We start from the raw sequence: 56,666 nt of genomic DNA, 5'->3' as shown, positions 1-56,666 counted from the left end.
TCGTGAGCCGGGGCATCGGTATGAGCGGTGTGCCCTTCCGGCTGCTCACTCCGCCCGAGCTGGTGGTGCTGGGCTGACCCACACTTCCCTTTTTGTTTTTTGCTGGCCGTGCTCACGCGCGGCCGGTTCGCTTTTTCCCTGATCCGCAGCCGTTCTTCCCTCCTTTTGCAGGAAAGCGCCGGTTTTTTGGAGGTGACCCCTTTATGAACGAATTTTCTTTGGACCAATTCACCCGGGAGCTGCAGGTCTATCTGGAGGCCCATCCTCTGGCCCAGCCCGCCGATCTGGTAAAATACTGCCGCCAGCGGGCCTTCGGTGCATCCCGCACCTATGCCGGGGAGCAGGAGGCCTTGCAGGCTCTGGCCGGAGAGTACGCCGCCCTCACGCCCGACGATGCGGCCCCGCTGCTGGAACCTCTGGGCCCCGGCGCGGCCCGGCTGAACCTGGCGGGAGCTGCTGCCAGCGGTCTGACCCCCGCCCAGCTGGCCCGGGCCTGTATCCTGGATTTCTCCCTCACCCCGCGGGACGAAGCCTGGTTCCGCCGTGCGCTGGAGGCACTGGAGCAGCTGGCCGCCCGGGACGCGCTGCCCCCCGTCTGCAGCCGGGGCATGAAGAGCTTTCTCACCCTGTATCGGGACAAGGGCTGCCCGCCCCTGCGCCACAGCGACGCCTATCGGGCTGCCTACCAGCCCCACTACCGGGTCTTTTCCGGGCCGCTGGCCCGGCTGCTGCCCCTGATGGCGGCGGTGAGCCAGCGCAGCGCCGGCCTTGCGGACAACCGGCGGCTGGCCGTTGCCATGGACGGCTGCGCCGCCGCCGGAAAAACCGAGGCCGCCGACTGGCTGAGCCAGGTCTTCTGCGCCGGGGTGGTGCATATGGACGATTTCTTCCTGCCGCCGCATCTGCGCACCGCCGGCCGCCGGAGCCAGCCCGGGGGCAATGTGCACTATGAGCGGTTCTCCATTCAAGTGGCGCCGCGCCTTCCCTGGCGGGAGCCCTTTTCCTACCAGCGGTTTGACTGCACCCGCCTGACCATGGACGAATGGCGGCATGTGCCTGCGGTGCCGGTGGTGTTCGTGGAGGGAGCTTATGCCCTGCACCCGGCCTGCCGGGGGGAGTATGGCCTGAAGGTCTTCTTCGACGTTTCGCCCCAGCTACAGCAGCAGCGGATCATGCAGCGGAACGGTCCGGACCAGTGGGCCCGTTTCCGGGAGGAATGGATTCCCATGGAGCGGCTGTATCAGGAGCATTTTCAGATCCGCCGTCATGTGGACCTGATTGTGGAATAACAAAAGCGCCGGGCACACGGAGTCAATCCCGTGTGCCCGGCGCTTTGTTGCGTTTGGAAGGAAAACCGCTGGCGGGGAGGCTCATTCCTCCTCTTCCGCATCCGCGTCCCGCAGTGCCTGTTCCCGTGCAGCCAGCAGGCTGGAGGTACCGAATGCATCCTCACCGGGCATGTGTGCACCGAAGGCAGGCACGAACAGATACTTGCGGATCACAAAGATCAGCAGGATGGCCAGGATACTCACCAGATTTTCCAGCGGGGAGGTGTGGTCCACCACCATCTGGCGGGCAATGGCGAAGAGCAGCACTTCAATGGCGCTACCGGGGCTGTGCTTGGCCAGCATCTTGACGAACTCGATGCCGATGACCACGTTGAAGGCGCTGCGCAGAAAGCTGGTGAAGGCCTCGTCCACATCCGGAGCAAGCACCAGGTCCTGCACCTCCAGCAGCACCCGTACGCCCGCCACCAGAATGGCCAGCAGAACCACCAATGCAACCACCGTTTCGATGATGCTGGCCATTCTTGCCACCCACTGGCGGCAGAAAATCAACCGATTGCGTTTCATTGCCGGGGTCCCTCCTCAAATCTTCAATTTTTAAGCTTCAGCGGCCCGCGTTGCGGACCCGTTCCAGCGCTTCGGCGGCTTCCTTTTCCCGCTTGCGGCGGGCCCGCTCCAGCGCGGCTTTCTTTTCCTTGGCCCACTTGGCCTGGGCCTCCTTGCCCGCGGGCTCGGTGGCCCGGGCGAAGGTGAAATGCAGCCCGTCCAGCCGCATCCGGCGCAGCCAGATCATGGCCGGGCCATGCTGGGCGCACTCACCCATGCTGTAAAGGCAGTTGTTGCCCTTGCGCAGCCAGACGTCGTCCCCGTCCAGCGCCAGCGGCGCGCCGCATTCCGGGCACACCGCGCCCCGCAGCTCGCTGCTGGTGGACCAGGCCTCGCCGTCCACATAGCCGGGCCAGAGCCGGAAGTCCCGCCGGTCCCTGCCCTCGGGGCAGAGCAGCTCCTTCAGCTGCCGGGCCTCGTCGGGGTACTCCGCAAGCCCCCGGCTAAAGTCCAGAAAGCCGCAGACCGCGGCGGTGTACTCCGCGTCGCTCAAGGCGTCGTGGAAGGCATCGTTCTTAGGGATGCCCAGCCGCTCCACCACTGCCTCCAGGGTCATGCCCTCGCCCTCCTGGCGGGGACGCTGGCTGGTGAAGACCCGCTGCAGATCGTACCACTTATGGGGCCAGGTCTCGTCCAGGCCGCAGAGCACCAGGTTCTGCTTGAGCACGGGCACGTCATCCTGCCCCCACTCGCCCAGGGCGGTGTCCGGCCCGCACCACTCGGCAAAGCGGCGCAGGCCCTCCTTGATGGGTACGCCCGCGTCCAGCTGGGCCTGGGTCAGACCGGTGACCTTGGCCACATGATGATGCAGCCGGGGGAAGATGCGGGGCTTCATGGTCAGGGAGAAGCGGTCCACCGTTTGGCCATCCCGCAGCTTTACCGCGCCGATCTGGATGATCTCGCCCCGGAGGGTCTGCTCCACGCCCTGGTACTGGAAGGTTTTGGGCTGATAGCCCATGTTCCATTCCATGTCAAAAATCACAAAGTCGCTCATCTGCGGCTTCCTTTCTTACTGTATTCCGGCGCTTACCGGGCGCCGGGAATGCTCTCGATCTTGCTTTCCAGGCCGGATACCGGCTCCTGCACCGGGGCGGGCTGGGCGGCGATGCGCTCCTCCAGCCGTTCCTTGCCCACGCTGATCATCAGCTTGATGCGGTTTTCCTGGTTCACCGGGGTAGCGCTGGGGTCGTAGTCGATGGGGGTGATGTTGGCATTGGGATAAATGGCCCGGATACGGCTGATCATGCCCTTGCCGCAGATGTGGTTGGGCAGGCAGCCGAAGGGCTGGGCGCAGACGATGTTCTCGTAGCCGGTGGTGACCAGCTCCACCATCTCGGCGGTGAGCAGCCAGCCCTCGCCCATCTTGTTACCCCGGCTGATGATGCCGTTGGCCATCTCCCGCAGCTCCAGGAAACGGGCCGGAGCGTGGAAGCCCGCCTCACGCATGGCCTTGCCCATGGCCCGCTCGAAGCCGTCCAGATATTTCAGCAGCGCCTCGCTGCCCCATACCTCGGCCAGGCTGCCGCCGTAAAAGCGCACGGTGTCGCCCATGTTGCTGATGCAGTAATCCACAAAGCCCAGAAGGCCCGGCAGGTTCACCTCGCAGTCCTGGCTGGCCAAAAACTCCTCCAGGTTGTTGTTGCCCAGAGGGGAGTATTTCACGTAGATCTCGCCCACGATGCCCACCTTCACCTTGGGGGTGCGCACCACCGGAATGGCGGCGAAGTCCTTGGCGATTTTCGGGAAGGTGGCCTTCATCTCGCTGCCGGAGAAGCCCTTGTTCTGGTGGAACCAGCCGCAGATGGTGTCCACCCATTTTTCGGCCAGCGCCTTGGCCTGGCCCTTGGTGACCTCGTAGGGGGAGGTCTGGTTGCGCAGGGCCATGATCAGATCGCCGTAGAAAATCGCGGCGATGGCCTTGCGGCCGATGGACAGGTTCATCTGGAAGCCGGAGTCCTTCTCCAGGCCCGAGAAGTTCAGGCTGGCCACGGGAATGTGGCCGTAGCCCGCCCGCTGCAGCGCCTTGCGCAGCAGGTGGATGTAGTTGGAGGCACGGCAGCCGCCGCCGGTCTGGGTGATCAGCAGAGCGGTGTGGTCCAGGTCATATTTGCCGCTCTGCAAGGCGTCCAGAAACTGGCCGATGACCAGCAGGGCCGGGTAGCAGGTGTCGTTGTGCACGTACTTCAGGCCCAGCTGAGCCACCTGGCTGCCGCAGTTGCCCAGCACCTCCACGTGGTAGCCCTCGTATTCCAGCGCCGCCGCCAGCATGGAAAAATGCAGGGGCAGCATGTTGGGAATCAGGATGGTGTGGGTCTTTTTCATCTCCTGGGTAAAACGGGGATAATTGGGTTCCATCGGGTCATTCCCCCTTTCGTTCTTTTTCGTCCAGCGCAGCCAGCAGGCTGCGGATGCGGATGTTCACCGCGCCCAGGTTGGTGATCTCGTCGATCTTCAGCTGGGTGTACAGCTTGCCGCCCTCGTGCAGGATCTCGCGGGTCTCGTCGGTGGTGATGGCGTCCACGCCGCAGCCGAAGCTCACCAGCTGCACCAGGTCCATATCCTTCTGGGTGGTGCAGTATTTGGCGGCGGCATACAGGCGGGAGTGATAGGTCCACTGGTTCAGCACGGTGGTGGGGAATTTCTCCTCATGCCAGGCCACGCTGTCCTCGGTGATGACCGCCGCGCCGTGGCGGCACAGCAGCGCGTCGATGCCGTGGTTGACCTCCGGGTCCACATGGTAGGGACGGCCCGCCAGCACCATGATGCGCTTGCCCTCGGCCCGGGCGGCGGCGATGATCTCGGCCCCCTTGTCCCGCAGGCGCTGCATGTGGGCGTTGTATTCCGCGTAGCCCATGTCGGCAGCCCGGTCCACCTCGGCCCGCTTGATGCCGGGGAAGTACCGGTTCAGGATCTCGTGCATCTTTTTCTTGAAGTCCTTGGGGCGGTGCAGACCCACGAACTCGTTGATGAAGGTGATGTCCGCCAGCTCGGGGCAGTTCACCGCCAGCACCTCGGGGTAATAGGCAACCACCGGGCAGTTGTAGTGGTTGTCGCCCAGGTGCTCGTCGATGTTGTAGCTCATGCAGGGGTAGAAGATGGTCTTCACACCCATGTCTGCCAGGGCGCGGATGTGGCCGTGGGCCAGCTTGGCCGGGAAGCAGACGGTGTCGCTGGGGATGCTGGCCTGGCCCTTGATGTACATGGCGCGGGTGGACACCGGGCTGGTGACCACCGCAAAGCCCAGATTGGTGAAGAAGGCGTGCCAGAAGGGCAGCAGCTCATACATATTCAGGCACAGCGGGATGCCGATGGTGCCCCGCACCGCCGGGCCGGGCTTGTAGCTTGCCAGCATCTTCTGCTTGTAGGCATACAGGTTCAGATCGTCCTGGGCGGTCTTGCCGGTGACCGGCTTCTCGCAGCGGTTGCCGCTGATGAGCTTGCGGCCGCCCGCGAAGGTGCTCACGGTGAGCTGGCAGTGGTTGGTGCAGCCGTTGCACTGCACGTTCTGGGTCTTCTGGGTGAATTCCAGCAGCTCCTGACGGCTGAGCAGGCTGCTCTTGTGGCCCTTTTCCACCAGGGAACGGCCGTGCAGCGCCGCGCCGAAGGCGCCCATCAGGCCGGCGATGTCCGGCCGGACCACCTCCACGCCCATCTCCTTTTCAAAGGCGCGCAGAACCGCCTCGTTGTAGAAGGTACCGCCCTGCACCACGATGCGGCGGCCCAGCTCCTCGGGGCTGGCGGCGCGGATAACCTTGTAGATGGCGTTCTTGACCACGCTGATGGACAGGCCCGCCGAGATGTTCTGGATGGACGCGCCGTCCTTCTGGGCCTGCTTGACGCTGGAGTTCATGAACACGGTGCAGCGGCTGCCCAGATCCACGGGCTTATCCGCGAACAGGCCCAGGGCCGCGAACTCCTTCACATCGTAGCCCAGCGCCTGGGCGAAGGTCTGCAAAAAGCTGCCGCAGCCGCTGGAGCAGGCCTCGTTCAGGAAGATGTCGCTGATGGCGCCGTCCTCGATCTTGAAGCACTTCATGTCCTGGCCGCCGATGTCGATGATGAAATCCACATCCGGCAGGAAGTGACGGGCGGCGGTGAAGTGGGCCACCGTTTCCACCACGCCGAAGTCGCCCCGGAAGGCGTGCTTGACCAGCTCCTCGCCGTAGCCGGTGCTGGTAACGCTGGCCACCTCCAGATTGGGGTGGTTCTGGTACAGCTTAAGCAGCACCTCACGGATGAGGGGCAGCGGGTTGCCCAGGTTGGGCTGGTAGTCGGTGAACAGCAGGTTTGCGTTGTCGTCGATGACCGCCACCTTCACGGTGGTGGAGCCGGAGTCCACGCCGATGTGCACCGGGCCCACGTCCGCGCCGAAGGGCACGCAGGGCACGCTGGCGCGCATGTGGCGGGCATGGAAGTCCTCGTATTCCTGCTTGCTTGCAAACAGGGGCGGCTGGCTGGTGTAGTCGCCCACCTGCTGGATGCCGCCGATGGTCTGCGCCACCTGGGCCAGGTCCAGCTCCTTGTCCGCGTAGAAGGCCGCGCCCATGGCCACAAAGTGCAGGCTGTGGTCCGGGCACAGGCCGGTGAGCTCCAGCGTCTGGTCAAAGCTTCGGCGCAGCTCGCTGTTGAAGGTGAGCGGGCCGCCCAGATACAGCACGTTGCCCTGGATGGGACGGCCCTGGGCCAGACCTGCGATGGTCTGGTTCACCACCGCCTGATAGATGCTGGCGGCGATGTCGCCCGCGGCGGCGCCCTGGTTGATCAGGGGCTGGATGTCGCTTTTGGCGAACACGCCGCACCGGCTGGCGATGGTGTAGGTCTTCTCGGCCCGGCTGGCAGCGGTGTTCAGCTCCTCCGGGCTCATCTTCAAAAGGGTGGCCATCTGGTCGATGAATGCGCCGGTGCCGCCTGCGCAGCTGCCGTTCATGCGCACCTCGGTGCCGCCGGAGAGGAACAGAATCTTGGCGTCCTCGCCGCCCAGCTCGATGACCACGTCCGCCTGGGGAGCCAGCCGCTTCGCAGCCACCCGGGTGGCGAACACCTCCTGCACGAAGGGCACGCCGCAGCCGTCCGCCAGGCCCATGCCCGCGGAGCCGGAAATGGCCAGATACGCCTTGCCGCCGGGCACCTTTTCCTTGGCCAGACGGGCCAGCAGCTCCTGCGCCTTTTCGGTGATGTGGCTGCCGTGACGCTCGTATGTATCGTAGATGACCTGGTCGTGCTCATCCAGCACGACGCACTTGATGGTGGTGGAACCAATGTCCAAGCCTACCCGCATGTATCAAACACTCCTTCTTGCTGTACGGGAGCCCCGCCCCCGCGAAAAAACAAATGCGGACCGCCCGGGGCTGCGAAACACCCCGGCGGCATGGGAGCGGCGCGGTGCGCTCCATTGCATATCATACCGCGCAATTTTGAACGAATTATTGCGCCAAAGCTCTGCTCACAGCGCCCGGAAGCCCTTGCCCACGATCTCGGAGGAATTCACGATGGTGAGGAAGGCCTTGGGGTCCACCCGGCGCAGGTGGTTGCGCAGCAGCACCGCCTGCCGGCGGGTGAGCACGGTGGTGAATACCTGCTCGGCCTGACCGGTATAGGCGCCCTCGGCGGTATAGACCGTGGCGCTGCGATGCAGCTTTTCCAGAATGAAGGCTTTCACGTCCTCCGGGTGGCTGCTGATCACCGTGACCACCTTGCGCTGGTTCAGGCTCTCGATGAAGCTGTCCACCATGAAGGCCTTGGCAAAGGTGCCCAGCACACAGTACAGGCCGGTGGCGATGCCGTACAGCCCGCCTGCCCAGGCCGCGATGGCCAGGTCCGAGATGAGCAGCGCGCGGCCGATCTCCATGCTGGTGTATTTGGAGAGGATCATGGCCACGATGTCGGTGCCGCCGGTGGAGGCCCCCACGTTGAACACGATGGCGCTGCCTGCGGCGGGCAGAGCCACCGCGAAGCACAGCTCCAGCAGCGTGTCGTTGGTGAAGGGGGCGCTCATGGGGTAAACCTTCTCCAGCAAGCTCACGAAAGCCGACAGGGCAAACGACGAGTAGATGGTCACACCCATGGTCTTCACGCCCAGAAAGATGATGCCCAGCGCCACCAGAATGCCGTTGATGATGAACAGCGCACCGCCCACGTTCATGCCCGGCCACAGGGTGGCCATGATGATGGACATACCGCTGGTGCCGCCCATGGCAAAATGATTGGGGGTCTTGAACAGATGGATGCCCGCCGCGGTGAGGAAAAGCCCCAGATTCAACAAAAATGCATATTTTGCAAATTCACCGGGGCTGCCCACGTGCTCCAGTCGAAAGGGGATCAGCTGCCGCCCCTTGCCGGCTTTTTTGTGTGGTTTTTCCACGCCTATCGCTCCTTTTTGGCCTTCGCTGCCTGCCTGATGCCGCACAAAAAAATCCAATGCCCGCAAACAGGCCACCCTCAGCCGGGGGCGGCGCCGCGCGGGCATCGTTCGCTCTTGGCCTGTGCCGGGGCATTGCTGCCGCGGGCGGCGGGCCGTTATTCTTTTGCGCGCGGTCTCGCCTCGCCCCTGCGTCGTTTACTTATTAAATACGCGCATGGGCATTCGCTATTTTACATTACCACAGCGCATTGTTCCTGTCAATGTTTACAGCTTACTTTGGTATTTCTTACCGATTTTGCAGCCCCTGCCGAAAAATTCCTGCGCGAATTGTACGGTTAAAGCTTGCACCTGAGCAGGCTTTTTACTATAATTTTAACCAGAATAGCCAAAGTTTGGGTAAAACGGGCCCTGAACAGGTCGCGTTTCTCACCCCTTACCCCCATGCCAGAGGAGTGATCTTCTGATGAAACATTTGTCCGTTTTCCGCCGCTGGGCGCGCACCGCCCGGCAGCTTCGCCTCGCCCTTCTGGGCCTCACGCTGCTGTTCGTGACCCTGGTGTTCAGCACCCTGGACTTCACCCTGCAGCTCAACCGCTACACCATTGCCTCCAGCCAGGATCCGCTGCAGAACACCGCCCGGTCCAGCATTGCCACGCTGGACAGCTACCTGGAGCAGCAGATGAGCTATGTGCAGCGGGCGGCCACCGCCATCGCCAGCCTGCCCGAGGGCAGCAGCGAGGAGGAGGTGCGCCAGCTGCTGGACGAGTACTTCCAGCGCAGCGACTTTGTGCAGATGTGGGCGGTCTCGCTGGACAAGCAGGCCATCTCCTCCCAGGGCATTTCGCTGGATCTTTCCAGCGAGGAGGCGCTGGAAAGCGCCTTTGGCGGCCAGAGCGGCTACTCCGCCGTATACACCAGCCTCACCTACCATGACGACCGGTTTTATGTGTATGTTCCGGTGCGGGTAAGCCCCGAGCAGCCGGTGACCGGCGCGGTGCTGGGCGTGCTGAAGGTGGACCAGCTGGCACAGGAGCTCACCTTGTACGGCCTGTCGGACGAGAGCTGCCTGGCCGTATTTCAGCCGGACGGCAAGCTGGTTTATGCCTGCCCCAATCTGCGAAGACAGCTGACGAACAGCGACAACTTCTGGGACACCGAGGTTGGCCACATTCTGGGCAGCCTGCCCGAAAATGAAGCCGGACAGTTCGGCACCGCCGGCAGCAATAAAGATGCGGTGGCCTGGCTGTGCGTTCCCACCGGCATCCGGGACTGGTACCTGTATCAGGATGTGCCCCAGAGCGCTCTGCTGGCAACCAACGCCCAGGAGACAAAGCTTGTGATGCTCATGGCGCTGAAGATGCTGGCCGCCTCGGTGATCATGCTGGTGCTGCTGGCGATTTACCACCGCCAGCGGGAGGACCAGGTGCAGCGGGCCGAGGACTCACTGCGCACCAGCAACCAGCTGCTGGCCATGGCCCTGCAGCACACCGCCATCACCCTGTTCGTTTACGATCTGAACGCCTACACCATGACCTCCTGCGCCGAGCCCCGACCCGGCGAAAAGGCCGCCGGTGCCACCGAGCCGGCCCTGCTGGTACAGAACGGAACGGTGGCGCCCCAGCATTCCGCCGGTTTTCTGGCCCTCTTCCACCAGATCCGCCAGACCCGTGAGCCGGTACAGGGCGATTTTCTGGTGCGCTGGCCGGGCCAGAGCGAATACCGCTGGACCCGGGTGACCCTGACCGCAGTGCTCACCCCGGGCCAGGACCCCAGCCACGCCATTGTGACCTTTGAGGACATCACCGAGGAGCGCCGCCGGGAGGATGAGCTGCGCCAGCGGGCCAACCGGGACCCTCTGACCAACCTGTTCAACCGGCGGGGACTGCGGATTCGGGTGAACGAGCTGCTGGCCCAGCCCGACCCGCCCAAAACCGCCGCCCTTTTGATGATGGATCTGGATCATTTCAAGGAAGTGAACGACATTCTGGGCCACCCCATCGGCGACGTGCTGCTGCGGGAGGTGGCCCGCCTGCTGGAGCAGCTGGCCCCCGCCCCCGGCGTGCTGGTGCGGCTGGGCGGCGACGAGTTTATCGTGCTGCTGCCCGGCGCGGACTGGTCCCAGGCCGAAGCGCTGGCCGGGCGCATCTGCGACCAGCTGCCCGGCCTTGCCAGCAAGCTGGAGCTGGGTGTGCCGGTGGGCGTGAGCGTGGGCGTTCATCTGTTCGACCCCGCCGCCGAACCGCTGAACCAGGCCTACCAGCAGGCGGACGTGGCTCTCTATGCCGCCAAGCGCAACCGGGGCTGCTGGGTATCCACCCGCAGCCTGCGGGAGCTTTGAGCCCGGGAGGTACGCCATGGAACCGTTCGTACATTACAACATCTATTTTCAGATGGCCGGATTTGTATTTCTGGCCGCGCTGGCACTGGTGAGCCTGCTGCGGCAGGGGGCGCACACCCTCACCCGCACCGCGTTGCACCGGCTGTTCGCCAGCGCCATGACCGCCACTGCGCTGGATGTACTGGCCACTCCGGTGCGCGCCGGGGCCTGGCCCTGGCTGCCCGGATGGGCGGCCCACCTGCTGCTGGTGGTCTGGCTGATCAGCCAATATCTGTTTTTTGCCTGTTTCGTGCTGGGCATCCTGTTCCTGGCCAAGGCGCCCGGTCCCCGGCTGCGCCGGATGATGCAGCTGACCGGTGTGTTGTGCTTTGCCGGAACCGTCGCCGCTCTGCTGAGCCCCTGGCTGGGGCTGCTGTACCGGCCGGGACCTGCCGGAGGGTTTGAAAACGGCCCGCTCGCTCTGCTGCTGATGGCCTGCTGCTGGTTGCTGCTGGTTGTGGGCTGCCTCTGGCTGCGCAGCGCACAGTCCGGCCCGGGGCGGCGCTGTGCCGCCTGCATGGCGGGCCTGCTTCTGACCGGGCTGCCCCTGCAGCTGGCCGCCGGAGGAGTACGGCTGTTCTGGTTCATCACTGCCCTTGCCCTGCTGCCCGCCGCGCTGGGCGCGCCGCTGCCGGGCAATCAGATTCACACCGCCAGCCGCTGCCCCAACTACCGGGCCCTGGTGGACACCCTGTGGGACTTCTACCAGTTCCGCAAACCCTATTGCCTGGCCTTTTTGCGCATCGCGCCCGCCAATGACGCGGGCGGGGCACAGTCCGCCGCCTGGATGGCTCCGGCCGCGGCGCGGCTGCGGGCTTCACTGCCCCGGTGTACCGTCTTCTTTCTGAGCCAGGCGGACCGGTTCGTGGTGTTCAGCCGGGGCAGCCGGGAGGGCTTCAGCAGCCAGATGGCCGAGCTTGCCTCCGGGCTGAACGAGGGCTGGCTGCTGGGGGAATGCACCGTTACCCTGACCCAGCCCGCTCTGCTGATGGACGGTCTGCGCTGTGCGCCTGAACTGGACCAGGCGATTCTCTTGCTGGATTTGTTGGAGGAATTCACGCCGGACGGACCGGCTCATGCAGCTCCCCAGTGGGTGAACGACCAGGCGCTGGCCCGCTTGCAGCGCACCCTGGCGGTGCGCCGCGCTTTGACCGGCGCGCTGGAACGGGGCCGGTTTTCACTGCGCTATCTGCCGGTGCTGGACGCCCGCACCGGAAAGCCGGTACAGCTGGAGGTCCTGCCCCGCATCGACGACGAACAGCTGGGCCTGCTGGGCCCGGACGCCTTTGTGCCCATTGCAGAGCGCTGCGGTCTGACCGAGCGGATGGGTGCGGTGATCTTTGACTCTCTTCTGGCGGCCATGGCCGCTGACCCGGAGCTGTTCAGCCGGGTGGAGCGGGTAAGCATCAACCTGAGCCCGCTTCAGCTGGCCGAGCCGGACCTGGCGGACCGGTTTATACAAATGGCCCGGGAGAAGGGAGTGCCCTGCTCCCGGCTGGCCTTTGAGCTCACCGAGAGCCGCAGCCTGCGCCAGAACGACGGGGTGCCCCGGCTGATCCGCCAGCTGTTCGCTGCCGGGGCCGCCATCACGGTGGACGACTTCGGCGCGGGCCACTCCAATCTGACCCGCATTCTGGACCTGCCGGAGGCGGGGGCCGTGAAGCTGGACCGCTATGTGATGCGCACCTGCCTTTCTCGGGACCCCCGGCTGCTGGCTCATCTGATCAACTTTGTGCACGACTGCGGCAAGCTGGTGATCGCCCAGGGCGTGGAAAGCCGCCAGCAGGCCCAGCAGCTGGTACAGCTTGGGGCGGATTACCTGCAGGGCTTTTACTACACCATGCCACTGGACGAGGCCGGCCTGCGCCGGTTCCTGCACTGCGGCACGGGTTGAACCGCCGTTTGCCCTTTTCTGCCCCGCTTTCTGTGTTGCAAAGCGGGGCAAAATCCTGTAAAATGGGAGAATAGAGCGTTTGGGGCCCCTTTTGCGGGCCCCTTCGAAATAAGAGGAGCGAAGAATCAGCTATGGAAAAGCCGAACAATTTTCTCACCGAGATCATCGACGCGGACCTGGCGGAGGGCCGTGTAAAGGAGATCCACACCCGGTTCCCGCCGGAGCCCAACGGCTATCTGCACATTGGCAGCGCCAAGGCCATCTGGATCAACTGGGGTATTGCCAACGCCTACGGCGGCAAGTTCAACCTGCGCTACGACGACACCAACCCGGTGCGCGAGGACGACGAGTACGTAAAGAGCATTGAGGAGGACCTGCGCTGGCTGGGTGCTGTGCCCAACGGCGGCATCTACTACGGCAGCGACTACTTTGAGAAGTGCTATGAGTACGCCGAGCAGCTGATCAAGGAGGGCAAGGCCTACGTGTGCGATCTGACCCGTGAGCAGATGCAGGAATACCGGGGCACCCTGACCGAGCCCGGCAAGCCCAGCCCCTGGCGCGACCGCAGCGTGGAGGAGAACCTGGACCTGTTCCGCCGCATGCGCGCCGGCGAATTCCCGGACGGCAGCCGCACCCTGCGCGCCAAGATCGACATGGCCAGCCCCAACATGAACATGCGTGACCCGGCCATCTACCGCATCGTGCGCGCGCATCATCACCGCCAGGGCGATGCCTGGTGCATCTATCCCCTGTACGATTTTGCCCATCCCATCCAGGACGCCATCGAGGGCATCACCCACAGCATGTGCAGCCTGGAGTTCGAGAACCACCGTCCCCTGTACGAGTGGGTCATCAACAACCTGCATCTGGGTCCCTTCCCCATCCAGCGCGAGTTCGCCCGTCTGAATGTGTCCAACACCGTGATGAGCAAGCGCTACCTGCGCGAGCTGGTGGAAAAGGAGATCGTGGACGGCTGGGACGATCCCCGCATGCCCACCCTGTGCGGCCTGCGCCGCCGCGGCTACACCTCCTCCAGCATCTTTGAGTTCGTGAAGAAGGCCGGTGTTTCCAAGGTGTACAGCCTGGTGGACTACCGCCTGCTGGAGTACTGCATCCGCACCGAGCTGGAAACCACCGCTCTGCGCCGGATGGCCGTGACCGAGCCCATCAAGCTCACCATCACCAACTATCCCGAGGGCAAGGTGGAATACTTCGATATTCCCAACAACCCCAACAAGGCCGCGAACGACTCTTCCACCCGCAAGGTGGCCTTCTCCGGCAGCCTGTACATCGAGAAGAGCGACTTCGCCGAGGTACCCCCGCCGAAGTTCCAGCGCCTCAAGCCGGACGGCGAGGTTCGCCTGATGGGCGCCTACATCGTGAAGTGCAACGAGGTCATCAAGGACGAGAACGGCGAGGTTGTGGAGCTGCGCTGCACCGCCGATCTGGAGACCGGCAACGGCAATCCGGTGGACGGCCGCAAGGTGAAGGGCACCATCCATTGGGTGAGCGCCGCCCATGCGGTGGACGCTGAGGTTCGCCTGTATGACAAGCTGTTCACCCAGGAGAACATGGGCGAGCTGCCCGAGGGCAGCGACTACAAGGACTTCCTGAACCCGGATTCCGTGAAGGTTCTGAAGGGCGCCAAGCTGGAGGCCAGCCTGGCCGACGCCAAGCCCGGCGAGAAGTTCCAGTTCGTGCGCATGGGCTACTTCACCCCGGATTCCAAGAATCCCGGCGTGTTCGGCCGCATCGTGACCCTGAAGGACAGCTTCAGCAAGACCCTGGAGCAGAAATAAGCTTTAGCTCCTTTGCTTCAAACAGCACCGGCGGCTGCCGTGTTTTCCCCACCCGGGAAACGGCAGCCGCCGTTTTTTCTTTGCCTTCTTTCGCCTTGCCAGAAGCTTTTGGTGTGTGTTATACTGAAATGTAGCGGGCAGCTGCCCGCCAGACAGACACAGATTCTTTCGTGCGCCGCTGCGCGCATTTTCATATACCCGAAGGAGGCATTTTTATGATCGCTTTATGGATCGTGCTCATTCTCGTTCTCATTCTTTTGATTTTGCTGGGCGTTGCTGCCGCCCGTGCCATACAGATGAAGCCCACCTCTGCCGCCACTGCTCAGTTCCCGGATTCCGATCTGGAGCGGGCACAGCGGTATGCCGAAACCCTTTCCACTCTGGTGCAGTGCGAGACCGTGTCGGAAAAGGACCAGGTCAGCCGCCGCAAGTTCCAGGCCTTCCACAAGCTGCTGAGGGAGCAGTTCCCTCTGGTGCACAAGGCAGCCACCCGCACCGTGCTCAACGGCAGCCTGATTTATAAAATCCCCGGTCTGGACGGCGGCGCAGGCGCGCCCATCCTGATCATGAGCCACCACGACGTGGTGCCCGCTCAGGGCGAGTGGAAGTACCCGCCCTTCTCCGGCGAGATCGCCGAGGGCTCGGTATGGGGCCGCGGCACCGTAGACACCAAGGGCAGTCTGTTCTGCTTCATGCAGGCGGTGGAGGAGCTGCTGGCCGAGGGCTGGAAGCCCGAATGCGACGTGTATCTGGCCTCCAGCTGCACCGAGGAATGGGGCGGCGACGGTGCGCCCGCCATTGCTGCCTGGCTCAAGGAGCAGGGGGTCCATCTGGGCCTGCTGCTGGACGAGGGCGGCATGATTATGGATTCCCCCATGGCCGGGGTCAAGGGCCGCTACGCCATGGTGGGCGTGGTGGAAAAGGGCTACGCGGATGTGAAGTTCACCGCCAACGCCGCCGGCGGCCATGCCAGTGCCCCCGGCCCCAACACCGCGCTGGTGCAGCTGGCCAGGTTCATCTGCAAGACCGACCGGCACAGCCCCTTCCAGGCCCGCTTCTCCCCCACCCTGCGGGAGATGTTCCAGCGCCTGGCCCCCAACATGAGCTTTGGCATGCGGATGCTGCTGGGCAACCTGTGGCTGTTTGAGCCGCTGCTCTGCTTCCTGCTGCCCCGTGTGAACCCGCTGGCGGGCGCCATGATGCGCACCACCTGCGCCTTCACCATGGCCGAAGGCTCCCCCGCCTACAACGTGCTGCCCCAGCAGGCCTGGGTCACCGCCAACATGCGCTGCATGCCTCACCAGGGCACCGACGAGAGCATCGAGATCATCCGCGCCGCCGCCAAGAAGTGCGGGCTGGATACCGAGGTGCTGAAGGCCGACCCGGCCTGCGCCGAGGTGGACTTCAAGGGCGATGCCTTCCGTCTGCTGGAGGAGACCATGGGCAAAATCTACCCCGGCTACGGGGTGGCCCCCTACATCATGACCGGCGGCACCGATGCCCGGTTCTACATGTACGAGGGCGTGGTGGAAAACGCCCTGCGCTTTGCCCCGCTGGAGATTAACAAGCAGCAGTACGCCAGCATCCACGCGGCCAACGAGAACCTGTCCATCCTGGCACTGCCCCCGGCTGTGGACTTCTACCAAGAGCTGCTGCACAGCTACTGCGCCCGCAACGGCAAGCCGGAGCTGGCCCCGGAAAAGCCCGCCCGCAAGGCACCGGCCCGCAAAAAGGCGGCTCTCAAGGCCAAGACCGAGGCAGAAGAGCCGGTGACCGAGACCGCCGAGCCCGCGCCCGAAGCCGCAAAGCCGGAGGGAGAACAGCCTGCCCCGGAGGCACCGGCAGAGCAGCCCAAGAAGGCCGCGAAGCCCAAAAAGAGTACCGCCTCCAAAGCGGAAGCCGCTGAGGCTGCCGAAGAATCCGCTGAGCCTGCACCGGAAACGGACAAGGCTCCTGAACCGGAAGCTCCCGCTGAACCTGCCGCCGAAACGGACGAGCCCCGGGAAGAATAATCCAAACGCAAACGAGCACCTGCATGCAAAACACAGGTGCTCGTTTTTTGTTTATTTCTGCCTGGTTTTCGCCCCTCGCAGCAGCCGCCATTCCAGCACGCCGCAGCCGCCCAGATACACCGCCCAGAACAGCACATAGCCTGCCAGCGGATACACCGGAATGGGATAGGGCGCACTGGCAAAACCGCTCACCAGGATGTTGTACAACATGGACAGGGGGATGAAGGGCAGCAGCCACAGGTTCACCGCCCAGAACCGCCGCTTTGCCCGGGGACGGCTGGCGGCATCGCCCACCGTCATGCCGATGGCAAAGACCACACAGCCCATCACCATGAGCAGCAGACCGATGGCGGTGGCAATGGCGGTCTGCTTTTCGTACCAGAGCATCACCGCCGCCAGAAGACCTGCCACGGTGCTGCCGGTGCCCACCACTGAGAACAGCGACGCATCCGGCCCCTGCTCCCGCGCGGCCGGGTGCTGCCCCGTCAGCAGATAATCAGTGGTGGTATCCAGCTGCGTGCTCAGTGCCAGCAGCCGCTCCAGGTCCGGTGCGGTCTGGCCGCTCTCCCATTTGGACACCGCCTGCCGGGACACGCCCACCTGGTCCGCCAGCTCCTCCTGGGAAAAGCCCTTCGCCTTGCGCAGCTGCTGTACCCTCCGGCCCAGCTCCTCGTTCAGACTCATACCGTCCACTCCTTTTTGTTTTGCTGGAACCCAGTATACCCGATGAGGCGGGGGCCTGTCCACCATTCGCGGCCCGAATTCCGTCAACCGGGTGTTGCATTTTGTCAACCGAGTCCGTTTCAGACAAAAAAAGCGGCGGAGGCTTTTGCCTCCGCCGTTTTGATTTTGAACAGGAATCGTATGGTCGGCCGGAAAAATCAGCGGGTGTACTCCGCGGCGCTGGCGCCGGCAATGCGGCCGAACACGATGATGTCGGTCAGCGCGTTGCCGCCCAGGCGGTTGGTGCCGTGGATGCCGCCGGTAACCTCACCAGCCGCGAACAGGCCGGGAATCACCTCGCCGTTTGCGTTCAGCACCTCGGCGTTGGCGTTGATCTCCACGCCGCCCATGGTGTGGTGCACGGTGGGAACACGCTTGGCAGCGTAGAAGGGCGCGTCGTTGATGCCGTCGTTCTCGCCCTCCACATCGCTGAACAGGGTGCGGCCGAACTCGTCCTCCTGGCCCTCCAGGTCGCCGCCCACGCAGTGGCGGTTGTACTCCTCAATGGTGGCGGTCAGGGTCTCGGCGGGAACGCCCATCTGCTCGGCCAGCTCCTCCAGGGTGTCGGCCTTGTAAGCACGGCCGGCCTCCACCAGGCTGTTCATGGTCTCGCCGAAGTTGTTCAGCTCCTCGCCGGTGGGGTAGGTATCGCTGTCCATCACGATGAACATGGTGGTGTTGCTCTGCTCAAACAGAGCCAGGGTCATCTCGTCGCGGCGGCCGCCCTCGTTCACGAAGCGCTCGCCCTGCTCGTTCACGAAGATACGGCTCTCAACAGCGTGCTCGATGTTGCCGGACAGGCTGCCGGTCTCGGGATCGCCCAGGGGCAGCAGCTGGATGTTGCCCATCTGGATCAGGTTGGCGCCCACGGCCTCGGCCATGATGATGCCGTCGCCGGTGATGCCGGAGGCGTTGGTGCTGGGGATGCTCTCGTCCAGGGTGGGCCACAGCTGGGTTTCCTCATTGGCCTTCTCGCGCAGCTCCACGTTGCGGGCAAAACCGCCGGTGGCCAGAACCACGCCGTTGGTGGCGTTCACCGTCACGGTGTTGCCGGTCTTGCCGGTGGCCTTAACGCCGCAGACAGCACCGTTCTCATCCACCAGCAGCTCGTTGGCGGTGGTGTTGTAGAGCATGGTCACGGTGGTGTTCTCGTCCAGGTAGCTCTGGAAGGCCTTGAAGAAGCCGGTGCCCTCGGGATCGCTGGGGCGCTGGGCGCGGGGCCACAGGCCGCCGGTCACGGTGAACACCTCACCGGTGAAGCCCATGCCCAGCTCCTTCATCCATTCCACACCGTCCCAGGCCTGCTCGCACAGGATGGTGACCAGCTCCAGGTTGCCCTGCTCGTCGCCGCCCTCGTAGGTCTGCTGAATGTGCAGCGCCACGCTGTCGTCGTGAGCCTTGGCCACCTCGCTGCCGTCATCCACGGCGTTCATGGCGCCGCCGGACAGGATGGTGTTGCCGCCCATGGAGCCGGTCTTCTCCAGAACGATCACGTTCTTGCCCGCCTGCGCGGCGGTGATGGCCGCGCTCATGCCGGCGCCGCCCGCGCCGATGACCACCACGTCGGCGGTGTACTCGGCGTCCTCTTCGGCCTCAACCTCAGGCTTCTTGGCCTGCCACTCGGCGATAACCTCGTCGGTGGCGCCCGCCTGCTTCAGGCAGTCGGTCACGCCCTCCAGAATGGCCTCACTGGTCAGGGTGGCGCTGGCCACAACGTCCACGCCCAGGCCCTGCAGCTCCATGATCTCCTTGGGCATATTCTCGGCCACGGGTGCGCCGATGCCCTCGGTCTCAGTGTGCTCCAGCTGGATATCGGTGATTGCGTTGGCATCCACGGTCACGGTCACGGTCATCTCGTGCATGCCCATGGTGGTGGCACTGTAGGTGCCGGGGGTAAAGATACCGGTCTGGCTTGCCGCCTGGCTGGAGGCAGTGGAAGAAGCTGCGCCGCCGCAGGCGGTGGTGATCATCATCAGAGCTGCCAGGGTCAGGCTGGCGATTTTGCGGGAAATGGGTTTCATAAGTCGCCTACTCCTCTCAAAATTCAAAAATATAACCCCTGTTCAACATGTCGCATTAGACATGTACTGACACAATTTTAACACACTTTTTTCATATTTCAATCACAATTTCCCCGCAGTTGAAGAGAAATTCCGGGGCTGCTCACGAACAAAATCAGGCGATTTTGACAAAAAAATAGCGGAGTTTGAGCACTCCGCTATTTGAGACCAAATCTTCTTTTTTTACAGGATACCGCACCCGGCCAGCACCAGCAGCACTGCCAGCAGGCCGAAGTTCAGCGCGCTGAACACCGCCAGATACCGCCCGGTGTTGGCCCCGGGGGCCTTGGAATAGATCTTCAGGCTGATCAGGCTGGCCAGGCTGGCGATGGGGGTACCCAGGCCGCCCAGGTCCACGCCCATGAGCAGTCCCGCGCCGTTCTCGGTAAAGCCGGAGAGCAGCACCGCCGCCGGCACGTTGCTGATGATCTGGCTGGCCGCCGCACCCACCAGCATCTCCCGGCCCTGCATCACGCTGGCCAGGAAATTCTGCAGCGCCGGAATGCGGGCCAGGTTGCCCGCGAAGACGAAAAAGCACACGAAGGTGACCAGCAAGGCGAAATCCGCCCCCAGCACCAGCTTTTTATCGAACACCGCCAGCGCCACGATCACCACCGCCAGCAGCGCAGGCCAGGGCAGCAGATGGAACACCGAGGCAAGACAGACGCAGAACAGCACGCCGCACAAAATCAGCTGAGCGCGCTGGCGGGCGGTCATGGGGCCCTCGTCCTTCTGGGCGGTCAGGGTGACCCGCCGGGCCGGGGTGAGCAAACAGAGCACCGCCAGCACCACAAAGCTTGCCAGTGTGGCGGGCACGGTAAGGGCGAAAAACTCGCCTGCGGAAAAGCCGTAGCGGCTGTAGAGATACAGGTTCTGGGGGTTGCCCACCGGGGTGAGCATGCTGCCCAGATTGGCGGCCACCGTCTGCAGGCTCACCACCCAGGGCAGCAGCCCGCCCTGGCCGCTGGCGGCCAGCACCAGCACCGCAAAGGGCACAAAGGTGATGAGGGCCACATCGTTGGTGACCAGCATGGAGGAGAAAAAGCAGAGCATCACCAGCACCAGGCACAGCCCCTTGCCGCTGCCGTTGCGTTTGACCAGCGCCGACGCCATCCGCCGGAAGGCCCCGGCCTGCTCCATACCTGCCACCACTGCCATCAGACAGTAAAGCAGGGCCAGCACCCGGCCGTCCACATAACCCAGGTATGCCGCGTCCGGCGGGATTACCAGGCAGGAGGCCAGCGCCAGCACCGCCGAGATGACCAGCACCGGCTCGCTTTTCAGCCATTGCATCGCCTGCTTCACCGGCCCAGCACCTCCTTCTTCAGCACCCGGAAGGCCTCATCCTCGCCCTTATCCCGCAAAGTGATGAGCATATATTCCAGCAGCTTGCGCGTCTCCGGGTGGAGCACGTAATGGTCCCGGCCCCGGTCGTAATATTCCCAGGGGGAGGCGTCGGTGTAGTCCTTGCCCTTATACACCTTGCTGGCGGCCACCCGGTCGCAGAACATCTCGGCCACAAACTGCAAGGGCATTTTATTGCCGATCAGCTTGCCGGTGCCCGCCGGGTCATAGTCGATCCAGTATTCCAGATGGTGCCGGTTGCGCCCCTTGTGGTGCAGCCAGGCGGTGCTGCAGCCCTCGGCCTGGCGCTGGGCATCGTTGGGGCTGCGGTTGCCCTGGTAGTATTTCACCCCGGGCCAGAACTCGCTGGGCGAATATTTGGAAAGGTCATGGGTCAGCCCCCGCCAGTAAAGCCCCAGCCGGAAGCAGTGCTTCATCACCAGCCATTTGTGGTGATTGATGGTGCAGAAATGCCCCCACAGATTCACGGTTTATCCCTCCTGCAATCAAAGACCGGGCTCCATGGGAACCCGGCCTTTATTATAGCATATTTATACAGCTTCGTGTGCGGTCAATCCAGGGTTTCGGCCTGCTCGTCCAGCCGGTTTTCCCACAGATAGTGCCGGGTCTCGGCCACAATCACTCCGCCGAGCAGCAGCACCGAAATCAGATTCGGGAAGGCCATCAGACCGTTCATCAGATCCGCGAAGCTCCAGACCAGATCCAGGTTGGCCACCGCGCCAATGAACAGCACCACCAGGAACACCAGCCGGTACACCGGGATGCCCTTCGGCCCGAACAGGTATTCCACACAGCGCTCGCCGTAGTAGCTCCATCCCAGAATGGTGGTGAAGGCAAACACCGAAAGGGCCAGCGCCAGCACAATCTGGCCGGCGGGCAGATTGGCGAAGGCCAGGCGGGTCATGGCGTCGTCATTTGCGCCCTGATACAGCTCCGGCTGCTTGACCATGCTGCTCACAACCACGATGCCGGTCATGGCACAGATGATCACAGTGTCCCAGAAGGTGCCGGTCATGGAAACCAGCGCCTGGCGCACCGGGTTTTTGGTCTGAGCGGTGGCCGCCGCGATGGGCGCGGTGCCAAGGCCGGACTCGTTGGAGAACAGGCCCCGGGCCATGCCGTAGCGGCAGGCGGCCATCATGGCGCCGCCCGCAAAGCCGCCGGCAATCTGCTGGAAGCCGAAGGCGCTTTTCACAATCAGCGCCAGCGCCTGGCCCAGATAGGGGGCGTTCAGCACCAGAATGGCGATACAGCCCAGAATGTAGAACAGACTCATGAAGGGCACCAGCTTTTCACACACCTTGGCAATGGCCTTCACGCCGCCCAGAATCACCACTGCGGTGATGGCGGTGACCACCAGGCCGGAAACGGCGGGGGCCACCCCGAAGGTGGTGTGGATCACATCGGTGATGGCGTGGCTCTGCACGGTGCAGCCCGCGCCGAAGGTGGCCAGCACCGTGAAGGCGGCGAAGATCACCGCCAGCCATTTCCAGCCAAGGCCCCGTTCGATGGTATACATGGGACCGCCCACGATGGCGCCGGTCTTGCCCCGGGTACGGTACTTCACCGCCAGCAGGGCCTCACCGTATTTGGTGGCGATGCCGAACACGCCGGTGAGCCAGCACCAGAGCACCGCGCCCGGGCCGCCCAGGGCGATGGCGGTGGACACGCCGATGATGTTGCCGGTGCCGATGGTGGCAGCCAGCGCGGTGGCCAGCGCGCCGAACTGGCTGATCTCGCCCTGGCTGCCCTCATCCGGCGAAAGGCTCAGCCGGATGGCCTTGGGAATGTGGCGCTGCACCAGCCGCAGCCGGACGGTCAGGAACAGATGGGTGCCGAACAGCATGACCAGCATCGGTACACCCCAGATAAAATTGCTGCACGCGCTCACAAGCGCGGTGAGGCTCTGCATGGGATTCTCCCCCTTAAAATCACAATATTTTAATATTATATCATATCAAAGCCCACCGCGCAAATCCACAAAGCGCCGGACCCCGGCAGATTCCGGAGCCCGGCGCTGCTTTGCCTTATTGCTTTTTTGCGGCGGAGTCCGAAGCACCGCTCCGGCCGGCTGCGGTCTGGCCTGCGCCCAGCACCCGGTCGCTGTCGCCCATGCCGCTGGTGGTGGGGTCGGTGATCACGCCCAGCACCGCCAGCACCGCGAACAGGGCGTTCACCACCGCCAGCAGCCGGTTGCCCAGCTCGCCCAGCTCCAGCTGGTAACCGAACACTGCCGCCACCACCTGAATCAGCAGCAGCACCGCCGGGATCAGACTCAGCCAGAAGGCCTTGTTTTGAATGCGTACCATCCAGTTGATTTTCTTCATCTTGTTCCTTCCTTTCGCTCCAGAATCGTGATTCGTGTTTCGTGGTCGTGGAGGGCAGCATCCTGCCCGTCGTTGTGCTTCCACAGGCGGCGGTGGCTGTCGGTGTTGTCCCGCTCCTGACGGGCCTGCCGGTCCTGCAAGCCCTCCACCAGGGTGGAAAGCTTGGTGAGGGTGCTGTTCAGCCGGATCACCGGCGCCCCCACCGACAAAAACAACCCGGCCACCACCACCAGGACCCCGACCACATTCCATTCATTCATATTCATCCTCCTCACCAGATAAACTCCGCCGAAAAGCCCAGGTTCTTGCAAAAGGCTTCAATGCTCTTCCGGTCGCCCTCGTTGGGCACCGGGCACAGGCGCAGCTCCAGGCCTTCCTCCGGCACGTCGATGATGCGGCAGCGGTCGTCCAGAAGGGCGGCGTACACGGTTTCGCCTCGGTACGCAATCTGTACCATGGGATAGCCGTCCACCAGACCGTCCGCCAGGGTGAGAATTTTATAGCTGCTCTCCGGCAGCTTGTCCGTTTTCCCGTCCGGGTTCAGCACCACCGCGTTGATGTCCGGCGCGGTGAAGTATTCGCAGCGGCTGGCGTCGAACACCTCCAGCTGCTTGCCGGTCAGCGGCTGAAACTCCACACGGCCGGGGGCGCAGCGCTCCCGGATGATCCTGGGCAGATCACAGTACATCCGGTTCAGATCACACCGGCCCTGAACGCCCGGCACCGCCCCGCTGCTGGAATACTGCCACACCGCCGTATTGTCCACCCCGATCTTGCCGGTGTAGTTGGCGATCCACAGGCCCTCGTACCGGTCGAGGGTCTCCATATCCATATAGCTGTTCACAAAGCTGGTGTAGCTGTAGAACATGGGCAGATAGCCCGCCGCCGCGATGCAGGCCATGAAGGCGTTGCAGATGGCGGTGTTCTTTGCCCGGCTGAACTCCTTATACTTGGCCGCGTGCTCATAGTCCAGCACCAGAGGCAGGCTCAGCGCCCGGCCCGCCAGCAGCTCCAGCGCCCGGGCGGCAGCGATGCGGGCGTGGTCTTCGCTGTCGATGTAGCTGTACAGATACACCCCCACGTCCAGCCCGGCCGCTGCCGCGCCGCTCAGATTCTGTTCAAAACAGGGGTCTTCCACGATGCTGCCGTCGCCGTTGGCATAGCCCAGCCGCACGAAGGCGAAGGCATAGCCCGCCGCCTTTACCTGGGCCCAATCCACATTGCCCTGATACTTGCTCACGTCGATGCCCAGAATCGGGGTTTTGGTTTCATACTTCAATGCCATTTTGTTTCTCCTTTCCTGTTGCGCGGCTCAGGGCAGATACAGAATCACCATACCGCCGCATTTCATATCCCGCCAGTAGATGTCGCCCGCGTCCGGGATGGTCAGGGTGACCGTCTGCCCGGCAGAGAGCTGCACCTCACCCCGGACCGAGACCTCGCCGTCGCCGAACAGATCCACCAGATAGCGCCCCGCCCTGGCACACTGCCACACCACCTGCCGTGTGCCGGACTGGTTGTCCTGGAAATAGCCCAGGCCGGACAGGCTGCCGTAGTCTGGGTCCGCATAGCCGGAGGCCTTGGTGGGGTGGCGGTAGTCACCGGTGGTGCCGGGCAGCAGACCCAGAACCCGGCTGCAGGCCGCGTAGGCCACGGGAGTGCGGGGCACCAGATCGCCCTGCACCCCCAGAATGGTCACCCCCTGACGCAGATTCTGTGAATTCAATCCGATTGCCGCCGCCATGGTGCTTTGGGCGATTCTGGCTTCCGGGGCCCAGACGAGCCCATTCTTGCGGTAGTAGCCTTCCGGGATGTTATTGATCGCCACATAGTCGCTGCCGAAGCCCACACCGGTGCCGTACTGCGCATTGCCCCGGTCCGCCATACTGCCGGTCACCTTCTGCCCTTTCACATAGGCCGTTGCCCCGGAAAGGATTTTGCCCGCATCGGCCGTGGCATCCGCGGTGAAGGTGCCGGTGACGGTTTTGCCGTTGGCGGTGATGGAAACGCCGGTCTTCAGGTTTCCGGGGGCCAGCTTGGCCGCTTCGGCCGCGGGCAGGCCCCCGCCGTTAAAAGTTAAGCGGTTCCCCGTGCGGTAGCACACCACCATGGCCCCGGTCTTGAAAAAGCCGGCCCACAGCGCATCGCCCGCGGCGGTGGCGGCGGTGCAGGCCTGGCCGTTCACCTGAATGGTGTCCCCTGCCGCAAAATTCGCCGTGGCCGCAAAGCGGATGTTATTGCCGCTGCCGGTAAGCGTGTGCACCGTACCGCTTTTTTTGTGGGTGTAAAGGCTCACCCCGTTTTCGGCAGCCGCCGCGCCGATGCTTTCCGGAGTCAGGGCCAGCTGGGGCTGGCCGTCCTCGTCCAGCCGCAGCAACAGGTTTGCCGCCGCGGCGGTCCAGTTGTCACCGGGCTGGGTCACCTCGCTGCTCACGCCCACCGAAACATCCCGCAGCGCGGGGCTGCCGTCCCGGTTATACAGGGTCAGATAGACCTTGCCATCCTGCTCATTCACCTTCAAATCACGAAACAAACGTGCCAAACAAGCCACCTCCCAAACAAAAAGCCAGCTTCTGCTGGCCACTCTCGATTGCATTCAGATCATTGTAAATCTGCAGCAGCATCCCCTCGATGCGCTCCAGGTCCCGCCAGTCCCACACAAGGCTGCCGGGGGAAAAGCTTCGGGTGGAATACTCCGGCCGCAGCTGTACCGCATCGGCCAGCGCCGCCAGGTTCTCTTCCACCCGGTTGAAAAAATCCGCCAGGGGCAGCCCGTCCGCCGTGTAGCTGCTCATCTCGCCGTAGTCCGGCCGCCGGGTGATCGCCGCTGCGCGCTGGCGCAGATACAGCAGATTGCCCCGGATGCGTTCATAGTCCGGGTCCAGGCGGAAGGCATCCGACTCAGTCCAGCTGATTTTCGGTGTTTGCCATGCCATCGTTCTGCACCCCCTCCTTCACGCTCTGTTCCAGAAAATCGATCCGGTGTTCCAGTGCGGTCAGCTGCTTTTGCTGCCGCTGCACCTGCGCCAGTAAAAGAGGAATGAAGTCGCTGTACACCACAGCGGTGGGAAATCCCTCCTGATCCATCGTCACGCTGTTTGGCATGATCTCCGCCACCTGTTCGGCGATCATACCCACATGCCGTTTTTCATCCTGCACATACTCCGGAGCCTGCGTACCGTAACGGAAATCGATCACCGGAAGCTCCAGCATTTTTTCCAGCAGCACCTCCTCCACCGGGCGGATGTCCTCTTTATATCGAATGCTGGATGCGCTGGAAATCTGGCCTGCAAAGTCGCAGTAGGTTTTTTGCATAAGTCCATCGGTTTTTCTGTATGCATTCAAATGGTAATTATTATCCGATCTGAAAACAGCCTTCAACGAATACACATTTGGAATTTCATCAATATTGTGACACTGCATTTCATAAGGGCCAAACGTATAAGTGGTTGACGTTCCGCCTCCAACCAACGCATCAGCCTTGTAAGCAGCTCCGCCGGGTGTTCCCGCTCCCGCGTAGTTGTGGGTATGGCTGGCTGCCGCCGCGCCGATGCCCGCCGCCGTCAGGGTCTTGGCGCCCACCACACTGCCGTTCACATACAGCACCTGCCCGGTGGAAAAGCCGCTCACCTGGGTGTTCTTGCTCACCAGATTGGGGCCTGCCGGGCCGGTGGGGCCGGTGGCTCCCTGCGCGCCCTGGGGCCCGGTGGGACCGGTGGCACCCTTCGCACCGGTAGGACCCTGCTCGCCGGTATCACCCTTGGGCCCTTGCGGCCCGGTCTCGCCCTGCGGGCCTTGAGGGCCAGTGTCGCCCTTGGGCCCCTGTGCACCACTTGGCAAGGTCAGATTCAAAGTGGCAGTGGTACCGCTTTTGGAGATACTGGCAGCGGCGGTGCTGCCGCTGGCTACGGTACCGATTTTCATGGTCTGTATCGCTGCGTTCCAGAGACTGCGCTCTGCCGCCGTGATATGCTTCACGGTATCGCTCATATGGGTAAAGGCCGCATTCCAGTTGTTCACCAACGCTTGAGTGATACCGCCTAGTAACGACAGGTTCCCATGGCTGTGTTTTTTGCTTACCGCATCGGCCAGATCAACTTCCGTCTGGGTATAGCTATCCAGCAGCGCCTTGTTTGCGTGGCTGTGACGGGCGGCTGTATTTGCCGCCACAATGCTTTTAGTGGAGGCAAGGTCAGCTGCCAGCGCTTTTCCCTTGTCGCCCGCATAGGCGGTGGAGGCGGTTTCACCCAGAGCCAGGCTCTTGCTGATCTCCACGTAGGCCGATCCGCTCCAGCGCCAGGTGAGGTTGGTATCCAGCGCCACATAAATCTTGCCAGTCTCACCGGTGGCAGGGAATGCGCTCTTATTGGCGTATTCCAGCACATCATCCACAAAGCTGGGCAGCTGGCTGGCGGGTACCTGACCGTTGCCGTCCAGCGTAGCCACGCCACCGGCCTTGCCCATCTCGCTGCGCTTGACCTGGGCATCGTTGGTCACATTACCCAGACCCACCTGGCTTTTGGTCACTCCATGCGGGTTGGATTTGTCCGTTTTGTGACTGTTCAGCGCATTCTGCACAACGGCAATTGCTGCCGCCTGGGCAGTGCTTACCGGCTTGTCTACATCGGCGGTATTGTCACAGTTACCAAGCCCTATTTGGGATTTGGTTGTCTTGTGCGGGTTAGACGTATTTCCTGTATGAGCAGAGAGGGTGCTCTCCAGCGTACTTTTCACCGCTGCATCCTTCGCGTCGGTTTCTTCTTGGGTATATGCCCCAGACTGGTGCGCTGTCACCCCGTGGGGGTTGTCCAGCGCCAGGATGTGCCCGCTCAGGCTGCGCAGCGCCCTTGCCAGCTTGCCGAAGGCGGTGGACAGCTTCTCGCCGCTGGACAGCAGCTCCAGGCTGGCGGCCTCGGTGTAGGTGGGGGTCTGGTCGTTGGTGGTCAGATTGGGCACGTTGCCAAGCCCCACCTGGGCCTTGGTCACGGCGTGGGGATTGGACTTGCTGGCCGCGTGGGCATCAAAGTTCTCCCGCAGGCCGTCGGCCGCGGCCTTGTGCGCGTCCAGCGTCTGCTTGGCCGCCGCCAGGGTGATGGCCGGGCTGTCGTTCCAGGCATCGGTGCCCTTCACCCCGGCGATCTGCTGGCCGATCAGGGTCAGCAGCGCCTGCAGCTTGTTGCTCACCCCGCCCACGGTGCGCAGACCGATTTTCTCATCGGTCACGCTGCCGTCCGGGTGGGCCAGCACCGAGGCCGCGGCGTGGGCGTTCAGCTCGGTGCGGCTGGCCTTCAGATCGTCCAGCTCGGCGTCCTTGTCCGCCTGCTTTTTCAGCTCCCGGTCAATGACCTCCATGTCGTAGGTCAGGTCGTCGATGTCCGCCGGGTCGTTGCGTTCGGCCAGCCGCTCCGGCAGGCGCAGCTGGTAGTTCTGGCTTTTTCTCATGCTTCGTTCCCCCGTTTCAAGATCATTTCTCCCTTCAATCCGCCGCCGGTGTAGGTGAGCTGATTTTTCAGCACCTGGGCCGGGGCGGCCGTTTCCCATTGGGTGTCCAGCAGGACCCGGTCGGCGGGGTCCAGCTCCGGGTTGCCCCGGGTAGCGCAGGTGTAGGTGCTGCGGCGCAAAAGATGCTCCCGCACCCAGGCCGCCACCGCCAGCGCCCGGTCCAGCTCGGTAATGAGCGGATTGTCCAGCGTTTCCGCCGTGCCATTCTCGTCCGCGTCGGGCACCGGGGCCACCGCGTTCTGGCAGCTGGTCTCCAGCTTTTTGCCGCTCACGATCAGGGTGGCCGGGCCGCTGCCCTCCAGCACCAGATCCGCCGCCGCGGCATACAGCGCCTGGCTGGTCACCTGCGCGCCCTCACATTCCAACCGGATATCCGCCGCCTGGCTCCAGGTCAGGTGCAGCGCCAGCCGCCCGTCCACCTGATAGGTTCCCTTGTGCAGCTGGCTCTCTTTTTCCGCCGGGGTATACACGGTGGCCGGGCATTCCACCTGAAGAAGGCTCGCAGTCTTTTCCACTTTGGGCGCGCTTTCCAGCATAGCCGAAAGTCCGATGCGCACCCCAGTCTGGCTGCTTTCATCCGGTTCAATGCGGATCACGCCATCCCGGTCGGCATACAAAAGGCAGCAGGCCGCGTGAGCGATCAGCTGCAAACATTCCCGGTGCTGCTTTGCCGGCAGCGGCGCGGTGGTGGTAATCTGCTTCAAGCCCTCCCACAGGGACCAGGGCTGCTCGTCCTGCCTGCGACGGGGCAGGTCCGCGTCCTCCAACACCAGCGTCGCCAGTTCCCACAAGCTGTGGGGCGCGCCGTCCCACACGCCCTTGTAATAGGTGCCGTCCAGAAGGCCCAGCGCGTCGGTGGCGGAGAATTTGGCATACAGCCCCTCCACCGTGGGCTGGCCGGTCAGATAAAACCGCCCGCCGGGCATCCATTCCACAAAGCCGCCCTGGTACAGCTCCCGCCAGCCGCTGGGGGCAAGGTCGGCCCATTCCAGGGCTGCCGCGTCGCCCCAGTGCATACCGCCGGTGAGCTGCTGGCCGTAGCGCACCGTGATGGGGTTGCGCTGCTCAAAATACTTCCAGATGCCCTGGGGGTTGTCCGGGTCGTAGAGGCCGTTCTGGCTTCCGGTGAGCAGGTTCACGTTCACCGCCGAGAAGCTGAACTCCCCGGTGGGCAGCCTGCGGCCGATGGGGTCCACCTCCATGGTCTGGGCCGCCTCGGTCAGTTCCGCCTGGCCGAACACCAGCTCCATGCCGAACATTAGCCGGGTCAGCCGCGCCCGGCGAAAGGGCTGGCTGGTGGCCTCAAAGCGGATCTCCAGCCGGTCGAACCGGTCGATCTGCACCAGCTCCTGGTGCTCCACCGCCTTGGGTAGCACCTGCCGCTGCACCAGCTGCTCGCCGCCCTTCCAGGCGGTCACGGTCAGCGCGGTGCACCATTCCTCCGCCACCTGGTCGAACCGGAAGCTCAGCGCCGGAACGCTCACCGGCGTTTCAAATTCCAGCGCCAGCACCGGCGGAGCTGCAAACCGGCCGTCCGCCCCGCTCATCGCCTCGCTCACATAGCCCTCGGTCAGCAGTGCGCCGCCGGGCTCGTCCGCAATACGCAGAGTGCCGTCCGCCTTCCAGCGCCCCGGCTCAAAGGTGGCGTAGCTGCGCTTTTGCGCGCCGTCCTGGGTGAGGGCGCTTTCCACGCTGGACCAGTAGGCCTGCCCCTCGCTTTTGTCCGCCGCGCCGGGGGCTGCGTCCTCGTCCACCACGCTCAGGGTCACGGCCAGCTTTGCCGCGCCCAGCACCGGCTTTGTCATCTCCTGCCGGTAGGCATCGCTCACCTTTTGCATCAGATCACCCCGCAATCCACCACGCTGAAGCTGGCATCCTCGTAATATTCCGGCATTCCGGTGGCCGCGTCCACGTTCACCGGGCTGCAGGTCACATCGCTGAGATAAAACATCCGCGTTTCCCACCGGCCCAGGTTATGGCTGAAATAGTGGCAGTAAAAGGTGAAGTGGCCGTCCTCAAACCAGCGGTTCATCTCCCACCACAGCTCGGGGCTGATGGTCTGCCAGCCCAGCTCCTGCTTGTCCACGCTGCGGCCCACCATCCGGCCCACCATGGTGCCCTGGGCGTTGCGGGCCGAATCCACCATGCGGCTGGTCGTAAAAGGCGCCTTGCCCTGGGTGGGGTAAGGCGCCGCAATGGCATAATTGCTCCAGTCGGTCTGGGGCGTGGCCCCCAGATAGATAAAGCCCTTGTTTTCCTTCAAATCAATAGGCATTTGCGAACGCACCTCCAATCTTTACGCCCCGGTTTGCCTCGATCTTCGCCATGGCGCGGTACAGCACCTGACCGTCCAGCTTGACCTCGATGGGCTGATTTGCAACCAGCTCCCGCGCGCCGCCGCTGCTCACCGCCTGGGCCAGCTGCAAAATCGCCGCCAGCACCGGGCCGTTCTGCTCGGCCATCAATTCCCGCAGCCGGCTTTCCGGCGCGGCGATCTCCGGATTCGTGGCCGCGCCCGCGTACTCGCCCATCATGGCCAGCACCGGCTGGCGGATCACACCGCCCCTTGCCAGCATGGGGATCTGGGGCGCGCTCACAGTGGGGATGTCGAACCCGAACGTCTCACCGCCAATTCCCCACACCCAGTCGGGGACCCGGAAGCTGATGCTGTTCAGCAGCCGGATCACGGTGTTCACGCCATCCACCGCCCCGCGAATCATGCCGTTCACAAAGCCGATGATGGAATTCACCGCTCCGCGCACGCCGCCCGCAATGCCGTCCCACAGGTTGAGCATAATGTCCTTGAATCCGGTCCAGGCGCTGGTCAGCGGTTCGATCACGAGCCGCTGCATCCAGCCGCACAGCGTACCCCAGATAGCTTGCAGCTTGCTCAACGCCAGCTGGGCCAGATTCTGCACGATCTGCCAGAACGTACTGAACAGCGCGGCGAGCGGCTGCACCACAATCGCATTGAACCACTCACAGGCCGCCGCCCATATTTCCTGAAGGAACTGCAGCGCGGCCCCACCCGCCTGCTTCACCTGATCCCAGTGGGTGATCAGCAGCGCGACCACCGCAATCAGCGCCGCGATTCCCGCAATGATCAGCGTGACCGGCGAGGTGAGGAACGCCACCGCCGCGCCCAGGGCTGTGGCTCCCGCAGTGGCCACCAGGCTGATCACGTTCCACACTGCAAGTGCGGTGTTCACCAGCACCCAGGCCGCCGCAAAGGAGCCCACCAGCGTCACGATCAGCTGCACCAGCTCCATATTCTCGCTGATCCAGGCGGAGAACAGGGTCAGCCCGTTCACGATGCCCTCAATCACGCTCACCACAACGCCGCCGGTCCATTCGGCCAGGGGCTGCAAAAAGCTTTCCCATAAGTACTGGGCGAAGGGCTGGAACGCCTCCACAATGGGGTTCAGTGCCTGCATCGCGGCGCTCAGCAGATCGAAAAACGCCGGGGCAACGCTTTGGATGGCCCAGCCGCTCAGGGGCAGAAGTACGTTCTGCCAGGCCCAGGCAAGGCCGCCCATGGCCAGCTGCACCACCGGCCCGATGGCCGATGCCAGACCGGCGAAGCTGCCCGCCAGACCGGAAAGGTCCAGCCCCTGCATCCATGTGCCGGTGGCTTGCCCCAGTTTGGAGAACAGGCCAAGGATGCCGTCCAGCCCGGCGGTGAGCGGCGTAAGCAGACCGCTCAGGTCCACGCCGGAAAGCATACCCGCAGCGACCTCACTAACACTACCCAGTACATTGCTCAGCAACGGAGCTACCGTTTGGGCCAGACCGATGATGGTCTGGGCGAAGGTATCCACCAGCGGCAGCACCGCCTCGGTAATCGGAGCGAACGCGCCCTGCAGGCTGGACTTCACGCTTTCCAGCGAAGCCTTCAGGGTCTCGTTTTCCTTGAGCATACCGGCAAGCCCGCCGCCCAGCATACCAAGCGCACCGGTCACCAGCGGCCCGCCGATGGCGGCAATACCCTTGCCCAAACCACTCATTCCGCTTTGCAGCTTTTTCATTGACTGCTCAGCCCTCACTGCCCACTGGTTCAGCTTTTCCTTACTTTCATCAATCGCATCTTTCTGCTTCTCCAGCGCCTTCGTTTGCAGCTCGGTGGCTTTCTGCGCCTCCTGAGAGAATTTTTTCTGCGCTCCCATTGCTTCTCGCTGCGCATCAAAGCTATCTTTAAATACACCTTGCAAGTGTTCAAAGGAAGATGCTACTTCATCATTTATTTTGGCCTGGAGTTCCAGAAGCCTATTTACTAATTTAATATCCGATGCATTTGCCAAATCAAATTTTCACCTCTCATTTCTTTTTGGTCCTTATCAACACGTTGAATTCTGTTTCGCATGTGATATACTGAATTCAATACAAGCACTTTGAGGAGGGCTTCTTGTGGAACTGATTGATTTCTTGAACGAAACTTGTGATCTCCGCCGTAAAAGCTTGGCATTCAAACTCATGCAGACAAACTATCGGCCTTTGCCTAATGCTTACGACGCATGTGTCCCCTTGCTTCTTCCAGATGAAAAAATAAAAACCGCAGTATACATGCCCGTTAATGTTTGCCCTGCTGGACGTATTGCTTATCCATACTCTGCCGGTTCAGGGCAGCGTGGAATATTGGTTGTAAGCAATTGTCGAATTCTTTTTTCCAAGTATTACGATGGAAACCACTCTTTTTATGAAATCTCCGCAGACGACATCACAGATGTGTACTACGATACCGACCCTAAAGAAGCATATCTGCGCGTAAACGGGCGGAATGTTGTTTTTGTAGTTCACGATGAACTACTGGTTGTGGAGCGGCTGAAAAAAGCCGTTGATGAGCTTCGATATGCACAACCCGAGCCGGAAGCCGCTGCCCCCATCCAGACCAATCCCGCCGATAACATGGACCAGATCACAGAAGCCATCAAGAATCTGAAAAGCCTGCTTGACCTTGGCGCCATTACCCAGGAAGAATTCGACGCGAAGAAAAAGCAGCTGCTGGGCTTGTGACTATCACCCTCCCTTCGTTTTCCGCCCCCTTTGTTCCAAAGGGGGCTTTTTCTTTTTACGCCGCCGCGCTCATAGGCATCATCTCCTTATTCAGAGCAATTCCAACCGCCAATCAATTTGGCTTTCCATGCTTTTCCTTGTTGTTCAACGAGCATTGTGATATACTGAATCCATCATACCCAGCTTTCTTTGGATGGGAGGAATTTATTGTGACACTTCTCGACGCAATTAATCAGTCGCTTTCTGTTCGAAAAAACTCTTTGCTTTTCAAACTCACAAAGGAACTCTATACTCCTTTTCGTTCTGAATACGATGCCTGTGTCTCCCAATTGGTCAACGCCGAGGAGCTTCTAGCGGCAAGCAAACTCCCTATCCATATTTTTTCTTCTCACTCACAAGATTTTACCTGCAACAACTCAAATAAAATTTACGGAATCCTCGTTATCACTAGTTTGCGGATTTTCTTTTTTGCTTGGTCAAAAGAAAATTCCTCGCTTCAAGAAATCTCCGCAGACGACATCACAGATGTGTACTACGATACCGACCCCAAAGAAGCATATCTGCGTGTAAACGGCCGGAACATCGTTTTTGTGATTCACGATGAACTGGCGGTTGTGGAACGTTTGAAAAAAGCAGTTGACGAGCTTCGCTATGCACAGCCGGAACAGGAAACCACGGCCCCCATCCAGACCAATCCCGCCGATAACATGGACCAGATCACAGAAGCCATCAAGAATCTGAAAAGCCTGCTTGACCTTGGCGCCATCACCCAGGAAGAATTCGACGCCAAGAAAAAGCAGCTGCTGAATTTATAATTTTCGCCTGTTTTGCCGCTCCCCGCTTTTTTGCGGGGAGCGGCTTTTTTCTGCCTGCCGTCAGCTGCCGAATGCCTTTGCCATCATCTGCTCCAGATCGTCCATCTGGCGGCGCAGCTGCTCGCCGGTAAAGGCTTTGGCTGCCTTTCTGGCCCGGAACGCTGCCCACTCGCTGCGCATTTTCCGTTGCTGTGGGGTGAATTTTTCCAGCATTTTTCGGTCCCGCTCGCTGCGCACCGCCACCACCCGGCCCAGAGGGGTGTCGTCCATCAGGCCGCTCACCAGCTTGCTCCACTCCGGCCAGCTCAGCTCCCCCTGCAAATGGGGCAGCACCCCATATTGCTTGGCGATGCTCTGCTCGATCAGCAGCGCGTCGAATTCCAGGTCATACCACTCAGGCCCGGGCGCTGTGCTTTGCCTGCTGAAATCGCTGCTCCATCGCCTGCTCCTCCTCGCCGGTCATGGCCGCCATCACCAGCTCGAACAGCTTCTGATAAGCGGGGAAGGGCAGGTCCATCTTGTCGATCTCCGCAAAGGCTTTCTCGCCCAGGGCCAGCTTCAGGGTCTGGTCCATCTGCTCGCTCACCTGGCTGCCGTCCATCTGGTCGGTGTTGATCTGCATCAGCTTGCGCACGGTTTTCTGCCGGTTGTCCACCGGGTACAGCTTGTCCTTTACCCGGATCTCCGGGGCGTCGGTGAGCAGCTTTTCGTCCAGGGTATACAGTTTTGCCATTTGTTTTACACTCCTTTTTCAATCAGTGCCCGGGGGCAGATGGCCCCCGGGCGTTTTCGATTTTCCTCAGGCTGCCGGTCAGCCTTCCAGTGCAGGGGTGAAGGTGGGCTTGCCGCCGCTCATCACTTCCACCTCCAGAATGGCCACGTCGCGGCTCTCGCCGCCGCCGGGGTTGGTCACGTTCAGCACGCAGTCGAAGGCCAGCTTTGCGCCGCTGGGGAACTCCCACTCAAACTTGCTGGCGCAGCCGTCGCCGGTGGTCCAGGCGCTCTGGGCAACGTAATCGTTGCCCGCATCGCCCAGGCAGCGCTTGCCGGTGAGGGTAATGGTCAGTGCTTTGCCGGTCACCATTCGGCGCAGCCAGCCCATGGCTGGCTCGGAACAGGGCGGCACTGGTTTTGGCTTAGGGGTTTGGCGCATAGGCGCATCGCAGCGGGCTTGGAAATACACCAAGTATTCCGCGCGCCCGCTTCAATGGCCTCTGCATCCAAACCCCGGCGCCAAAACTGCAAAGCACCCACGGCCCGGCGATTTTGCTGCAAATGCAAGGAAAAACGGCGAAGGCACCCTTGGTGGTTGTCGAGCCGTTTTGACGCAGTCAGTTGCACAAAATCGCCAGTCCGTGGGCAGCGCTGCCCTATTCCGAGTCAGCCCCTCTCCATGGGGCTCCACTCCACGGTGTTGCCGTCGATGCTCACCTCAAAGGTTTCCAGCTCGGCAATGGTGACCATATCGCCCTCTTCACTTGCACGGCCATTGGTGCCGATCAAAGGCAACACTGCACAATTCACGCCTAACGGCTCAGGCGGCGTATCACGCCAAAATTTTCCGTGCTATTTTCCAAAAATGCTCGCCAAGCCACCAAGGCTTGTCTGTGCTTTTTGGTTCATATCACAAAAAATTTTCCGGCGCACTCCACCACCTGGAATTGTGCAGTGCTGCCTTAAAACTTGTTTTCGTATACGGGATAAACGCCGGTATTCATAGCCATAATTCAGTTCTCCTTTTCGTTGTCTGATTTTTGTTGTTTGATTTGTTTGGGTTTCATTCGGTCCTGCTTCTCCCCTGCCGGGGCCTGCCCCTCCATAGGCACCACCTCCTTTCCTGCATCCTGGTCAATAGGCCTCGGCGAAGGCGCCGCCGATGCGCGCGCCCCGGTTGGCCTCGATCTTCGCCATGGCGCGGTACAGCACCTGACCGTCCAGCTTCACCTCGATGGGCTGGCTCACATACAGCTGGGCCGCGCCCGCGCCGCCCAGCACGTCCGCCACCGCCTGGCGGATGGTCTCCAGCGGGGCCTCCACGTTGGTGCCCCGCCGCTGGTCGCCCACCACCGCCAGGAATGGCCGGTTGGCGGGCAGCACCGCGCCCTTTGCCAGCCGGGGAATCTGGTATTCCGGCACCCGGGGCAGGTTCACGCCAAAGCGCTGGCCGCCGTAGTCCGGCACCCAGGAGGGGATCTCCACCCCGATGCCGTTCAGCCGGTCGATCACCGCGTTCATGCCGCCAGTCAGTGCCCGCAGCATGGCGTTCACCAGGTCGATGATGCCGTTCACCCCCTGCTTTGCCACGCCGACCATGGTGTCCCACACGCTTTCAAAGATGTCGCTCAGGCCGTGCCAGGCCCGGTCCCAGTCGCCGGTGAACACACCGCTTACGAACTCGCACAGCCCGCGCAGCACGCCGGCAATGCCGTCCGCCACCTTGGCGATGGTTCCCAGACCGTTAAAAAAGCAGTCCACAACATACTGCACCGCCCCGGCCACCAGCGGCGCGAAGGTATCGGTGATGTTCTGCAAAAGCGGCAGAAGGGCCTCGGTCCACAAAATGGCGATCAGCTCCATCACCGCGCCGAACAAAAGGGTCAGGTTTTCCCACAAAGGGGCCAGATGCTCCTCCCACAGCTCCTGCAGCCGGGCCATCAGCTCATCCAGCACCGGGCACAACAGCTCGTAATAGAGCGTCTGCACCCAGTTCCGCAGCTGCTCAAAGCCCTGGGCCAGCCGGTCCAGAATGGGCTGGCCGTACACCGCCCAGGCCTCGCTCACCGCGGCCAGCATATCCTGCACCACCTGCTGCAAAAAGCCCAGCAGCGGCATCAGATAATTCTGGATGGCGTCGCCCACCAGCTGGCAGCCCAGCGAGAAGTTCCGGGCGAACTGCTCCAGAAAAAGCTCGCCCACCGCGCCCACGATGGGGGCGAAGGTCTCGGAAAAGGCGTTCACGATATTGGGGATGAACTCCCCCAGCAGATACTCCCCCAGCGGACGCAGGGCGGTGTCCCACAATTCCAGGGCGCTGTCCCGGATGAGGGCCCAGGCGCTCTGGGCGGCCCGGGCCAGCTGACCGAAGGCCTTGCCCCAGGCCGCGATGCTGGGGGCGAACAGCCGGTTCACTTCGTCCAGCACCGGGCGGAGCAGGTTCACAAGGCCGATCCATTTTTTCCGGGCCTCGTCCACCTCTTCGCCCGCCGTGCCGCCGGTGCTGCTGCCGGAAGAGGAACCGCCCCCGATGCTTGCCTGCTGCTGCACCAGGTTCAGCTCGTCGATGCCCAGCACCGTGCGGGCCACCGCCTTGGCGGCTGCCTTGGTGCTTTTGGTCAGGGTCTGCTGGCCCTTGGCGGCGGCCCGGCTGCTTTGGGCCAGCGCGTCGGCCGAATCGGCCCCGTCGCCGAACAGCAGCCAGCGCACCCCCTCGCCGATTTTGCGCAGCCCCTCGGCAAAGCCCGCCAGCACCTGCCCCAGCCCACCCAGCTGCCCCTGCATCACCTGCAACAGCTGCCCGGCGCTGGTTGCGGCCTCGTCCTGCGCGGCCTTCACCTGCTGCCAGGCCAGCCGCAGCGCGGCGGACTGGTCCAGCCCCAATTTTCGATAATCCGCCGCCAGCTTCATCACGGTGCTGCGGGTGTCCCGCTCGGCCTGCTTTGCGTCGCCCACCAGCAGGTCCAGCCAGGTCGTTTGCTTGTCCATTCGTTTCCCTCCTTTCTCAATCCTTCAGCAGCCGGTTCAGCCGCTCCCGCTCGGCCAGATCCTCAGGGGTGTAGCGGGGCTTCAGGTCCACCCGGGCCCGGTTGCGCTGATAAAATTCCCGCTCCCAGCCCTCCAGCTTTTTGCCCCGGCGCAGCTTGTCCCGAATGGCCACCACGGCGGACAGCTGCCCCTCCCCGATGGCCCCGAACCAGGCCAGGAAGGTCCACCAGTGCACGAAGGGCAGCGCCCGGATCTCGCACCCGGCCGCCTTGTTCACGTCCGCCACGATCAGGGGCAGATCCTGCTGCCAGTCCAGCAGCCGGGGACCGGCGGGGCCGCTGTCCTCTTCACCGCCCGCCAGAAACCGGAGCATGGCCTCCATGGCCTGCCCGCGCAGCGCCGGGGGCAGGGCGGCAAACTTCCGGTAAAACACCCCCATGCCCAGAAAGGCCCGCGCCTCGGGCGGTTCGTCGGCATCGTCCAGCAGGCGGATAACCTCCAGCACCTCCCGGAAGTCCGCCCGGATGGGCTCGCTGCGCCCGGCGATCTCCAGCGCCTCGGGCAGGTCCCAGCCGGTCACCGTGCCGCCTCCAGCCGGGCCGCCTCCCGGGCATCCGCGGCGGCGGCAAGGGCCTGGGCCTTCGCGCTCAGAAAGGCCTCGGCCCCGGCCTGCACCTGGGGCTGCAGCGCCGCGAACAGATTGGTCACCACCCGCTCGCCGTTGGCGGCCACCGCCATCAGGTTCACGCCGCCCAGCAGCCGGTCGAAGTCGTTTTCCTCGCCGAACACCCAGGCCAGCACCTCCTTCACCGACCGGTCGGCCTTTGCCAACAGCTCCAAAGCCTTCTGGCCGGTGGCCTGGGCCGCGCGGCCCTCTTCGGCCATTTCCTGTTCAATGGCGGCGATCCGGTCCGCCGCCTGCAAAAACCGGCTGTACACGTTGGGGTCGCTGGGGTTGAAGCGCAGCACCCCGCCGCCGTTGATCCGATATTCCCGCACGCCGGTGTCGATGTTCAATTCCTGCATTTGTATTCCTCCCTGTTCTGCATTGCTGTAAAAAACCGCCCGGGCCACTGCTTCCCGGCCCGGGCGGAGTGATTGAACGGCTTACTCCTCGGCCGGGGTAAAGGTCTTGGTGTCCGCCTTAAAGTGGCCCTTCACCGGCGCACCCTTGTAATGGATGTTGAAGGGGATCTGGTAGCCATTGGCGTCGCCGCCGTAGCTGCTCACCTCGATGACCGCGTCGTCCTTCACGGCGGGGAAGCCGCTTTCCGGGTCCTCCTCTTCCCACATGTGCACCTCCACCACGGTGGTGTTGCAGCCGTCCAGGACCTTGCACTCGTCCACGATGCCCTGCAGCCGCTCGAACAGGGGGTCACCCACCACCGCGTAGTAGGTCTCCACGCTGCCGCTCTTCTCGTAGCTGGTCACCAGGGTGGTGCTTTCCCCCAGAATGTTCCGGGTCTTTTCCACGTTGGCGCTCAGCTCGGGGCTGTACTCCTCCAGGTCCTTGCCCAGCCGCACATAATTGGGGCTGCCCTCCAGCGCGCCGGGCTCGGCGGCGTCGATGTAGTGGGCCATCCACTTGCGCTCAATCTTCTTGTTCTTCTCCATCTGTTTCTCCTTTCAGTTCGGTGATGTGTTCCGCCACCAGCTCCAGCCGGTAGCGGGCAAGGCCATCCGGCCCGGCCTGCTGCAGCCCGGCTCCCAGCGCCCGCAGGCTCTGGCGGCCGGATTCAAAAAGCAGGGGCACCCGGCCCCGGGCGTTCTGGGTGTTCACCCAGTCCTGCAAGGCCAGCACCAGAGCCGCGTTGTGCAGCCCCGCGCCGGGGTCGCCCACCGGCTTTTCCAGCCGCAGCTCCAGCCAGAACCGGTAGCTGGTGGAAAGCCGGCCCCCGCCCAGGATGTTCCCCTGAAAACTGCTCTCGGACGCGCCGCCCGGCCGCAGCGACACCGCGCCGCTCGCCAGGTCCAGCCCGTCGATGGCGATTTCCGGTGTGCTGTCCCAGCCGGGCCAGCCTTCCAGCCATTCGCGCAGCTGTTCCAGCATGCTGTTTCCCTCCTTTACCATTTTTTGTACCATTCGGTCTGGGCCTCCACGTGGCGCACCCGGCCGCCCAGCCGCTTGGCCGCCACCTCACGGATCACCGCAAGGCCCGGCACCGCCGCGGGCACAAAGGCCCGCCACTGGTCCGCCGTCTCGATTTCCGGGCCCTCGCCGGGCAGCACCCGGTCCCCCGGCTCCAGCGAAAACCAGTTCTCCCCCGGCTGCGCGCCCTCGCCGCCGGGCCGCCAGGCGGGCCACTGCCCGCCGCAGGGCGCCAGCAAAAAGCAGTACCGCTGGCCGGTGGAGCCGATGGAATCCGCCCCGCCGGAATCCCGCTCATCCAGATAGACTCCCTTCAGCACCGTGCGGCGGCAGGAAAATTCCGGCCGGAACACCGCGTGATACACCGTGGCGGTGTGGGTGCAGAAGCGATAATCCGGCAAGCCCCCGGTCAGCCGCATGCCGCCACCCCCTGTTCATCCCGCCGGATGTCCAGATACAGCCCGGCGCAGCGGTAGAGCTCCCGGCTTTTGGCAGCGGGGCTCAGATCCGGCGCGGGGGCGGCGCTGGTCTGGCTCAGGCTGCCCAGCTGCATCCCGGCCAGCAGCTGGCCGTTTTCCGCCGCTTCATAAAAGTGGATCGCCTCGGCCATGGCGCACACCGCCAGGGCCTCACTGTTTTCTTCCGGGGCCGTTACCCGGTAGATGCGCTTATAGCGCCCCAGCTGAGCCGCGGCGGCCCGCTCGGCCGCCGCGAACTCCTGCTCGGTCATCTCACCGGCCCAAACGTCCCGGTAAAATGCGTACTCCACCATAGGCTCAGGCGGACTTGTGGCTGGCGTACACGCCGGCCAGCTTGTTTTTGTACACGTCGGCCACGCCCACGTTGCGGTAGCCGTACTTGTAGGCGTCCGCCTCCTGGTTCTGGTCGGGGGTCACGATCTTGGGAGCCACGTGCTTTTCAAACTGGATCAGGGCGGGCTTGTAGATGACCATGAAGTTCAGCTCCTTGCCGTCGTCCGCCTTGGCGTAGCCGCCCGCCTCCTGGCCGCCGGTGTGGCCGTCCTTCTGGTCGATGGCGGTGTAGAAGCGGGTCTGGGGCACCAGGGTCTTGCTGGCAAAGCGGGACAGAATCTCCCGGCTCTTGGTGGTGTCCAGATCAGCGATCATGCCGTCCAGGGTGGGGGTGATGAAGAGGTGGCGGTCCTCCATGGGCACCTCGGCCTCGTCCATGGCGTTGGTGGCAACGCGCAGAGCGGCCAGCACCGCCGCGCCATCATCGAGGGTCTCCTCCTTCTGGGTCACGCCCTCCTTGGAGGCGTAGCTGGCGAAGCGGAAGGCGTCCAGCTCGGGGGCCACCTTGGTGCGGATGAACTCGCCCGCCAGACGGCCGAAGGCGATGCCGGCACTGTCCGCGTCGTCCATGTTGTCCACGGTGAACATGCGGCCCCGGTCGAAGTTGCACTTCACGGTCTCGTTGGTCAGGGTCACGTCGCCGGACACATAACCGCTGTTGCGGTCGTAGTCGCCCAGGCCCTGCAGCTCGATCATGGGGATGATCAGCTCGTTGGCGTTGGCGCCCTGGCGCACCAGCTCCTCGGGGCCGTCCAGCTTGGCGGTGAGGGACACGGTGCGGTACACCTCGTCCAGCAGAGGGATGAATTTGCCTGCGGTGGTAATCTTGTTAGCCATAGTGTATTTTCCTCCTTGATATATACGAATTGTTTATTTCAAGCTTCATAAAACAGCGGGGCAAAAACGCGGGAGGCCCCCGGGGCCCCGGTGTTCTCCGGTCAGACACGGCCCAGCCCGAAGGCCCGGCGCAGCAGCTCATCCGGCTCGCCGCCGGGCGCGCCCGCACCGGTACCCGCCGCGTAGGGGGGCGGAGTGATGCCGCCGAAGAGATAGCCGTTTTCCTGCTCCAGCTGCTCCAGCGCGGCAGCGATGGCTCCCTCCGGGTCGGCACTGGTGCGCAGGCTGTCCAGGTCCAGCAGGGCCCGGATGGCCTTTTCACTGCGGCCGCCCGCCCTGCCGATGGCGGTGTTCAGTGCCGCGTCAAAGCGGGCCGCTGCCACCTGCTCCTCCGCCGACTTGCGGGCCTGCTCGGCCTGCTGCTTCCAGTCGGCGGCCTGGGCGCGGGCGGTCTCCAGCTCGGTCTTCCATCTGGCCTGCCGGGTGTCCAGCTCCTCCCTGTTCACAAAGCGCTGGGCAAGCGCGGCGGTCAGCGATTCCTCCAGCTGGGGGGTGTAGGCCTCGCCCAGCAGCTCCTTCAGCCATTCCTGCATTGTGTTCTCCTTTCTTTTTTCAGGGTTTCGGGCAAAACAAAAGGCCTGCGGTTCTTTGCGAAACCTGCAAGCCTTTTTTCATGAATCGTTTGGGGCCTTTGCCTCGGGCATCAGCCGCCGGCGTACCCGGGCCAGGTCCTCGTCGGTCTCCCAGGGCAGACTGTATTTCCAGGCCAGGGCGATCTCCGGCTTCAGCAGCCCGGCGTTCACCAGCTGCATGGTGTCGGCCCATTCCCTGTCCTTATCGAACAGAACGCCGTTGCCCCAGTCGATGCGTACCGCCCGCGCCGGATCCGGCTGGAAGGCGCCGGGAATCCGGTACATCCTGCCCAGCCTGCCGCAGAGGGCCACCGCCCGGCGCACCGCGCTCTCCCACAGCTGCTGCAGCTCCTGGATGGTCAGGCTGTAGTCGCCCTGGCTGCTGGTCACCTCGGTGGCGGTGCGCTGTGCAGCCTCCACCTCGCCCAGAATGCCCCGCTTTAAGCCGATCAGGCTTTCCAGATTGCGCAGGTACTCTCGCTTGCGGGCCAGAAAGCTCTCCTGCCGCAGGGCGGGGGCGAACACGGTCACGCCGGTGTTGGCGATGTCGTCGTCGATGCCCACGAAGAGACCGGGGGGCAGCACCGGGCGGCCGTTTTTTCGCTTGTCCAGCAGGTCCGCCGAGGCGAACACCCTGCTCTCGCCGTGGTCGAACTCCCGGTCCAGCTGGCGCTCGTTCCGGTTGATGTTGTGGATCAGCCCCGCCGCCGCGGCGTAAACGCTCACCGGGTCGGGGCTGCCGTCCACGCAGTTTTCCAGCGGCAGGCGCAGGCTCACAAGGCCGAGACCGCCCACGTCGCCCACCACCGCCTTGGGCTCCAGCGCCGCATACCGGGGCAGGGCGGAAAGGCTCACCGGCGTGCCGATGCTCTGGCCGTCCCAGCTGCAAAACAGCTTGTTCTCGATCACCAGACGGCCCGCCTCGTCCAGACTGCGGCGCTCCAGAAGGGTATAAAACTTGCCGTTTTCCATGGTCAGCTCCGCGCTGCCCAGGGCGGTAGCCTCGCCGTCCGGCGAGCGGCCCAGCACCGTGACCATGTCCCGCCGCATCACCGAAAAAGCAAAGCCCCCGGGCCCCGGCACCGGCTTGAGCCAGGCCTCGCCCCCGATCAGGGCCAGCTGCATGGCCTTGCGGCGCACCGTTTCCAGCCCGGCCAGCACCCCGGCCACAAAGGGCTCGCCCCCGTCGGCGACGGCCCGGTACTCGGCAAAGCAGCTGCGGCTCAGCTTGCTCACCACCGTGTAGGGCAGCCGCTGGCAGGGGTCTTCCTCGTCGGTCACCTCCCGGTCAAAGTAAAGGCGGAACCAGTCCTCAATGGCGGCGTTCATGGCGGCGGTGGTGCAGTCCCGCGCGCCGGGGTAGGCCTGGGCAAAGCTGCTGATCTGCCGCCCCAGCGCGGCGCCGAACACGCTCATTCCTCCACCTCCCAGCTGCGGGCGGCCAGCCGGTTGCGGGCCCGCACCCCTGCCTGCATGCCCTGGATGTAGGCCTCCAGCCGCTCGATCTCCCGGTTCAGCCGGTCCTCTCTGGCCCGCAGGGCCGCGTTCTCCCGCATCAGCTGGTCCCGCGCCCACTCCGGCAGAAAGCACCGCCAGAACCATTCCTTCATTTTGCGCATTTGTTCTCTCCTTTCCTGTTTTTCCGGCACGGCTCAGCCCCCCGCCCGCCGCCAGATGCGGCTGGTGGCATAGCGCACCGCGTCGATGTGGTGATTGTCCCGGTCCGGGTAGCCCTCCAGCACCTGGCCGCTGGAGCGGTCCCGGTCGTACTCATACTCGCTGAACTCCTTGGCGGTGTCCGGGCAGCGGGCCGGGTCGATGCGGATTTCCGCCAGGCTTTGCAGCCACTTCATGCCCGCCTTCACGCTGCCGGGCCCCTTTTCCGCACCCCGGCAGGGCAGGCCCATGGACCGGTAATCCCGGCAGCTTTTCTCCTCGGCGCTGTCCGCAATGAGGGTCTCGCTGTCCCCCGCGCAGACGCCCTTTTCCAGCAGGATACGGGCGGTGTCCGCGTTGGAGGTGCGGCGGCGGGTGGCCTCGTCGAAGATGTACAGCACCCGCCGGGCGGCGTCGTAGCCGCAGCTGTTGAAGGCCCAGGGGTCCGGGAACCAGCCCCAGTCCACCCCGTGGTATCGCCGTTCCAGCCGGGCGATCTCCTCCTCCCGGATGGGGATCAGCTTCACATTCTCGAACACCAGACTGCCGCTGCCCACCACCTGGCCCAGGTATTCGTGGCGGTAGGCCCGCTCGTTGGTCAGCCGCAGGTGCTCGGCCTCCTGCAAAAAGCGCTCGCCCAGCCAGTGGGGCGGCAGGCTTCGGTAGTCGGAATGGACCACCAGCATGCCGGGCTTCGGCTGGCGCACATACCGGTTGACCCAGCTGGAGGGCAGCGGGGGCGGGTTGAAGCTCTTGATTACAAGGCTCTGCCCCTGGCCCCGCAAAAGGCTCTGCTCAGCGCTGCGCACCTGGTCCGGGCCGGAGAACTGATCCAGCTCCTCGAACCAGACCGCCCCGATGTACCCGAAGGGGGGCTTGATGCTCTTCAGCTTGGCCGCGTCGTCCAGCCCGAAGCACCAGACGCACTGGCCGGTGGTTTTTCGCACCAGCTCCATCCGGCTCAGGTTGGGCTCGAATTCCCCGTCCAGACCCATCCGCTCCAGCGCCCAGAGCAGCTGGCTCCACACGCTGGTGCGCAGGGTCCGGCCCACCCGGCGCAGGGCGACGGCATGGCAGTCCGGGTGGCGCAGCAGCTGCACCAGCAGCTCAATGGCCGCACAGCTGCTTTTGGCGCTGCCCCGCCCGCCGGTGAGCACCAGCTCCCCCACCTGCCCCCGGCGCACCGCCTTGTGGGCCTCGTGGAAGGCCGGGGCGATCAGCCCGCCCAGCGCCCGGCGTTCACTGGATGTCATCCACCAGCACCACCCGGGGCGCAGGCTCCACCGCCGGGGCATCCAGCAGCTTTGCCAGCATCTCCATGGCCTTCATCCGGCTGGCAAGGCTGGGCAGCTGCATCATCTCCTCGCCGTTCTTGCCGTATTCCGGGTAGGCCTTTTCCCCCATGGCAATGGCCATCAGCTCCTGGCGCAGCCGCTGGGCGGGGTCCTCTTTTTTGCGCGCGGCCATCGGCACTCACACTCCTTTCCTGTAAAAATGGGATGGAAAAAGGCGGGGAGCCCGGTTTATGTTCCGGGCCCCGCCGCCTACTTTCCTCATGATACAGGATAGCACGGGTCGAACCGGGCTTTCCAAGGGTCAATTTTCACTTTTTTCCGGGCTTTTCAAGGGTCAATTTGGGGTTTCATCCGGGCTTTTCGCCGTTTTCATGCCGCCGGGGCGATGCCCTGCAGGCTGAGGCACTTCAGCGCCCGCTCGTGCTGGCGGCGCAGCCAGCGCTCGTCGGTGTCCAGCATACGGCTGATGTCCGGCCAGGTCTTGTTCAGCAGATAGCGTGCCCGCATCATCTGGCGGGTGCGCTCGTCCTCCAGCAGCTCGATGGCCACCACCACCCGGGCCTGGGCCTTGGCCGCCGCGTCCAGCTTTTGGGCCAATTCGCCCCGCAGCGCTTCCAGCCGCTCCACGCTCTGCTCCAGCTTATGCAGATTCGGCCCCCGCACCACCTGCACCCCCTGGCCAAGGTAGGGTGTGATCCGGGTGATCACCGCCTCCAGCTCCCGCAGCTGCTCGCTCACCAGACGCGCCTCGTGCAGCTGGGTCTGATAACTGCGCAAAAACTCCAAGGTCTCGGCTCTGCTGTTCATTCCGCTTTTTCCTCCCTCTGTACACCTGCTTCATACACACCGGCAAAAGGCAGTTGCCCTCGCCGTCCCGCTTCCATTGGCAGCGCGCGCAGCCCCGCCAGGTCCATTTCGTGTTCATGCTCGTCCTCCTTCCAGATCCAGTTGCCCGAAAAATACCATTCCACCAGCATGGCCCTGAACTCCACCGCCTCTGCCGCCCGCTCATCCCATTGCAGGATGCCGCAGCCCCGGCAGGCGACGGCAAAGCCGTCGGCCCCGTTCACAAATCGGCCCCGGTTCGGCCCGAGGCCCTGCCAGTTTCCCACCGCATCGCCCTCCTTTGCGGCCCGAGTTATCGGGCACTTTTTGTGGTATAATAAATAATTTTTATAAAGCCACGTTTCGTGTCTTTATAAAATAAAAAAATACACCGATCCGGATTTTATGGAAAAATATTCCGGTTTGTTCGGTGGCTTTATTCTACATCAATTCACGAATCGTGTCAACACCCTTTGTGGATATTTTCTTTACAAAATCCACATTTCGTGCTATTATCAATACAGAAACCGGAAAGGAGTCGATCGTATGGGTCAATTTGCATCCATCTTAAAGCAGCTTCGGCTGCAGAAGGGGCTTACCCAGCCCCAGCTGGCCGAGCGCCTGGGCATCAGCCGCAGCGCCATCAGCATGTATGAGCGGGGCGAGCGGGAACCGGACACCGCCACCATGGAGGCCATCGCGGCCCTGTTCGGGGTGGACATGAACTATCTGTACGGCATGCCCACCGTCACCTTCGACGACTTCACCTATGCCTTGCACAACGAGAGCAAGGACCTGACCGAGGAAAACAAGCAAAAATTACTGGAAATGGCGCGTCTGTTCAAGCTGGCCCAGCAGCATGGCAGCGGAAACTGACCGCCGGGAGGGCCGCATGGTATCATTGGCAACAATTTATCAGGACGCGCGCCGTCTGGGCGTGGCGCTGATTCCCTATTCCATCGGCTTTGCAGACGCCGCCACCCTGGAAATGGACGGCCGCTACGGCATTTTTCTGGACTTTGACCAGTTCGAGACCATGGCGGACTACGCCGCCGCGCTGGCCCACGAGGTGGGCCACTGCGCCACCGGAGCCACCCACGCGGTGCACAGCCCCTTCGAGCTGGTGGCCCAGCACGAGGACCGAGCCAACCGCTGGCACTACGAGCATTACCTGCCCTTTTCGGAATTGCAGGAACTGGTGGCGGACGGCTACACCGAGCCCTGGCAGCTGGCGGAGGCCACCGGCTGGCCGGAAAAAACAGTGCGGGACGCACTGGAATACTACACCCAGCGCCGGGGCCTGCGGCTGCAATGCCCCTGAATCAATCACAAAACAAAAACTCCCCCGCCTGCGGCAAACGCTGCAAGCGGGGGAGTTTTCTGTTTCTGAATAAAGCTCAGGGGGTTTGCCGGCCGGTGCGCACGGCGCGGATCTCGTCCAGCAGAATCTGCCGGGCGCTGGCGGCGGCTGCCTTTTCCAGGGCGGGCACCCCTTCCAGGGGGTAGTCAAGGCCCAGGGCCTTGTATTTGTTCACGCCCATGGTATGGTAGGGCAGCACCTCCAGCCCCTTCAGGTTCCGGTAGCCACCCAGCATCCGGCCCAGCCGGTGCAGGTGCTCTTCGCCGTCGGTGCGGCCGGGCACCACCACATGACGGGCCACCATGGGCACACCCGCAGCCTCCAGCGCGGCGGCGAAGGCCAGAACCGGGGCCTGGGGCTGGCCGGTCAGGGCCTTGTGGCCCGCCTCGTCGCTGTGCTTGAAGTCCAGCAGCACCAGATCGGTGACCGCGAACAGGTCCGCGAACCGGTCTTTCTTTTTCTCATTGTAAAAGATACCGCTGGTGTCCAGGCAGGTGTGGATGCCCCGCTGCTTTGCCTTTTGGAACAGCTCGGTGAGAAAGGGCAGCTGGGCCAGCGGTTCGCCGCCGGTGGCGGTGATGCCGCCGCCCTTATAAAAGCTCTTGTTCTTCTCGTACTGGTCCAGCAATTCGTCGGCGGTCATCATCTGACCGCCGGAAAAGGCCCAGGTGTCCGGGTTGTGGCAGAAGGCGCACCGCATGGGGCAGCCCTGAAAGAACACCACGAACCGGATGCCCGGCCCGTCCACAGTGCCGAAGCTTTCCACCGAATGGATGCGCCCGGTGAGCGGCGCAGTTTGTTCGGTTTCCATCTTACATGCCTTCGTGGAAGGTACGGCTGATGACCTCGTCCTGCTGCTCCTTAGTGAGCTTGTTGAAGTTCACCGCGTAGCCGGACACGCGCACGGTCAGCTGGGGGTACTTTTCGGGATGGGCCTGCGCATCCAGCAGGGTCTCCTTGGTGAACACGTTCACGTTCAGGTGATGGCCGCCCTTTTCGGCGTAGCCGTCCAGCAGGCCAACCAGGTTGTCGATCTGAGAATCGCTGATCTTCATGGTAAATACACTCCTTTTCACTTGGGGAATTGAAAATACGGGGCGGGGCGCAGATAGTACCCCGCCGCCGGGGATTGCTTGCTTTTTTCCTGTTCGCAGTTATCGCTTACAGTTCAACGTTGGGCTCGCAGCAGGCGCAGTCGTGAGGCATGTCCAGCTCGATCTCGCCGAAGAACACCTGATCCTCCTTGCCCAGCGCGCCGGGGATGATGGAGAAGGTGTTGGAGATGCCGTCCTGGGCATCCTTGAAGGGCAGCTTTGCCACCGAGCTCAGGGACGCCACCGCACCGTGGCTGTCGCGGTGGTGCATGGGATTGGCGCCGGGGGCGAAGGGCTCGCCGCCCTTACGGCCGTCCGGGGTGGAGCCGGTGTTCTTGCCGTACACCACGTTGGAGGTGATGGTCAGGATGGAGGTGGTGGGCTTGCCGCCGCGGTAGGTGTGGTTGGACTTGATGTGCTGCATGAAGCGGTGCACGATGTCGTGGGCGATCTGGTCCACACGGTCGTCGTCGTTGCCGTACTTGGGGAAGTCGCCCTCCACCTCGTAGTCCACCACGATGTTGTTCTCGTCCCGGATGGTCTTCACCTTGGCGTACTTGATGGCGCTCAGGGAGTCAGCCACAACGGACAGACCCGCAATGCCGGTGGCAAACCAGCGGGTGACCTCCTTGTCGTGCAGGGCCATCTGGATGCGCTCGTAGCAGTACTTGTCGTGCATGTAATGGATAATGTTCAGAGCATTCACATACACCCGGGCCAGCCACTGCATCATGTCGTCGAAGCGCTGCATCACGTCCTCGTAGTTCAGGTACTCGTCCTCGATGGGACGGAAGCGGGGACCCACCTGCTTCTTGCTGATCTCGTCCACACCGCCGTTGATGGCGTACAGCAGGCACTTGGCCAGGTTGGCGCGGGCGCCGAAGAACTGCATCTCCTTGCCCACCCGCATGCTGGACACGCAGCAGGCGATGGCGTAGTCGTCGCCGTGGGTCACCCGCATCAGGTCATCGTTCTCATACTGGATGGAGCTGGTGGCGATACTCATCTTGGCGCAGTAGCGCTTGAAGGCCAGGGGCAACCGGGTGGACCAGAGCACGGTCATGTTGGGTTCGGGAGCGGTGCCCAGGTTCTCCAGGGTGTGCAGGTAGCGGAAGCTCATCTTGGTGACCAGGGGCCGGCCGTCGATGCCCACGCCGCCGATGGACTCGGTGACCCAGGTGGGGTCGCCGCTGAACAGGGCGTTGTACTCGGGGGTACGGGCGAACTTGACCAGACGCAGCTTCATGATGAAGTGGTCCACCATCTCCTGAATTTCGCTCTCGGTGAAGGTGCCGTCGGCCAGGTCGCGCTGGGCGTAGATGTCCAGGAAGGTGCTGGTGCGGCCCAGGCTCATGGCGGCGCCGTTCTGCTCCTTCACGGCGGCCAGGTAGCCGAAGTACAGCCACTGGATGGCCTCCTGGGTGTTCTTGGCGGGCTGGGAGATATCGAAGCCGTAGATCTTGCCCAGCTCCTTCAGCTCTTTGAGGGCCTTGATCTGCTCGCTCAGCTCCTCGCGCTCACGGATTACGTCGGAATACATGATCACGCGGGTGGAGTCCTTCTGGTTCTGCTTGTCCTCGATCAGGCGGTCCACACCGTACAGGGCCACGCGGCGGTAGTCGCCGATGATGCGGCCGCGGCCGTAGGCGTCGGGCAGACCGGTGATGATGTGGCTGGAGCGGCAGGCGCGCATCTCGGGGGTGTAAGCGTCGAACACACCCTCGTTGTGGGTCTTGCGGTATTTGGTGTAGATCTCCACCACTTCCGGGTCCACATGGTAGCCGTTGTCCTCGCAGGCCTTCATGGCCATGCGGATGCCGCCGTTGGGCTGCAGCGAGCGCTTGAAGGGCTTATCGGTCTGGAAGCCCACGATCTTCTCTTTGCTCTGGTCCAGATAACCGGGACCGTGGGAGGTGATGGTGGAGATGACGCGGGTGTCCATGTCCAGCACGCCGCCTGCCTCCCGCTCCTTGGCGGTCAGGTCCATCACCTGATCCCACAGCTCGGTGGTCTCCTTGGTGGGGCCCTGCAAGAAGCTTTCGTCGCCCTCGTAGGGGGTGTAGTTTTTCTGGATGAAGTCCCGCACGTTGATCTCATTCTGCCAGACGCCGGGGGTAAAATCCTTCCATTCCTGTCTCATTGGCCTGTGCCCTCCTGTATTTGGATGGTAAATAAATATCGGTCCGCCCATCGCTGGGCGTTATCGCGGGCGGGGCGCAGGGCTCTCTCCTTCCCCGGGCCGGGCCGCGGTAAAACAACTTTTAAGGGTTCCTCAGTCCTTGCGGGGGAACACCACGGTGAGCAGCATCTTGAAGCTGCGGGGCGCATACACCGCGTGGGGCTTGCCCGCGGGCATCACCAGCACTTGACCGGCCGAAACCGTGTGCTCGGTGCCGTCCACCGTGAACAGGCCCTCGCCCTCCAGCACCTGCACCATGGCGTCGCCCTCGGAGGAATGGGTGCTGATCTCCTCGCCCGCATCAAAGGCGAACAGGGTCAGGCTCACCGCCGGGTTCTGGGCCAGGGTACGGCTGACGATCTGGCCCGGCTGCACGCTCACCAGCGCTGCCAGGTCCTGGGTCTGCTCGTGGGGAATATTTTTAATGTAGGGATACATGGGCCGTCCTCCTTTGCTTGCGCCCGCTGCCGGTTCGGCCTTGAGCGGCGCGGCGGCAGGGGCCGGTGTTTCGGGTACGGCATGAGTATAGCTTATTCCTACCGGTTCAGTATGTTTGTTTTCCAACAAACCGGGGTTTTCCACACACGCGTCCGGGCGGGTCCGGGGCAGCTCCGGGGCAGGCACCGGTTCCGGCTGCGGCTTCGGTGCCGGTTCCGGCTTGGGCTGCGGTGCGGGGGCCGGGGCGGGCTGCTCCGGCTCGGCCGGTCCCGCTTCGGACATAAAGTAGCTGCGCAGCGCGCCCTTGTCCTCGTACTGCACAAAGGTGTAAAGGCCAAAGGCAAAGGCCTTTTCCACCTCGTTCAGCCCCTGGGGCAGCTTCAGCTCCTCCCACAGGCACCGGGCGATCCGGTCCTTCTGGGCGGCAGTGAGCAGCTGCTCGGCCTGTTCAAAGGTCATATTGTCCATGGTAGGTCCTCCTTTTCGGTGCTCCCTTGTGCGGCGGCGCCCTTTTTATTCTACCCCAAACGGGTGGTGCGCCGCTTGCTTATGGTTTTCCGTTTTTGGCAAAATATTGCGCCTCTGGTGTAAAACAGCAATGGCTTTTCCCCCGCCGCCTGCGGGCGGGGAAAAAGCCATGGGCAGTTTGGGTTATTGGCCTGCGCTCTTACGCTGGCTGGCCAGCTGGATTCCGCCCCGCTTCAGCTCGGCCACGAATACCGGCACAAGCTTTGGGTCGAACTGGCGGCCCGCCTCCTCGGTGAGAATCTGGATGCCCCGCTCCAGACTCACAGCCTCCTTGTAGCAGCGCTTGCTGGTCATGGCGTCGAAGGAGTCGGCGATGCAGAGGATACGCGCCAGCAGCGGAATGTCCTCCCCGCCGATGCGCCGGGGATAGCCCCGGCCGTCGTACCGCTCGTGGTGGCCGATCACCGCCGGGATGATGTAATCCAGGGCGGGCAGATAGCGGATGATGCCCACCGCTGCCTCCACGTGGCCCTGCATCTGCTCATACTCCTCCTCGGTGAGCTTGCCGTTCTTGTTCAGCACCGTCTCAGGGATGCCGATCTTGCCGATGTCGTGCAGCAGGGCTGCCTGGCGCACAATCTCGATCATGTCCGCGTTCAGGCCCGCGGCCTTCGCCAGCGAGGTGGCATAGTAGGCCACGTTATGGGAATGGCTGAAGGTGTAGTGGTCCTTGGCGTCGATGGCCGCCATCAGGGCCAGCACCGTCTGCTCGTATTCCTGGTAGATGTGGGCGTGGTCCGCCTTTTCGGTCTCGCCGTCCGCCTTGCGCAGCACCGACTGGAAGATCTCGATGCCGTTCTTGCCGCTGTGCTTCACATGGTACACCGCCATGTCGGCGTTGTCCATCAGCTCCCGGCTGGTGGAGGCGTCGAAGGGGGCGGCGCTGATGCCGATGCTTAAGGTGAGCACCTTCAGCTTGTGATCCACGGTGCGGCGGTTCATGTTGAACACCTGATCCCGGATGGATTCCGCCAGGGTGCGGGTGGCCAGCACATCGTAGCGGGGCAGCAGCACCGCGAATTCCTTGCCGCTGTAGCGGGCCACAAAGCCATTTTCGCCCACGCTGCTGCGGATGATCTCCGCAATGCGGCGCAGGGCCAGGTCCCCCTCCTTCTGGCCGTAAAGCTGGTTGTACAGCTTGAAGTCGTCCACGTTCACGATCATCAGAGCCAGGGTGCTCTCCCGGGTGGTTTCAAACTGCTCCTCCAGCACCTGCAAAAAGTGCTTGCGGTTCAAAAGGCCGGTCAGGTCATCCACCCGTGCCTCGTGGTAGGCCTGCTCATAGAGGGCGGCGTTTTTCAGGGCCATGGAGGCCACCGACGCCACCGACAGCATCCACTGCATGTCCTGGCCGCCGACCCGGTGCTTGCCCTGACCCTCGGACACCAAAATCAGACCGGGCATGTCGCCCTCCTCGCCGGTGAGCGCCACACCGCCCGCCACCCGCAGGTAGCGCAGCTGATTTTTCTCGCTGTCCCACATGGCCTTGTAGTCCACGGTGGTTTCGAACTGCCGCCAGCTGATGCACTGGCTGCGGCGCAGCACCCGTACCAGCGGGCTGTCCGCCCGGATGGAGAAGGAAAGGTCCTTCAGGGGCTGGTCGCTGTAGCGGGCGTCATAGTCGCCGGTGGCCGCGTTGCGGGTGCACACGTACACACCACCCACGCTGGCCCCCTCCCGGATCACCTCCACGGTTTTTTCCAGGATGTCCTGCACGTTCAAAAGGCGGGCCACCGCGGTGCTGTATTCGTTCAGCGCCTCGCTCTGGCGGTTCTCCTCCCGCACGAACACGTTGTTCACCAGCTTGCGCCACAGCCAGGAGAAGATGCCTGCGGTCACAAAGAAGAACACCGCGAACAGAATCACCTCATAGTCGCCCGCGGCGGGCACCAGCGCCTCCAGATTCTTCATCAGGTAGGGCTTGAGGTTATAGAACAGGATGAAGGTGAGCATCAGGCCCACCATGTAGCACACGCTCTCGGAGGCCAGCAGCCGCAGCTTGAACAGCCGCTTTTTCACCAGCGCGTAAAACAGCAAAAGCGCGTTGCCCACACCGGCCAGAATGTCGATGGGGAAGCCCACGAACACCGGCAGCAGCAGCGCCGCGTGACCGGCGAACATGAGCACAATGCCCTGGGTCACCGGCTTGAACTGGCCCCGGTAGGAGGGCCGTTCCCGGTAGGCGCTCCACAGATGGTACAGGCTGTGGGCCATGACCCAGCCCACCGCAACAAACAGCAGCAGCACCGGCCAGGTGATGGTATATTCAAACACCACCTCGTCGCCCCGGTCCAGAAGCCGGGGCGCGGCCAGGAAAAAGCCGGTCTTCACGTTCACCGCAATGATGGCCGCCATGACCAGCAGATAAATCTTCTCCCAGATTCCGGCAGCCTTTTCCACAAAGTCGCTCAAAAAGCGGTAGTAGGCGCAGGCCATGAGCAAAAGGCCCGCAATGGACACATGGTACCACACCTGATAGGAGGGCGCCACCTGCCAGCGCATGAGCATGGAGCCGCCGGCCCAGCAGACCATGGTCACCAGCAGCCACAGAAAGGACCACAGCTCCCTTGTTTTTCGGCTGGCCAGCACCACCAGGAAAATGGCCGCGTAGATGAACAGGGCGATGGCCGAGATATATCCGTACATGTCCATTGGAATCACCTCCTGCCCGGCCGCCAGGTTCCGGCGCGCTGGTTCTGCAGCAGAGCCTCCATGGCGTAATTGTCCGGGTTCATGTGGCGGGGCGGCCGCCCGTGGGCCGCGCAGTATTCGGCAAAGCTGCCGCTGCGCAGAATGGTCACCTTCAGCGGGTCCATGCCCAGGATCTTTTTCAGGTCCCGGTAGTCCTGATCGGTGTACTTGAAGTAGGTGGTCAGCAGGTCACGCAGCACCTGGGTGTTCACCGCCCGGTTCAAAAACTCGCTCTTTTCCACCTCCACATACAGATGGAAGTAGGGCCGGTTCTCGGCGGTGTACTCCTTCAGAGCCACCCAGCCCACCACCGGCAGGCCGGAGAGATCCAGCACGTTCTGGATGCCCTGCTCGGAAATGCGGGTAAAGCCCGCGATGTCGATGATGGCAGGCACCCGGTCCACGTACTCAAAGCGGGGGATACTGGTGCCGTCCTCCCGGCTGGAAAGCCCCACGCAGCGGTAGGTATCGCCCACCCGGTAGCGGGCGAAGGCGCCGCCCTTGAGCACCGTGAGCACAATCTCGTAGATTTCGCCGGGCACCACCTCATCCATCAGGTAGGTGCGGGGGGTGTAGTCCGGCTCGTCCATCAGGCGGATGGTGTCGGCAATGGGCAAAAATTCATAGAAGCAGGTATCCGGGAAGAAATACATGCCGTTGCGGGTCCAGGTCTCGGTGCCGATGATGGAGGGCTCGGTGCCGGCGAACAGCTCCATGGGCCGCACGCCCCACAGCTCCTCCAGATCGTCCTTGTAGCAGCGGTTGTCGGTGCCCGCCACCATGAAGCCCTTCAGATGGAACAGGTCCTTGGGCTTTAAGGGCCGGTTCTCCTTTTTGCAGCGGCTCTTTGCCCGGGCGATGCGCAGCAGCATATCCGGCCGGAACTTAAGCAGATCGGCGGGCTTCAGCTTCGCCTTGCCGCCCATCTGGGAAAGGCTCTGGCTCACCGCGTAGGCCACGCTGCCCAGGCCGAAGAAGTATTCCACGTCCTGCTGCATGGCCATCTTGAAGCCCAGCTTGTTGCGCTCGCTGAAGCTCATGTTCACCGCATCCTTCACGGCGGGCAGGAACTTGATGTCGATGGCCTCGTTCAGCGCCAGCGGGAACAGGCCGGTGGCATAGGGCAGCGGGGCCAGGCCGTAGAGCACCTTGTCGGTCTTGTCCACATTGAAGCTGCCCTTCTTGCGGCTGGTGCTCAGAATCAGGCAGGCCACCACATTGTCCCGGAAGGTATCCAGCATGCTGCGGGTGTAGGGGGCCAGCTTGATGGGATGCCGCCCGCCCTCCCAGGTGGTCTGAATCCAGATGACCGGATTGTCCGGCAGCATACTGGCGTTCTTGCGCAGCAGAATGTCGGCGTAGTCCTCGTAGCTGGTCAGGGGCACCATGCGGCGGAACTCCTCAATGGTGGCGGGCTTTTTGCCCTTCAGGATGGACTGCCCCAGCATGCAGCCGCTCCACAGCTGAATCTGCTCGGTCATCAGCCGCCGCTGAATGGCCATGTATTCCTCCATGCTCAGGTCCAGAAAGCCGCAATACTGGCTCCATACCTCGTCGTACTCCTGACGGTCCAGCTTATCCTGCAGGCTCATTGCTCCGCGCCCCCTTTCCAGGTCCGCACACAGCGCACGGCGCTGCCCGGCGTGGGCAGCAGAAAGGGCGTGGTGCGGCGGTATTCCTCATAGTTCACAAAGCTTTGGGGGAAGGTCCAACGGTCCTGAAACAGAACGTAAGCGATGTTCAGCCCGGTCATGACCAGAGCGAACACCGCTGCTTTGGGCGTGCCCAGCAGCAGCCCCAGGCACAGATACGCCCCGGCGAACCAGAGCACGCCGGGGTGGCGGCACAGCGCATACATTCCCCCGGTGTAAGCCTTGCGGGGGGCGTTTTCTTCCAGATAGGTGGCACTGAAGGGCAGCGCAAAAAACAGGGTGTAGACCATCAGGGCCAAAAACACCACTGCCAGCACGGCCAGCGCCAGCACAAGCCCGTTAAACGCAAAAATGGCCCGACAGTTCCACACCAGCAATCCGGTGGCTGCGGCCAGCAGTGCGCAGCCCACCGCGAACAGCCGGTGGAACCAGGGCCGTACCGGGCGGACGCTGTTCACGTCATAGGCAAAAAAGGCGGCAAAGGCCGCCGTTCCCAGCACAAACTCCATCCTCTTTCCATTCCTTCCTCAAAACACGGAAACCGGCCCGTTCCCCGGGCCACATTTTTCTTTCTCCCCCGTTTCCGCATTTTATCGCGTTATTTTAATCATATCAAAATCTCGCGCGGTTTACAATTTTTCTTTTGCGTTTTGGCGCAATAATTTAATACTTTTTGTCGATTTTGCACTCCTATTACAAAAAAAGAACCGCCGGACCTCCTTTCAGAGGTCCGGCGGTT

General features: G+C 63.0%; 55 protein-coding genes (1 of these 55 running past the window's edge). 10 read left to right on the top strand and 45 right to left on the bottom strand.

Annotation, left to right across the window (positions count from 1 at the left end):
* Window positions 1–77, top strand: the 3' end of a protein-coding gene (locus PH256_RS09865; RefSeq protein WP_270914010.1) for a metallophosphoesterase. It extends 742 nt beyond the left edge of the window; the window shows 77 of its 819 coding nt (coding positions 743–819); its start codon lies off the left edge, out of view; its stop codon occupies window positions 75–77.
* Window positions 78–203: 126 nt separating this feature from the next.
* The gene (locus PH256_RS09860; protein ID WP_270914009.1) at window positions 204–1,289 is read left to right on the top strand and encodes a uridine kinase family protein; all 1,086 of its coding nucleotides are present in this window, start codon (window positions 204–206) and stop codon (window positions 1,287–1,289) included.
* A gap of 81 nt (window positions 1,290–1,370) precedes the next feature.
* Here PH256_RS09860 and PH256_RS09855 read toward each other — a convergent pair whose 3' ends face one another.
* From PH256_RS09855 to PH256_RS09835, 5 genes are all read right to left on the bottom strand, one after another.
* Window positions 1,371–1,853 (bottom strand): phosphate-starvation-inducible PsiE family protein, encoded by a 483-nt coding sequence (locus PH256_RS09855; protein WP_270914008.1) that lies wholly within the window; start codon window positions 1,851–1,853, stop codon window positions 1,371–1,373.
* A gap of 37 nt (window positions 1,854–1,890) precedes the next feature.
* Window positions 1,891–2,886: a 3'-5' exonuclease gene (locus tag PH256_RS09850; RefSeq protein WP_270914007.1), complete on the bottom strand. Its 996-nt coding sequence runs from the start codon at window positions 2,884–2,886 to the stop codon at window positions 1,891–1,893.
* Between the two features lie 32 nt (window positions 2,887–2,918).
* A complete protein-coding gene (locus tag PH256_RS09845) occupies window positions 2,919–4,247 on the bottom strand; it encodes a 2-hydroxyacyl-CoA dehydratase (protein ID WP_087183804.1) in 1,329 nt (442 codons plus the stop codon).
* Between the two features lie 4 nt (window positions 4,248–4,251).
* On the bottom strand, window positions 4,252–7,170 hold the full coding sequence (locus PH256_RS09840) for an acyl-CoA dehydratase activase (RefSeq protein WP_087183805.1): 2,919 nt from the start codon (window positions 7,168–7,170) through the stop codon (window positions 4,252–4,254).
* 165 nt (window positions 7,171–7,335) lie between these two features.
* Window positions 7,336–8,253, bottom strand: coding sequence for a YitT family protein (locus PH256_RS09835; RefSeq protein ID WP_333766367.1), 918 nt, complete (start codon window positions 8,251–8,253; stop codon window positions 7,336–7,338).
* Window positions 8,254–8,716: 463 nt separating this feature from the next.
* On the opposite strand from PH256_RS09835, the gene PH256_RS09830 reads away from it, so the two are divergent.
* The 4 genes from PH256_RS09830 to PH256_RS09815 all read left to right on the top strand — a co-directional run bounded on the left by PH256_RS09830 (window position 8,717) and on the right by PH256_RS09815 (window position 16,335).
* Window positions 8,717–10,591, top strand: coding sequence for a sensor domain-containing diguanylate cyclase (locus PH256_RS09830; RefSeq protein ID WP_270914006.1), 1,875 nt, complete (start codon window positions 8,717–8,719; stop codon window positions 10,589–10,591).
* 16 nt (window positions 10,592–10,607) lie between these two features.
* Window positions 10,608–12,524, top strand: coding sequence for an EAL domain-containing protein (locus PH256_RS09825; protein ID WP_270914005.1), 1,917 nt, complete (start codon window positions 10,608–10,610; stop codon window positions 12,522–12,524).
* A 131-nt stretch (window positions 12,525–12,655) separates the two neighbouring features.
* The gene (locus PH256_RS09820) at window positions 12,656–14,323 is read left to right on the top strand and encodes a glutamine--tRNA ligase/YqeY domain fusion protein (RefSeq protein WP_270914004.1); all 1,668 of its coding nucleotides are present in this window, start codon (window positions 12,656–12,658) and stop codon (window positions 14,321–14,323) included.
* Between the two features lie 215 nt (window positions 14,324–14,538).
* On the top strand, window positions 14,539–16,335 hold the full coding sequence (locus PH256_RS09815; protein ID WP_270914003.1) for a M20/M25/M40 family metallo-hydrolase: 1,797 nt from the start codon (window positions 14,539–14,541) through the stop codon (window positions 16,333–16,335).
* Window positions 16,336–16,386: 51 nt separating this feature from the next.
* Here the strand turns inward: PH256_RS09815 and PH256_RS09810 are convergent, their stop codons facing one another.
* The 14 genes from PH256_RS09810 to PH256_RS09745 form a co-directional block, all read right to left on the bottom strand.
* Window positions 16,387–17,019 (bottom strand): helix-turn-helix domain-containing protein, encoded by a 633-nt coding sequence (locus PH256_RS09810; RefSeq protein ID WP_270914002.1) that lies wholly within the window; start codon window positions 17,017–17,019, stop codon window positions 16,387–16,389.
* Window positions 17,020–17,216: 197 nt separating this feature from the next.
* Window positions 17,217–19,079: a flavocytochrome c gene (locus PH256_RS09805; protein ID WP_270914001.1), complete on the bottom strand. Its 1,863-nt coding sequence runs from the start codon at window positions 19,077–19,079 to the stop codon at window positions 17,217–17,219.
* Between the two features lie 222 nt (window positions 19,080–19,301).
* Window positions 19,302–20,423, bottom strand: a complete 1,122-nt coding sequence (locus tag PH256_RS09800; protein ID WP_270914000.1) for an SLC13 family permease — start codon at window positions 20,421–20,423, stop codon at window positions 19,302–19,304.
* Complete coding sequence (locus tag PH256_RS09795; RefSeq protein ID WP_255396673.1) at window positions 20,420–20,950, bottom strand: DUF5662 family protein; 531 nt, start codon at window positions 20,948–20,950, stop codon at window positions 20,420–20,422. Before PH256_RS09795 ends, PH256_RS09800 begins: the two co-directional genes overlap by 4 nt.
* Before the next feature lie 83 nt (window positions 20,951–21,033).
* The gene (locus PH256_RS09790) at window positions 21,034–22,395 is read right to left on the bottom strand and encodes an alanine/glycine:cation symporter family protein (protein WP_270913999.1); all 1,362 of its coding nucleotides are present in this window, start codon (window positions 22,393–22,395) and stop codon (window positions 21,034–21,036) included.
* Window positions 22,396–22,510: 115 nt separating this feature from the next.
* Window positions 22,511–22,810, bottom strand: a complete 300-nt coding sequence (locus PH256_RS09785) for a phage holin (RefSeq protein ID WP_270913997.1) — start codon at window positions 22,808–22,810, stop codon at window positions 22,511–22,513.
* Window positions 22,807–23,070, bottom strand: a complete 264-nt coding sequence (locus PH256_RS09780) for a hypothetical protein (RefSeq protein ID WP_087183814.1) — start codon at window positions 23,068–23,070, stop codon at window positions 22,807–22,809. The genes PH256_RS09785 and PH256_RS09780 overlap by 4 nt, the downstream gene beginning before the upstream one ends.
* Before the next feature lie 11 nt (window positions 23,071–23,081).
* On the bottom strand, window positions 23,082–24,095 hold the full coding sequence (locus PH256_RS09775; protein ID WP_270913995.1) for a GH25 family lysozyme: 1,014 nt from the start codon (window positions 24,093–24,095) through the stop codon (window positions 23,082–23,084).
* A gap of 27 nt (window positions 24,096–24,122) precedes the next feature.
* Window positions 24,123–25,352, bottom strand: coding sequence for a hypothetical protein (locus PH256_RS09770; protein WP_270913994.1), 1,230 nt, complete (start codon window positions 25,350–25,352; stop codon window positions 24,123–24,125).
* Window positions 25,333–25,746, bottom strand: coding sequence for a hypothetical protein (locus tag PH256_RS09765; RefSeq protein WP_270913993.1), 414 nt, complete (start codon window positions 25,744–25,746; stop codon window positions 25,333–25,335). Before PH256_RS09765 ends, PH256_RS09770 begins: the two co-directional genes overlap by 20 nt.
* On the bottom strand, window positions 25,712–28,252 hold the full coding sequence (locus PH256_RS09760) for a tail fiber domain-containing protein (RefSeq protein ID WP_270913992.1): 2,541 nt from the start codon (window positions 28,250–28,252) through the stop codon (window positions 25,712–25,714). The genes PH256_RS09765 and PH256_RS09760 overlap by 35 nt, the downstream gene beginning before the upstream one ends.
* Window positions 28,249–30,150: a hypothetical protein gene (locus PH256_RS09755; protein ID WP_270913991.1), complete on the bottom strand. Its 1,902-nt coding sequence runs from the start codon at window positions 30,148–30,150 to the stop codon at window positions 28,249–28,251. The genes PH256_RS09760 and PH256_RS09755 overlap by 4 nt, the downstream gene beginning before the upstream one ends.
* On the bottom strand, window positions 30,150–30,587 hold the full coding sequence (locus PH256_RS09750; RefSeq protein WP_270913990.1) for a hypothetical protein: 438 nt from the start codon (window positions 30,585–30,587) through the stop codon (window positions 30,150–30,152). Before PH256_RS09750 ends, PH256_RS09755 begins: the two co-directional genes overlap by 1 nt.
* A complete protein-coding gene (locus tag PH256_RS09745) occupies window positions 30,577–32,475 on the bottom strand; it encodes a phage tail protein (protein ID WP_270913989.1) in 1,899 nt (632 codons plus the stop codon). The genes PH256_RS09750 and PH256_RS09745 overlap by 11 nt, the downstream gene beginning before the upstream one ends.
* A 241-nt stretch (window positions 32,476–32,716) precedes the next feature.
* Here PH256_RS09745 and PH256_RS09740 point away from each other — a divergent pair, with 241 nt between their 5' ends.
* Both PH256_RS09740 and PH256_RS09735 read left to right on the top strand, forming a co-directional pair.
* Complete coding sequence (locus PH256_RS09740; RefSeq protein ID WP_270913988.1) at window positions 32,717–33,322, top strand: SHOCT domain-containing protein; 606 nt, start codon at window positions 32,717–32,719, stop codon at window positions 33,320–33,322.
* The gene (locus PH256_RS09735) at window positions 33,319–34,137 is read left to right on the top strand and encodes an SHOCT domain-containing protein (protein WP_270913987.1); all 819 of its coding nucleotides are present in this window, start codon (window positions 33,319–33,321) and stop codon (window positions 34,135–34,137) included. Before PH256_RS09740 ends, PH256_RS09735 begins: the two co-directional genes overlap by 4 nt.
* A 60-nt stretch (window positions 34,138–34,197) precedes the next feature.
* Here the strand turns inward: PH256_RS09735 and PH256_RS09730 are convergent, their stop codons facing one another.
* The 19 genes from PH256_RS09730 to PH256_RS09640 form a co-directional block, all read right to left on the bottom strand.
* Window positions 34,198–34,488: a Gp15 family bacteriophage protein gene (locus tag PH256_RS09730; RefSeq protein ID WP_242962257.1), complete on the bottom strand. Its 291-nt coding sequence runs from the start codon at window positions 34,486–34,488 to the stop codon at window positions 34,198–34,200.
* 43 nt (window positions 34,489–34,531) lie between these two features.
* Complete coding sequence (locus tag PH256_RS09725) at window positions 34,532–34,870, bottom strand: hypothetical protein (RefSeq protein ID WP_270913986.1); 339 nt, start codon at window positions 34,868–34,870, stop codon at window positions 34,532–34,534.
* Between the two features lie 78 nt (window positions 34,871–34,948).
* Window positions 34,949–35,239, bottom strand: coding sequence for a phage tail tube protein (locus PH256_RS09720; protein ID WP_270913985.1), 291 nt, complete (start codon window positions 35,237–35,239; stop codon window positions 34,949–34,951).
* 278 nt (window positions 35,240–35,517) lie between these two features.
* Window positions 35,518–35,649, bottom strand: coding sequence for a hypothetical protein (locus PH256_RS09715; protein WP_270913984.1), 132 nt, complete (start codon window positions 35,647–35,649; stop codon window positions 35,518–35,520).
* Between the two features lie 336 nt (window positions 35,650–35,985).
* Window positions 35,986–37,839 carry a phage tail protein gene (locus tag PH256_RS09710; protein WP_270913983.1) on the bottom strand — a complete coding sequence of 618 codons (1,854 nt, stop codon included), beginning with the start codon at window positions 37,837–37,839 and terminating at the stop codon, window positions 35,986–35,988.
* Window positions 37,840–37,855: 16 nt separating this feature from the next.
* Window positions 37,856–38,419, bottom strand: a complete 564-nt coding sequence (locus PH256_RS09705; protein ID WP_270913982.1) for a Gp15 family bacteriophage protein — start codon at window positions 38,417–38,419, stop codon at window positions 37,856–37,858.
* On the bottom strand, window positions 38,416–38,865 hold the full coding sequence (locus tag PH256_RS09700) for a hypothetical protein (RefSeq protein WP_270913981.1): 450 nt from the start codon (window positions 38,863–38,865) through the stop codon (window positions 38,416–38,418). Before PH256_RS09700 ends, PH256_RS09705 begins: the two co-directional genes overlap by 4 nt.
* Window positions 38,866–38,946: 81 nt before the next feature.
* Window positions 38,947–39,453, bottom strand: coding sequence for a hypothetical protein (locus PH256_RS09695; RefSeq protein WP_270913980.1), 507 nt, complete (start codon window positions 39,451–39,453; stop codon window positions 38,947–38,949).
* A complete protein-coding gene (locus PH256_RS09690) occupies window positions 39,431–39,889 on the bottom strand; it encodes a hypothetical protein (protein WP_270913979.1) in 459 nt (152 codons plus the stop codon). Before PH256_RS09690 ends, PH256_RS09695 begins: the two co-directional genes overlap by 23 nt.
* A 14-nt stretch (window positions 39,890–39,903) precedes the next feature.
* A complete protein-coding gene (locus PH256_RS09685) occupies window positions 39,904–40,347 on the bottom strand; it encodes a hypothetical protein (RefSeq protein ID WP_270913978.1) in 444 nt (147 codons plus the stop codon).
* A complete protein-coding gene (locus PH256_RS09680; protein ID WP_270913977.1) occupies window positions 40,338–40,700 on the bottom strand; it encodes a hypothetical protein in 363 nt (120 codons plus the stop codon). The genes PH256_RS09685 and PH256_RS09680 overlap by 10 nt, the downstream gene beginning before the upstream one ends.
* A gap of 4 nt (window positions 40,701–40,704) precedes the next feature.
* A complete protein-coding gene (locus PH256_RS09675; protein ID WP_270913976.1) occupies window positions 40,705–41,577 on the bottom strand; it encodes a hypothetical protein in 873 nt (290 codons plus the stop codon).
* A 101-nt stretch (window positions 41,578–41,678) separates the two neighbouring features.
* Complete coding sequence (locus PH256_RS09670) at window positions 41,679–42,170, bottom strand: phage scaffolding protein (protein ID WP_270913975.1); 492 nt, start codon at window positions 42,168–42,170, stop codon at window positions 41,679–41,681.
* 78 nt (window positions 42,171–42,248) lie between these two features.
* Window positions 42,249–43,625 carry a hypothetical protein gene (locus tag PH256_RS09665; protein ID WP_270913974.1) on the bottom strand — a complete coding sequence of 459 codons (1,377 nt, stop codon included), beginning with the start codon at window positions 43,623–43,625 and terminating at the stop codon, window positions 42,249–42,251.
* Entirely contained in the window at window positions 43,622–43,828 is a 207-nt protein-coding gene (locus PH256_RS09660; protein ID WP_270913972.1) for a hypothetical protein, read from the bottom strand. The genes PH256_RS09665 and PH256_RS09660 overlap by 4 nt, the downstream gene beginning before the upstream one ends.
* Before the next feature lie 33 nt (window positions 43,829–43,861).
* Window positions 43,862–45,118, bottom strand: coding sequence for a PBSX family phage terminase large subunit (locus PH256_RS09655; protein ID WP_270913971.1), 1,257 nt, complete (start codon window positions 45,116–45,118; stop codon window positions 43,862–43,864).
* The gene (locus PH256_RS09650) at window positions 45,105–45,332 is read right to left on the bottom strand and encodes a hypothetical protein (protein ID WP_270913969.1); all 228 of its coding nucleotides are present in this window, start codon (window positions 45,330–45,332) and stop codon (window positions 45,105–45,107) included. The genes PH256_RS09655 and PH256_RS09650 overlap by 14 nt, the downstream gene beginning before the upstream one ends.
* Before the next feature lie 197 nt (window positions 45,333–45,529).
* A complete protein-coding gene (locus tag PH256_RS09645) occupies window positions 45,530–45,967 on the bottom strand; it encodes a hypothetical protein (RefSeq protein WP_270913968.1) in 438 nt (145 codons plus the stop codon).
* A complete protein-coding gene (locus PH256_RS09640) occupies window positions 45,964–46,272 on the bottom strand; it encodes a hypothetical protein (RefSeq protein ID WP_270913967.1) in 309 nt (102 codons plus the stop codon). The genes PH256_RS09645 and PH256_RS09640 overlap by 4 nt, the downstream gene beginning before the upstream one ends.
* Window positions 46,273–46,531: 259 nt before the next feature.
* On the opposite strand from PH256_RS09640, the gene PH256_RS09635 reads away from it, so the two are divergent.
* Both PH256_RS09635 and PH256_RS09630 read left to right on the top strand, forming a co-directional pair.
* Entirely contained in the window at window positions 46,532–46,861 is a 330-nt protein-coding gene (locus PH256_RS09635; protein WP_087183834.1) for a helix-turn-helix domain-containing protein, read from the top strand.
* A gap of 16 nt (window positions 46,862–46,877) precedes the next feature.
* Window positions 46,878–47,306: an ImmA/IrrE family metallo-endopeptidase gene (locus PH256_RS09630; RefSeq protein ID WP_270913966.1), complete on the top strand. Its 429-nt coding sequence runs from the start codon at window positions 46,878–46,880 to the stop codon at window positions 47,304–47,306.
* Window positions 47,307–47,382: 76 nt separating this feature from the next.
* Here PH256_RS09630 and pflA read toward each other — a convergent pair whose 3' ends face one another.
* From pflA to PH256_RS09595, 7 genes are all read right to left on the bottom strand, one after another.
* The gene (pflA, locus tag PH256_RS09625; protein ID WP_270913965.1) at window positions 47,383–48,156 is read right to left on the bottom strand and encodes a pyruvate formate-lyase-activating protein; all 774 of its coding nucleotides are present in this window, start codon (window positions 48,154–48,156) and stop codon (window positions 47,383–47,385) included.
* A gap of 1 nt (window position 48,157) precedes the next feature.
* On the bottom strand, window positions 48,158–48,400 hold the full coding sequence (grcA3, locus tag PH256_RS09620) for an autonomous glycyl radical cofactor GrcA3 (protein WP_058964204.1): 243 nt from the start codon (window positions 48,398–48,400) through the stop codon (window positions 48,158–48,160).
* Window positions 48,401–48,506: 106 nt separating this feature from the next.
* Entirely contained in the window at window positions 48,507–50,579 is a 2,073-nt protein-coding gene (gene pflB / locus PH256_RS09615) for a formate C-acetyltransferase (protein ID WP_270913964.1), read from the bottom strand.
* 132 nt (window positions 50,580–50,711) lie between these two features.
* The gene (locus tag PH256_RS15340) at window positions 50,712–51,524 is read right to left on the bottom strand and encodes a cupin domain-containing protein (RefSeq protein ID WP_442866659.1); all 813 of its coding nucleotides are present in this window, start codon (window positions 51,522–51,524) and stop codon (window positions 50,712–50,714) included.
* A 183-nt stretch (window positions 51,525–51,707) separates the two neighbouring features.
* Window positions 51,708–54,236 carry an HD domain-containing phosphohydrolase gene (locus PH256_RS09605; RefSeq protein ID WP_270913963.1) on the bottom strand — a complete coding sequence of 843 codons (2,529 nt, stop codon included), beginning with the start codon at window positions 54,234–54,236 and terminating at the stop codon, window positions 51,708–51,710.
* A gap of 5 nt (window positions 54,237–54,241) precedes the next feature.
* On the bottom strand, window positions 54,242–55,867 hold the full coding sequence (locus tag PH256_RS09600; protein WP_087183839.1) for a GH3 family domain-containing protein: 1,626 nt from the start codon (window positions 55,865–55,867) through the stop codon (window positions 54,242–54,244).
* Window positions 55,864–56,436 carry a methyltransferase family protein gene (locus PH256_RS09595; RefSeq protein ID WP_270913961.1) on the bottom strand — a complete coding sequence of 191 codons (573 nt, stop codon included), beginning with the start codon at window positions 56,434–56,436 and terminating at the stop codon, window positions 55,864–55,866. The genes PH256_RS09600 and PH256_RS09595 overlap by 4 nt, the downstream gene beginning before the upstream one ends.
* Window positions 56,437–56,666: the final 230 nt, after the last annotated feature.

Source organism: Allofournierella sp. CML151, from assembly GCF_027853465.1.
Classification (GTDB): domain Bacteria; phylum Bacillota; class Clostridia; order Oscillospirales; family Ruminococcaceae; genus Allofournierella.
Note: the sequence above shows the minus strand (reverse complement) of the source record. Positions and strands in the feature narration are given on the sequence as shown.

Bases quoted from the DNA above. Each gene is read 5' to 3' on its own strand.
- PH256_RS09700 (WP_270913981.1), bottom strand. From the start codon at position 38,865: ATGCAGGAATTGAACATCGACACCGGCGTGCGGGAATATCGGATCAAC.
- PH256_RS09820 (WP_270914004.1), top strand. From the start codon at position 12,656: ATGGAAAAGCCGAACAATTTTCTCACCGAGATCATCGACGCGGACCTG.
- PH256_RS09760 (WP_270913992.1), bottom strand. From the start codon at position 28,252: ATGAGAAAAAGCCAGAACTACCAGCTGCGCCTGCCGGAGCGGCTGGCC.
- PH256_RS09670 (WP_270913975.1), bottom strand. From the start codon at position 42,170: ATGCAGGAATGGCTGAAGGAGCTGCTGGGCGAGGCCTACACCCCCCAG.
- PH256_RS09780 (WP_087183814.1), bottom strand. From the start codon at position 23,070: ATGAATGAATGGAATGTGGTCGGGGTCCTGGTGGTGGTGGCCGGGTTG.
- PH256_RS09860 (WP_270914009.1), top strand. From the start codon at position 204: ATGAACGAATTTTCTTTGGACCAATTCACCCGGGAGCTGCAGGTCTAT.
- PH256_RS09825 (WP_270914005.1), top strand. From the start codon at position 10,608: ATGGAACCGTTCGTACATTACAACATCTATTTTCAGATGGCCGGATTT.
- PH256_RS09635 (WP_087183834.1), top strand. From the start codon at position 46,532: ATGGGTCAATTTGCATCCATCTTAAAGCAGCTTCGGCTGCAGAAGGGG.
- PH256_RS09765 (WP_270913993.1), bottom strand. From the start codon at position 25,746: ATGGCATGGCAAACACCGAAAATCAGCTGGACTGAGTCGGATGCCTTC.
- grcA3 (WP_058964204.1), bottom strand. From the start codon at position 48,400: ATGAAGATCAGCGATTCTCAGATCGACAACCTGGTTGGCCTGCTGGAC.
- PH256_RS09775 (WP_270913995.1), bottom strand. From the start codon at position 24,095: ATGGCATTGAAGTATGAAACCAAAACCCCGATTCTGGGCATCGACGTG.
- PH256_RS09745 (WP_270913989.1), bottom strand. From the start codon at position 32,475: ATGGGAGCGCAGAAAAAATTCTCTCAGGAGGCGCAGAAAGCCACCGAG.
- PH256_RS09830 (WP_270914006.1), top strand. From the start codon at position 8,717: ATGAAACATTTGTCCGTTTTCCGCCGCTGGGCGCGCACCGCCCGGCAG.
- PH256_RS09660 (WP_270913972.1), bottom strand. From the start codon at position 43,828: ATGCGCAAAATGAAGGAATGGTTCTGGCGGTGCTTTCTGCCGGAGTGG.
- PH256_RS09755 (WP_270913991.1), bottom strand. From the start codon at position 30,150: ATGCAAAAGGTGAGCGATGCCTACCGGCAGGAGATGACAAAGCCGGTG.
- PH256_RS09710 (WP_270913983.1), bottom strand. From the start codon at position 37,839: ATGGACAAGCAAACGACCTGGCTGGACCTGCTGGTGGGCGACGCAAAG.
- PH256_RS09815 (WP_270914003.1), top strand. From the start codon at position 14,539: ATGATCGCTTTATGGATCGTGCTCATTCTCGTTCTCATTCTTTTGATT.
- PH256_RS09725 (WP_270913986.1), bottom strand. From the start codon at position 34,870: ATGGCAAAACTGTATACCCTGGACGAAAAGCTGCTCACCGACGCCCCG.
- PH256_RS09720 (WP_270913985.1), bottom strand. From the start codon at position 35,239: ATGGGCTGGCTGCGCCGAATGGTGACCGGCAAAGCACTGACCATTACC.
- PH256_RS15340 (WP_442866659.1), bottom strand. From the start codon at position 51,524: ATGGACAATATGACCTTTGAACAGGCCGAGCAGCTGCTCACTGCCGCC.
- PH256_RS09675 (WP_270913976.1), bottom strand. From the start codon at position 41,577: ATGGCTAACAAGATTACCACCGCAGGCAAATTCATCCCTCTGCTGGAC.
- PH256_RS09805 (WP_270914001.1), bottom strand. From the start codon at position 19,079: ATGAAACCCATTTCCCGCAAAATCGCCAGCCTGACCCTGGCAGCTCTG.
- PH256_RS09645 (WP_270913968.1), bottom strand. From the start codon at position 45,967: ATGAACAGCAGAGCCGAGACCTTGGAGTTTTTGCGCAGTTATCAGACC.
- PH256_RS09855 (WP_270914008.1), bottom strand. From the start codon at position 1,853: ATGAAACGCAATCGGTTGATTTTCTGCCGCCAGTGGGTGGCAAGAATG.
- PH256_RS09850 (WP_270914007.1), bottom strand. From the start codon at position 2,886: ATGAGCGACTTTGTGATTTTTGACATGGAATGGAACATGGGCTATCAG.
- pflB (WP_270913964.1), bottom strand. From the start codon at position 50,579: ATGAGACAGGAATGGAAGGATTTTACCCCCGGCGTCTGGCAGAATGAG.
- PH256_RS09790 (WP_270913999.1), bottom strand. From the start codon at position 22,395: ATGCAGAGCCTCACCGCGCTTGTGAGCGCGTGCAGCAATTTTATCTGG.
- PH256_RS09605 (WP_270913963.1), bottom strand. From the start codon at position 54,236: ATGGACATGTACGGATATATCTCGGCCATCGCCCTGTTCATCTACGCG.
- PH256_RS09685 (WP_270913978.1), bottom strand. From the start codon at position 40,347: ATGCGGCTGACCGGGGGCTTGCCGGATTATCGCTTCTGCACCCACACC.
- PH256_RS09845 (WP_087183804.1), bottom strand. From the start codon at position 4,247: ATGGAACCCAATTATCCCCGTTTTACCCAGGAGATGAAAAAGACCCAC.
- PH256_RS09810 (WP_270914002.1), bottom strand. From the start codon at position 17,019: ATGAGTCTGAACGAGGAGCTGGGCCGGAGGGTACAGCAGCTGCGCAAG.
- pflA (WP_270913965.1), bottom strand. From the start codon at position 48,156: ATGGAAACCGAACAAACTGCGCCGCTCACCGGGCGCATCCATTCGGTG.
- PH256_RS09655 (WP_270913971.1), bottom strand. From the start codon at position 45,118: ATGACATCCAGTGAACGCCGGGCGCTGGGCGGGCTGATCGCCCCGGCC.
- PH256_RS09600 (WP_087183839.1), bottom strand. From the start codon at position 55,867: ATGAGCCTGCAGGATAAGCTGGACCGTCAGGAGTACGACGAGGTATGG.
- PH256_RS09785 (WP_270913997.1), bottom strand. From the start codon at position 22,810: ATGAAGAAAATCAACTGGATGGTACGCATTCAAAACAAGGCCTTCTGG.
- PH256_RS09690 (WP_270913979.1), bottom strand. From the start codon at position 39,889: ATGCTGGAACAGCTGCGCGAATGGCTGGAAGGCTGGCCCGGCTGGGAC.
- PH256_RS09630 (WP_270913966.1), top strand. From the start codon at position 46,878: ATGGTATCATTGGCAACAATTTATCAGGACGCGCGCCGTCTGGGCGTG.
- PH256_RS09840 (WP_087183805.1), bottom strand. From the start codon at position 7,170: ATGCGGGTAGGCTTGGACATTGGTTCCACCACCATCAAGTGCGTCGTG.
- PH256_RS09665 (WP_270913974.1), bottom strand. From the start codon at position 43,625: ATGAGCGTGTTCGGCGCCGCGCTGGGGCGGCAGATCAGCAGCTTTGCC.
- PH256_RS09680 (WP_270913977.1), bottom strand. From the start codon at position 40,700: ATGGTGGAGTACGCATTTTACCGGGACGTTTGGGCCGGTGAGATGACC.
- PH256_RS09650 (WP_270913969.1), bottom strand. From the start codon at position 45,332: ATGGCCGCGCGCAAAAAAGAGGACCCCGCCCAGCGGCTGCGCCAGGAG.
- PH256_RS09595 (WP_270913961.1), bottom strand. From the start codon at position 56,436: ATGGAGTTTGTGCTGGGAACGGCGGCCTTTGCCGCCTTTTTTGCCTAT.
- PH256_RS09695 (WP_270913980.1), bottom strand. From the start codon at position 39,453: ATGGAGAAGAACAAGAAGATTGAGCGCAAGTGGATGGCCCACTACATC.
- PH256_RS09750 (WP_270913990.1), bottom strand. From the start codon at position 30,587: ATGCCTATTGATTTGAAGGAAAACAAGGGCTTTATCTATCTGGGGGCC.